The sequence below is a fragment of the Sphingomonas sp. CFBP 13603 genome (assembly GCF_014892665.1).
Taxonomy (GTDB): Bacteria; Pseudomonadota; Alphaproteobacteria; order Sphingomonadales; family Sphingomonadaceae; genus Sphingomonas.
Genome location: NZ_JADBIA010000009.1, coordinates 1 through 56,330, shown reverse-complemented (window position 1 = coordinate 56,330; position 56,330 = coordinate 1). Strand labels below are relative to the sequence as shown.

Sequence of the window (56,330 nt, the reverse complement as noted above, 5' to 3'; positions counted from 1 at the left end):
GGAGGAGTTCTTGCGACGGGAGGGTGAGGGGCTTTGGGGCGGGTGTTCCTAGCCTCACTCCCCTCTCCCTCCCACGCGCAAGGGCGCGCGGGCCCCTCCCTCTCCCCGTGGGGGCGAGGGAATTTCAGGAGATCGGCATGAAATTGTTCGGGTGGAAATCCGGGCGCGATGAGTCGCGGCCGGTGTTGTCTCGGTCTTCGGCGGGGGCGATCGGGGGGGCGGCGTTTGGCGAGTGGCCGCGGAGTTACGAGGCGCAGGTGCGCGAGGCGTATCTGGATAATCCGATAGCGCAGCGGGCGATGAAGCTGGTCGTCGAGGGGCTGGGGAGCGCGCCGATCGTCGCGTCGGATCCGGCGTTGCTGGCGCTGGCGACGGTGCGGTCGGGTGGGCAGACGCTGATCGAGACGGTGGCGGCGCATCTGATGCTGCACGGCAATGCGTATGTGCAGGTGCTGCGCGACGTCGAGGGCGTGGCGGCCGAGCTTTATGCGTTGCGGCCCGAGCGGGTGACGGTCGAGCCGGATGCTAGCGGGTGGCCGGCGGCTTATCGGTATCGGGTCGGGGAGCGGGTTTCGCGGTTGCATGCGGATCCGGTTCGGCCGGAGGTTATTCACCTGAAGAGCTTCAATCCGGTGGATGATCATTATGGGCTGGGGTGCCTGGGGGCGGCGTCGGGGGCGGTGGCGATCCACAATGCGGCGGCGCGGTGGAACAAGGCTTTGCTGGATAACGCGGCGCGGCCTTCGGGGGCGCTGATGTACGATCCGAAGGACGGCGCGACGCTGTCGACCGAGCAGTTCGACCGGTTGCGGGGTGAGCTGGAGGCGTCGTTCTCGGGGGCGGGCAATGCGGGGCGGCCGATGCTGCTGGAGGGGGGCCTCAGGTGGCAGGCGTTGAGCTTGTCGCCGGCGGATATGGATTTCGTGGGGACGAAGGCGGCGGCGGCGCGGGAGATCGCGCTGGCGTTCGGGGTGCCGCCGATGCTGCTCGGGCTGCCGGGGGACAATTCCTATGCGAATTACCGTGAGGCGAACCGGGCGCTTTGGCGGCTGGCGATTTTGCCGCTGGCGACCGCGGTGCTGGGCGGGATCGCGCAGGGGCTGGCCGGGTGGTTCGAGGGGGCGGCGATTTCGGTCGATCTCGACCGGGTGCCGGCGCTGGCGGAGGATCGCGAGCGGCTTTGGGGGATGGTTTCTGCGGCTTCGTTTCTCAGTGATGTGGAGAAGCGGGCGTTGCTCGAGATTCAGGAGGTGGTCTGATGGATGGGGCGGTTTTGGCGCAGTTGATGCGGCAGGGGGCGGAGCGGGGCGTGGACCTGGTGACGTTGCGGGCGATCGTGGAGGAGGCGGGGGAGTTGGGGGCGGCTCGGGCCTTGGCGCGGGTGGCGTTGAGTGATGAGCGGGCTCGGGAGGATGTGGCGGAGTTGCGCGAGCTGTTGGCGGCGTGGCGTGATGCGAAGCGGTCGGTGTGGAAGGCGGTGGTGGGGTGGATCGCTCGGTTGGCGATGGCGCTGATGTTGGCGGGGCTGGCGGTGAAACTGGGGTTTGCCGCGTGGTTGAAGTGAGTGTGGCTTTCGCAGGGTATGCGGCGGTGTTCGATGTTGTGGATCGGGCTGGGGATGTGATGCGGCGGGGGGCTTTTGCTGGGACTGGGGTGGTGCCTTTGTTGTGGCAGCATCGGGGTGTGGCGGTTGGGTCTTTGTCCGTCGTTGCGGAGGATGCGCGGGGGTTGCGGGTCGAGGGGGTGGTTGCGGATCTGGCGCTGGCTCGGCTGGTGCGGGCTGGTGCGGTGGCTGGGTTGTCTGTTGGGTATCGGGCGACGTCCGTGCGGCAGGGGGGGCGGCGGGAGTTGCTGTCGGTTGAGCTGGTGGAGGTTAGTCTGGTGGCGGTGCCTATGCAGGTTTTGGCTCGGGTTGAGGTGGTGAACGTCGTGCCGTGATCGTTTTCCTGCGGACGCAGGAATCCAGGGTCGAGGGGTGAGACGCGTGTGACCCTGGGCTCCTGCGTCCGCAGGAGAACGGTGATTGGCGCGGGCGTTCCTAGCCTCACGCCCCTCTCCCTCCCACGCGCAAGGGCGCGCGGGCCCCTCCCTCTCCCCGGAGGGGCGAGGGAATTTTGAGTTTCGTGAGGCGTCCTGCGGGGCGCCTTTTTTCGTTTCATGCGAGGAGATGGACATGAGTGTTGTTGACCGGCCGGTTTTGGAGGGGGCTTCCCCCTTGGCGCAGAATGCGGCGTTTGCGGGGTTCGTTCGGACTGGTGCTACGCTGGAGATGAAGGCATTTACCGGGGTTACGGGGGATGCCGGCGGGTTTGCGGTGCCGCGGGAGATCGATGCTCAGATCGATACGCTGTTGAAGGGGATCTCGCCGATCCGGGCGATCGCCAATGTCGTGAAGGTGGGGTCGGCTGGGTACCGCAAACTCGTTACGACCGGGGGTACGCCTTCGGGGTGGGCGGCGGAGAATGCGGCTCGGCCGGAGACGGCTTCGCCGGTTTTCGTGGAGATCGCGCCGCCTACGGGGGAGCTGTATGCGAACCCTTCGGCGAGCCAGGCTATGCTCGATGACGCCGCTTTCGATGTCGAGGAGTGGCTGGCGGGCGAGATCGCGATGGAGTTTGCGAAGGCCGAGGGGGCGGCTTTCGTGTCGGGTTCCGGTGTGTCGCGGCCGAAGGGGTTTCTGACGTCGGCTACTGCGGCGACCGCTGATGGCGTGCGGGCTTTCGGGACTTTGCAGTATCTGGCTAGCGGGACGGCTGGGGACTTTTCGGCGAATCCGCAGGAGCGGTTGATCGATCTGGTTCAGTCTTTGCGCGGGCCTTATCGGCAGGGCGCTAGCTTTGTCATGAATGCGGCTACGTTGGCGCGGATACGGAAGTTCAAGACTACCGATGGGGCCTTCGTTTGGGCACCGAGTCTGGCGGCTGGGGTGCCGGCTACGCTGCTGGGGTATCCGGTGGTGGAGGCCGAGGACATGCCGGATATCGCGGCGAATGCGCTGGCGATCGCGTTCGGGAATTTCCGGGCGGGGTATATTATCGCCGAGCGGACCGAGACGGGGATCCTGCGTGATCCGTATTCGAACAAGCCTTTCGTGAACTTCTACGCGACCAAGCGGGTCGGTGGGTGTGTCACGAACTCCGAGGCTATCAAGCTGATGAAGTTCTCGGTGGCTTGAGCTGTCCCTCTCCCCGTCGGGGAGAGGGAAGGAGGAGCACTTGCGACGGGAGGGTGAGGGGTGGTTGGGATTCACGTCCCGAGCCTCACTCCCCTCTCCCTCCCACGCGCAAGGGCGCGCGGGCCCCTCCCTCTCCCCGGAGGGGCGAGGGAAGTTTTGGAGACATCGTTATGACGGGGTCGGCGATTTCTGCCGGGGTGATCGCTGAGGTGGTCGTCGCGGCGAGGGCTTTGTTGCGGGTGGAGAGCGGGGAGGATGTGGTGCTGGCGCGGTTGGCGTCGACGGCTTTGCTGCTGGGGGAGGCTTTCCTGGGGGCGGCGGTGATCGTGCGGCCGTTCGAGGATGTGGTGACCAGTGCGGCGGGGTGGCGGCGGTTGCTGGTCGCGCCGGTTACCGTGATTTCCGGGTTGACCGGGTTGCCTGGCGAGGGGGCGCCGTTCGTGTTGGCGGTCGGGGCGTATGCGGTCGATATCGATGCGGATGGCGTTGGCTGGGTTCGGGTTCTTGCCGCGGGATCGGCCGGGCGGGTGGCTGTCGCGTATTCCGCCGGGCTGGCCTTGAGCTTCGAGGCGGTGCCGGCGCCGATCGCGCAGGGGGTGGCGATGCTGGTCGCGCATCTGTTCGATCACCGGGAGAGCGATGTGGCGCCGCCGGCGGCGGTGGCGGCTTTGTGGCGGCCTTATCGGCGGATGCGGCTGTCCGCTGGGGTGCATTCGTGAGTGGGCGGGTGGTCTTGCAGGCGGCGATCGTGGCTCGGCTGAATGCGGTGCTGGACGTGAGCGTGTTCGATGCGCCGCCGGTTCGTGGGGGGCTGCCGTATGCGGTGGTCGACGAGCCGGTGTTGTCGGACTGGAGCACGAAGACCTGGGTCGGGCGTGAGGGGCGCATTCTGCTGACACTGTTCGATGGGGGGAGCGGCCGGTTCGGGTGCGCGCTTTGCTGGCGACGGCGGAGGAGGGGCTGGAGGCGCTGCCGCCCGATCTTGGTGAGGGGTGGCGGGTGGTGAGGGTGGCGCTGGTGCGGTCTCGGGTGCTGCGGGTCGGGGATCGGTGGCGGGGGACGTCGGAGTTTCTGGTGCGGATGTACCGCGAGAGCTGAGGGAGATCGACATGGCGGTGGAGAAGGGGAGTGCGTTCCTGCTGAAGGTGGGGAACGGGGCGGTGCCGGTGGTTTATGCGACCGTGGCGGGGCTGCGGACGACGCAGATGTCGGTGAATGGGGAGGCTATCGTCGTCACGACGAAGGACTCCGGGGGGTGGCGGCAGTTGCTGTCGGGGGCTGGGGTTCGGAGTGTTTCTGTCTCGGGAGCTGGGGTTTTTACCGGGTCGGTGGCGGAGTTGCGGGTGAAGGCTAGCGCGCTCACCGGCGTGCTCGATGATTATCGGCTGGCGTTCGAGGGGGGCGATACGATGACGGGGAAGTTCCTGGTGTCTCGGCTGGACTATGCCGGGGATTTCAATGGGGAGCGGTCTTATACGCTGAGCCTGGAGAGTTCCGGGGCTGTTGTTGTGGGTTAGCGGCTTTCCCTCTCCCCGACGGGGAGAGGGAAGGAGGAGCCGCTTGGCGACGGGAGGGTGAGGGGTTTTGGGGTGGGGGTTCCGTGCCTCACTCCCCTCTCCCTCCCACGCGCGAGGGCGCGCGGGCCCCTCCCTCTCCCCGGAGGGGCGAGGGAAATTTGGAGAATTCTCATGGGTGATTTGGCGAATTCGGTTCGGGGGGAGGGTGCTCTTCGGGTCGGGGGGGAGATGCTTGTGCTTCGGCCTAGCTTTGCGGCTTTGGTGGCCGCTGAGAGCGAGTTGGGGCCTTTGTTTGCGCTCGTCGAGCGCGCGGCGGAGGGGAAGCATGGGATCGGGGAGATGGTGGGGCTGTTCTGGCATTGCCTGCGCGAGTGTCCCGAGGGGGTTACGCGGGAGCGGTTGGGGGAGGCTGTCGTCGAGGCTGGGCTTGCCGCGGTGACGCCGGTGTTGCGGGGGCTGTTGCGGCAGATCCTGGCGGGGAAGTGACGTTCTCCGAGAATGCGGCGCGGCTGGCTGGCTTTGCTGGCGCGGTGCTGGGGTGGGCGCCGGACGTGTTCTGGCGGGCTACGCCGGCGGAATTGGCGGGGGTTGTCGGGGCTTTGGTGGGGGACGTGCAAACGCCGCCCGATGCTTCGACGATCGCGCGGTTGAGGGGGGCTTTTCCTGATGGATGACGATCTGGAGCCGGCGCTGCTGAGCGTGCGGGTGGGGACGACCGGGTTTGCGCGCGATGTCGCGGCGATGCGGGACGAGCTGGAAAGCGTGCTGGGGAGCGGGGCCGAGCGGGCTTCGCTGCGGGTCGAGGCTGGGCTTTTGCGCGCGGTGCGGTCGGGGAAATTGGGGTTCGAGGAGCTGAAGGGGGTCGCTCTGTCGGCGCTGGATGCGATTGCTTCGGCGGCTTTGAAGGCTGGGGTGCAGTCTGTGTTGAGTGGTGGGGGTTTGAGCGGGGCGCTGGCGGGGCTGGTTGGTGGGTTGCCGGGGCGGGCGACTGGCGGGCCGGTGTCTCCGGGGCGGGCTTATGTCGTGGGGGAGCGGGGGGCGGAGGTTTTCGTGCCTACTTCCAGCGGGCGGGTCGAGGCTGGCGTGCCGGGGGGCGGGGTTCGGGAGGTGAGGGTGGCGATTACCGTCAATGCGGCTGGTGGGAGCGCGCCTGGGGTGTTGGCTCAGTCGAGCCGGCAGGTGGCGAGAGCGGTGAAGGCGGCTTTGGCTAGCGAATAATCCCTCTCCCTTTCGGGGAGAGGGAGGGAGGAGCCGTAGGCGACGGGAGGGTGAGGGGTTTTGGGGCGGGGGTTCCGTGCCTCACTCCCCTCTCCCTCCCACGCGCAAGGGCGCGCGGGCCCCTCCCTCTCCCCGTAGGGGCGAGGGAAAGTTGGAGGATCTTATGGCGCATTGGCTTTGCTCGGGGCGGACTGTGCAGGTCGAGGGGCTTGTGTCTCGGTTCGATCCTCGGTTCTGGACGGTGGATTTTCCGCGGCCGATGATGGCTTCGGTTGTGACTACCGGCCCCGCGTCCCTGCGAGTGGATGCGGTGTTCTATAAGGCGGACGATCTCGCGGGATTGATCTGGGAGGCGGTGGACCGCTTCGATCATCCTTTGCTGAAGTATGAGACTTCGCGGGATTTTCGGGACTGTCGGCTGCGGTTTCGGTGGCGGTCTTCGGGGGTGATGGCGTTGGATGCCATTAATGGCCCCACTCTCACGATCGAGGGGCGGGATGCGGTCGGGGTCGCTCGGTCCTGGTATGTGCGACTGTGGAATTATGCGGTGGGGGCGCCGGAGGATGCGGTCGTTTCGCTCGATTTCGGGGCGATGGTGGGCGGGTATGCGCTGCCCGAGGATAGCGATCCGGTGTGGGCGGGGGATATCGATCGGATGTTCGTGTCGCTGGTGCCGCCGGACTATACGAAGGTCGATGTGCCGCTGGCCGTGCCGCGCGAGGGGTGGGTCGAGTGGACCGATATGGTCTGCGAGGGGGCGGGGTCGGTGCTGGCGATCGGCGATGCGGTGGTGCCGGAGCACGGGGTTCGGATCGCGGGCGGATATGACGACAGTTATAACCTGACGCCGGCGCGGTTGCTGCGGAATGCGCTGCATCTCGGGTATCGGGGGAGCATCACGCATTACGTCGGGATGAGCCATTATTTCCGGCTCGAGGCGCTTGGTGGCGGGTTCTACGTTTCGGCGGCGGGGGGCGTTTTGAACGCGCCTTGTGCAGCGTGGCATCGGGATTTTGCGGCGCGCGCGGGGGCGCTCGGGTTCGATGTCATCTGGTCGCTTAGCTACGAGCTGTTCGATGCGCATTGCTGGAACGATTGGAAGCAGCGGGCGGCGGATGGGTCGCCGGCGCTGACCGGGTGGGAGCCGCCTTCGACGCTGCTGTCGCCGGCGCATGGCGGGGCGATGGGGTATCTCCAGGCGGTCGCGCGGGCTTTTCTGGGTATCGCGGTTGCGGCGGGGTTGGCGCCGAAGTTCCAGGTTGGCGAGCCGTGGTGGTGGGTGATGCCGGATGGGCGGCCTTGCCTGTACGACGCGAGCGCGGTGGCGGCGTTTGCGCCCGTCGCGATGGGGAGCATCCTCGGGCCCAAGACGCCGGCGCGGATCGCGACGCTGGATGCGGCCGGGGTGTGTCTGGCGGCGTCTACCGCTGCGCTTGTCGCGGCGGTGCGGGCGGAGGCGCCGGGGTGCGTGACGCATCTGCTGACGTATCTGCCGACCGTGCTGGATGCGGCGGCGCCCGAGGCGAAGCGCGCGAACATGCCGGTGGGGTGGGCGAGCCCGGCGTTCGATGTGTTGCAGCTCGAGGATTACGACTGGGTGACGGCGGGGGACAGCGCGTCGTCTGCGGAGGGCGTCGCGGTGGCGTTCGCGCGGCTGGGGTATCCGGTCGACAGGCAGCATTATCTTTCGGGGTTCGTGTTGCGGCCTGATCAGGCCGTGCAGTGGGGGCTGATCGAAGCCGCTGCCGAGGTGGCGCGGGCGCGGGGCGTGGCGGAGACGTTCCTGTGGGCGCTGCCGCAGGTAATGCGGGATGGGTTCGTGCATTTCGATACTGCTGGGGAGGACGAGCCTGTGGATGCGTTCGATGACGTGCTGTTCCCGCTGGAGCTGGGACGCGAGGCGGAGGTCGCGCCGGGATTCTCGACCGCGATCCTGACCAGTGCGGGCGGGCGGGAGGCGCGCAATGCCGGCTGGGCGGAGGCGCGGACCGCGTACGATGTCGGGCCGGGATTGCGGAGCGAGGCGGATATCGGTGTGCTGCTCGCGTTCTTTCGCGCGCGGATGGGGGCGGCGCGCGCGTTCCGGTTGCGCGATCCGTTCGACTTCGCGGCGGGCGGCCAGGCGATCGGGACCGGGGACGGTGTCGCGCGGCGGTTCGCGCTGGTGAAATGGTATGAGCGCGCGGCGCGGCGGATCACTCGGCCGGTGCTTGGCAGTGTTTCGGTGAGTGTCGACGGGGTCGGCACGAACGCGTTCGCGGTAGAGGCTGGCGGGTGGGTGGTGCTGGATGTGGCGCCTGCGCCTTGTGCGGCGGTGACCGCCGGGTTCGCGTTCGATGTGCCGGTGCGGTTTGCCGAGGATCGGTTGAGCGTGGCGCGGGCGACTTTCCTGGCGGGAGTCGCGGCAAGCGTGCCGTTGGTCGAGGTGCGCGAGGGGTGATTTGTCCCTCTCCCCCGTGGGGAGAGGGAGGGAGGAGCGCTTGCGACGGGAGGGTGAGGGGAGTTGGGGCGGATGTCTCGAGCCTCACTCCCCTCACCCTCCCACATGCAAGAGCATGCGGGCCCCTCCCTCTCCCCGGAGGGGCGAGGGTTCTCTTTGGAAGGAGGCATTGATGTTTCTGGATGCGGAGCTGGCGACGATCGCGGTGTGCTGGCGGATCGAGCGGCGGGATGGGGTGGCGGTCGGCTTGACCGCGCATGACCGGGACCTGGTGGTGGATGGGCTGGTGCACCGGGCTGCGCCGGGGATGACGCCTTCGGCGATCCAGCGGGCGGATGGGCTGGAGGCGGATACGATGGATGTCGCGGGGGCTTTGACGAGCGCTGCGATCGGCGAGCGGGATTTGTTGAGCGGGCGCTGGGATGGGGCTCGGGTGGTGCTGTTTGCGGTGGACTGGACCGATCCGACTTCTCGGGTGGAGTTGGGGGAAGGGATCATCGGGGCGGTGGAGCTGGGGGATGCTGGGTTCACGGCTGAACTGCGTGGGGCGAGTGCTGCGCTGGATCGGGCGGTGGTGGAGGAGACTTCGCCGGAATGTCGCGCGGAGCTGGGCGATCGGCGGTGTCGGGTGGCGATGGCGGGGCGGCGGCGGTTTGCTCGGGTCGTCGGCTGCGAGGGGGCGGTGGTGACGCTGGACTCCAGTGCGGAGGGGCTTGGGGGTGGGCTGTTGCGCTGGTTCGGGGGAGCGAATTGTGGGTTGGAGAGCGCTGTCGCGCTGGGTGTTGGGGCCGCGGTTACGTTGCGCGCGGTGCCTTCGTTCGTCGTGGAGGCGGGGGTGTTGGTCGAGGTCGTCGAGGGCTGTGACAAGAGTCTGGCCACCTGTGCGGGGCGGTTCGGGAATGCGGTGAACTTTCGGGGGGAGCCGTTTTTGCCGGGGATCGACCTGCTCACCCGGTATCCTGGGGCTTGAGCCGGATCGCGGAGGCTGCCGTTGCGGCGGTGGGGACGCGGTTTCGGTTGCATGGGCGGGGGGCGGATGGGCTCGATTGTGTCGGGCTGGTCGCGTTGGCGCTTCGGGCTGGCGGTTATCTCGGCGAAGTTCCGAGTGGGTATGCGCTGCGGGGTGGCGACTGGGGTTTGCTCGATCGGGTTCTGGTGCGGGTTGTCGAGCCGGCGCCGGGCGACGTGCTGTTGATGGCGGCGGGGCCGGGGCAGGTTCATCTGGGGATCAGGACCGCGGGTGGGTTCGTGCATGCGGACGCGGGGTTGCGGCGCGTGGTGGAGCGGCCGGGGATGCCGCCTTGGCCGGTGCTCGGTGTGTGGCGGATGGGGGTGTGACATGGCGACCTTGGTATTGACGGCCGTGGGGAGCGCGGTGGGCGGGCCGATCGGGGGCGCGATCGGCGCGCTGATCGGGCAGTCGGTGGATCATGCGCTGTTCGGGCCGAAGCGGCGGGAGGGGCCGCGGCTGGTCGAGCTGGCGGTGCAGACGTCGTCTTACGGGGCGCAGATCCCGAAGCTGTTCGGGACGATGCGGGTGGCGGGGACGGTGATCTGGGCGACCGACCTGATCGAGACCCGTGCTTCGTCCAGGAGCGGCAAGGGGCAGCCTAGCGTCTCGACCTATTCCTATGCGGCGTCGTTTGCGGTGCTGCTATCGGCTCGGGCTATTCTGGGCGTTGGGCGGATATGGGCCGAGGGGAAGCTGCTGCGGGGGGCTGCTGGGGACCTCAAGACGGCGACCGGATTTCGGTTGCATCTTGGGGGTGAGGACCAGGCGGTGGATCCTTTGATCGCATCTGCGGAAGGGCTGGCGACGCCGGCGCATCGCGGGTGCGCATATGCCGTGTTCGAGATGTTGCAGCTGGCGGATTTTGGAAATCGGATCCCTTCGCTGACGTTCGAGGTGATTGCGGACGAGGGTCCGGTGCTGGTGTCGACGATCGCGAAGGTGCTGGCGGGGGAGGTTTCGGGGACGGCGGCGCTTGCGGTCGGCGGGTTTGCGGCGTCGGGCGGGAGCGTTCGCGCGGTGCTGGAGATGTTGGGGCAGGCTGGTGGGGCCTGGTTTGCGCCTTCCGGAGCCGGGTTGGTGATGCGCGATGTCCCGGGAGCGATCGTCGTCGTGGCGGACGAGGGGTTTGCGGTTGAGGGGAAGGGTGCGCGGCGGGCTCGGGCGGTGGCGGCGATCGAGACCGTGCCGCGGACCGTGACCGTTGGGTATTATGACGCGGCGCGGGATTATCAGGCGGGTGTGCAGCGGGCGCGGCGGCCGGGGGCTGGGGTGCGTGACGACCGCGTCGAGGTGCCGGCGGTGTTGGAGGCGGGCGCGGCGAAGACGGTGGCGGAGGCGATGCTCGCTCGGGCCGAGGCTGGGCGAGTGCGGCGGACGATCGCGGCCGGGTTCGGGGCGATGGCGATTGCGCCGGGGGCTTGCGTGACGATCCCGGGGGAGGGCGGCGTCTGGCGAGTGGCCGACGTCAGTATCGAGGGCATGGTGACGACGCTCGGGCTGGTGCCGCTGGTGGCGGCTTCGCTCCCGGCGACTGCGACGAGCGGGCGGGTCTCGGGGGCGGTGGATGCGATCGTCGGGGCGACGATCGTGCGCGCGTTCGAGGTTCCCGGGTTGGAGGATGCTCCGTTGAGTGCGCCGCGAATGACGGTGGTTGCGAGCGGCATGGGCGCGGCGTGGCGGCAGGCGGCTCTGCTCTACAGTGTGGATGACGGGGTGAGTTGGGTGGCGGCCGGGGCGACGGCTGCCCCTGCGGTGCTTGGAACGATCGCAGTGGTGGCACCGGGCGCTCCGGCGACGTTGGTCGATCTGCGCGGGACGTTCGAGGTGGTCCTCGCCCATTCGGACATGGAACTGGGCGATGCGGATGCGGCGGGGCTCGACCGGGGTGGCAATCTGGCTTTGCTGGGCGACGAGCTGGTGCAGTTCGGGCGCGCGGAACCGCTGGGCGGCGCGCGCTGGCGGTTGAGTGGATTGCTGCGCGGGCGGCGGGGCACCGAGGCGGCCGGCCTGCAAGCCGTCGGAGATCGGTTCGTGCTGTTGGCGGCGGAGGCCGCGCGGGCGTTCGACTTGCCACTCTCCGTGCTGGGACGCGAGGTGCGCGTGATGGCGTCGGGTGTCGGCGACGAGACGCCGGTCGAGACGCGGTGCGTGATGCGCGGAGCGTCCGTCGTTCCGCCGTCGCCGGTGCATCTTGGCTATCGCGATGAGGCTGATGGAAGTGCGACGGTGCGCTGGACGCGGCGGAGCAGGGCGGGGTGGCGATGGATCGACGGCGTCGATGCACCGCTTGCCGAGGAGCGCGAGGCGTACCGCGTGACCATCGCAACTGCTCTGGGCGTGCGTGACGTCGATGTTGTGCTGCCGTCGGTTTCGATCGCCGCGGCCGAGCGCACGGGGGCGGTCAGCGTCGTGGTGCGGCAACGCGGGGTGTTCGGCGAATCTTCGGCGGCGGAATTGAACGTACCGGCATGATTTCGGAACGGGGGAACGAATTATGAGCGACGACATCACACCGCGACTGGCATTGCCGTTGTTGCAGCCGGGACAGGCGCAGAAGGAAACGACTCACAACGAGGCGCTCGTGCTGCTCGACCTAACGGTGCAGGCGAGCGTGCTGGCCGTGGGAACGAACGTGCCGCCGGCCGCTCCGGCGGCGGGACAGGCCTGGATCGTCGGTGCCGCGCCGACGGGGGGCTGGCTGGGGCAGCCTGGCACGATCGCGGGGTGGACGAGCGGCGGCTGGCGATTCCTCGTGCCACGCGAGGGTATGGCGGTCTGGAGCGTCGCGGACGGGCAGGTCGCGCGGTTCGGTGACGGCGTGTGGACGCTGGGTGTCATCGCCGGGAGCCGCGTCGCGATCGGTGGCAACGACGTCGTCGGCGCACGCCGCGCGGCAGTTCCGGAACCGATCGGCGGAAGCATCGTCGATATCGAGGCCAGGGCGGCGATCGCGGCGATATTGGGTGGTTTGCGGGGTCACGGACTGATTGCTGGCTAAAACCCCCAAAAACTGTGTCGTTCCGGCAACACCCCCAACTTTTGTTAGCTTGCGTGGAAACAAGGCCGAGGATAGGGAGTTTGCGATGTCCGTGTGACACTCATGAAAGGGGATTTATATGCGGAAGCTTGCCGTCGTTCTGGCACTCGCCTCCACCGCTCTTGCTACTCCCGCCCTCGCCCGCGACAAGTCGTGGTACGTTGGCGTCGAAGGCGGTGCGATGATCGTTGAAGACATCGACTATGATATCGGCGCGTTGAACAATGCCGGTTCGGTCGATCATGACTATGGGTACGATGTCGACGCCGTAATGGGCTACGACTTTGGCGGTTTCCGCCTCGAAACCGAAGTCGGCTACCGCAAGGCAACCGTGGACGGCTATTCGTCGACCACGACCACGCCAGCGTTCTCGGCCGCAGGCGTCCGTCGTAACGTCGGCGCTGGCAGCTATGACTACGCCGGTGGTTCGTCGTCGGCGCTCAGCTTCATGCTGAACGGCCTTCTGGACTTCGGTCCGGACGATGGCATCCAGGGTTTCGTCGGCGGCGGTGTCGGTGTTGCTCGCGTCAAGGCGCAGTATGCACTCACCAACGGTGGCGACTTCCTGAACGACTCGGACACCGTGTTCGCGTATCAGGGTCTTGCCGGTATCCGTGCACCGCTGACCGACCACATCGACGCGACGCTGAAGTATCGTTTCTTCAACGCCGAGAACGTCAAGCTGGTCGACGTTTCGAACCGCGTGTTCGACGGTCGCTATCGTTCGCACAGCATCCTTGGTGGTGTGACGTACAACTTCGGCGAGCCAGCAGCTCCGCCGCCGCCGCCGCCGGCACCTGCGCCTGAGCCAGTTCCGGCCCCGCCGGCACCCGTTCCGGAAGCAGTGGTCTGCTCGCCTGGTCCGTTCATCGTGTTCTTCGAATGGGACAAGTCGGACATCACGCCTGAGGCAGCGTCGATCCTCGACAACGCCGTCACGCAGTACCAGTCGTGCGGCAACGCACAGGTCATGCTGGCAGGTCACGCCGATAAGTCGGGTTCGGCATCGTACAACGTCGGTCTGTCGCAGCGCCGCGCAGATGGCGTGAAGGCATACCTGTCTTCGCATGCCATCCCGGACAGCGTCATCTCGACGGAAGCATTCGGCGAGAGCCGTCCGCGCGTCGAGACCGCCGATGGCGTTCGCGAAGTGCAGAACCGTCGCGTGGAAGTCACCTACGGTCCGGGTTCGGGCCAGTAAGACTTTCGCCAACCGACTCTCGGGTCGGTTACGGAATGAAGATAGGGGAGGTCGGCGAAAGCCGGCCTCCCTTTTCTTTTGTCGAGCGTGCGGACCGTGGCTTGGTGGTGAGTCTGCTGAAGAGGGTTGGAGACTGGGCTGCCGGTCGCATCTGTCATGGGCGCAGCGACGTTCCGGATCCCACACGTCTGTGCGAACGCCATCACCTGTTACCAAGCCGACGGGTGATTATGCAGTCGATCGGGCGCGATCAGCGCCGCGCCCAGATCCTTCGCACGACGATCCAAAGCACGACCGCCAATACGACTGCGAGGATCAGTGCGCCTGCAACGGCGCCGGCGACCCGGAAGATCCCCCAGAACAACGCCTCGACGAAGCGGCCGACCGCGACCGAAAGGCCGATCATGCGAGAGGGTCCGAACGCGCCACTGCCTCGACCCTAGCCGGTGAAGGCTTGCGCGCCAAACCCCGTCTTCCTACGCCTCCGCCATGCAGACCAAGCCGAGCCACGCGGAAATCGTCCCAGACAGCGAACACCGAGGGTTGGTCGGCCGCCTCCCGCCTACACTCCGCGGCTTGGCCCTCCTCGCTCGTTTCGACAGGCCGATCGGCTGGTGGCTGCTGTTCTGGCCCGGCGCCTGGGGCGTCGCGCTCGCCGGTGGCGCGGTGCAGCGCTGGGACCTGATCCTCTGGCTCCTCCTTGGCAGCATCGCGATGCGCGGCGCCGGGTGCGTCTTTAACGACATCGTCGACCGCGACCTCGACGCGCAGGTCTCCCGCACCCGCGCCCGACCGATTCCGAGCGGCCTCGTCTCGACCAAGCTCGCCTGGGTCTGGCTCGTCGCGCTGTGCCTGATCGGGTTCGTCGTCCTGCTGCAGCTCACCTTCTTCGCCGCGATCGTCGCGCTTGCCAGCCTGGCGCCGGTCGCCGCCTATCCGTTCATGAAGCGCATCACCTGGTGGCCGCAGGCGTGGCTCGGCATCGTCTTTTCCTGGGCGTTGCTGGTCGGCTGGAGCGACATCGCCGGCGCGCTCGAAACGCCGATGTGGCTGCTCTACGCCGGCTCGATCGCCTGGGTGATCGGCTACGACACGATCTATGCGCTGCAGGACCGCGAAGACGACGCGATGATCGGCATCCGCTCCTCCGCGCTCCGGATGGGCAGCCACGTCAAGGCCGGCGTCGGCATCTTCTACGTCGCCGCCGTCGCGTTATGGGCCGCAGCCTTCTGGCAAGTCCGCCCGGATCCGCTCGCGATCGCCGCGCTCATCCCCATTGCGCTCCACCTCGCATGGCAGGTCGTCACGCTCAAACCCGACACGCACGAAGGCGTCGGCACCGCAGCACTGGCCCGCTTTCGCGCGAACCGTTTTGCCGGCTTGCTCATGTTCCTCGCCTGCGTGGTTGTCGGCACGAGCCTGCATCCTTAAGTCGCTGATATGCTGACCCCAGACCAAGCCCGCGACCGCGCCCACGACATCGTCCAGCGCGCGAGGGCGGCGGGCGCCGACGCCGCCGACGCGGTCTTTGCCGCCGACGCCGCGCTCGACGTGTCGATCCGCCTCGGCAAGCTCGAGGATATCGGCCGCTCCGAAAGCGAGGACCTCGGCCTGCGCGTGTTCGTCGGCCAGCGTTCCGCCAGCGTCTCCACCTCCGACCTGTCGACCGCCGCGATGGACGCGCTGGTCGAACGCGCGGTCGCGATGGCGCGCGAGGCCCCTGAAGACCCCTGGGCAGGTCTGGCCCCCGCCGAACGCCTGCTCCACGGCATCACCCCGATGCTCGGCCTCGACGACGGCGGCGAGGTCAGCCCCGAGCAACTCCGCGACGCCGCGCTAGAAGCCGAAGACGCCGCCCGCGCAGTCCCCGGCGTCTCGAACAGCGAAGGCGGCGGCGCCAGCGCCTCGCGCAGCGTCTGGGCTTTGGCGACCAGCCACGGTTTCGCGGGCGCCTATGCCGCGACCGGCTACGGCGTGTCGGCCAGCGTGCTGGCCGGTGAAGGCGGCGGCATGCAGCGCGACTACGCGCACAGCAGCGCCCGCCTCCGCGCACATCTCGAAGCGCCAGAAGCGATCGGCCGCCGCGCTGGCGAACAAGCCGTCGCGCGGCTCAATCCGGGCCGCCTCGTCAGCGGGCCCACCACGATCGTTTACGACCGCCGCGTCGGCGGATCGCTGGTCGGTCACATGCTCGGCGCGATCTCCGGCCAGGCGATCACGCGGAAAACCAGCTTCCTGCTCGACTCGCTCGGCAGCCAGGTTTTCGCGCACGGCATCACCATCCGCGACGATCCGCACCGCCCGCACGGCCTGCGCTCGCGCCCGTTCGATGGCGAAGGCTTGCCCGTCTCGCCGAGCGACATCATCGAGGACGGCATGCTCGAACGCTGGCTGCTCGACTCCGCCTCGGCGCGGCAACTCGGCCTCGAACCGACCGGCCATGCTGCGCGCGGTGTCGGCGGCGGGCCCGGCGTTTCCACCAGCAACGTGTTCATGGAGCCGGGCCACGTACCCCTTGAAACGCTGATCGCCGACATCGAGTCGGGCGTCTACGTCACCGAACTGATGGGCGGCGGGGCGAACGGCGTGACCGGCGATTACAGCCGTGGCGCGGCGGGCTTCCGGATCGAGAACGGCCAGATCACCACGCCGGTCGCGGAGTTCACGATCGCGGGCAACGTCAAGGATATGTTCCTCGCGATTACCCCCGCCAACGACCTCGAATTCCGCTACGGCGTCAACGTGCCGACGCTGCGCGTGGAGGGCATGACGGTGGCGAGTGGCTGAGCGGCGGCCCAGTTCTGGGCGATCCCCGGAGCGGTCGCCGGCATGGCTGCGCGCGATGGCGGATGCGGTAGCCAAGATCGCGGCGGAGGCGGGCGCGATGGCGCTCGACCGCTTCGACACCGATTTCCAACGCTGGGAAAAAACCCCCGGCAGCCCGGTCTGCGAACTCGATATCGCGATCGACCGTATGCTCAAGGCGCGATTGTCGACGCTGCTCCCCGAGGCCGGCTGGCTGTCCGAAGAAACCGCCGACAACGCCGACCGCCTGGCCCACGACCTGCTCTGGGTGGTCGATCCGATCGACGGAACGCGAGACTATATCCGCGCCAGACCCGGCTGGTGCGTCTCGGTCGCGCTGGTCGACCGTGGCAAGCCGGTGATCGGCATCCTCGAAGCCCCCTCCCGCGACGAACGCTGGCATGCAGTCGCAGGACAAGGCGCCACCCGCAACGGTGTGCTGCTAAAGGCCGGCAACCGCACCGATTTCCTCGGCAGCCGCACCCCCGTCGACGCCCTCCCCAAGGCCGACCGCGACCTCGTCATGGTCCACAAACCCAACTCGATCGCGCTCCGCATAGCAATGGTAGCTGCCGACGAAGCCGACCTCGTCGCCACGCTCCGTTGGGGCAACGAATGGGACATCGCCGCCGCTATCCTCGTCGCAAGCGAAGCGGGTGCGACAGTGAGCGACGCGCTCGGCGCGCCGCTGGTCTTCAACAAGCCGCGTCCGCAGGCGTTCGGTGTTGTAACCAGCGTCCCCGGTATCCACACAGCCGCCGTTACTCGCCTCGCGGATCGGGCAAGGGCAATGAACGCCTAGCGCCTAGCGCCGAGCGCCCCCCCGTCACGCCGGGCTCGTTCCGGCATCCACGGTGCCGCACAATCGAGCTATGTTGGTTCGCGGAACCGTGGCCCCCGGAGAGGGGCTCTTCCGAGCGAAGTCGAAGGGCCTGGGGTGACGGGGCGATTGTCGGGCTGTCGAGACCCCAATACGCGCCAGGAAGCTGAATGTCCGATCCGGCTTCGCGCGAAAACCAACCGATCCTCACCTGCCAAGGGGGAGGTGGCAGGCGCAGCTTGGCGGAGGGGTGGCAAGCGGTCGCGCCCATTCTGCGTCCTCCGCGCCACCGACTCCGGAAAAGAATGCAAACGAACGATCAGGACGTCGGAAGCCCTTGCAGAACCGCCTTCGCTTCATCCGCCGCTAGGTAATTGCACGCATATTGTGAGGGATTGCCACCACGAGTAATCCAGCGGATCCGCGGCGAACCGGAAGTCGCCATCTTGTCCAGGATTTCGCGGTTGATCGCCACCCTGACGAAGCTGGGGTTGGTGCAGGTCATCATGATAACTCCCTTCGGCACATTGCAGGCGGTCTGGACGACCTGCCATGTCGAGGGCAGTTTGTAGGTGTCGTTGCCGATCAGGATGTAATTTTCCGAGATCGGCAGGCCGGCGCGCTCCATGACCAGATTGATGACCGGCGGTTTGCCCGCCGGTGCCAGTCCTTCATAGAACACGTTTGTATAGTAACTCGAATCCGACCTGACGGTGATATCGCGCGCGCCCGGGATTTCCTTGTTCTTCTCACGCTTGATCTTGACACGCTTGTCGACGGGCATCGCGTCGTACTTCGCGCGGTTCCTGATCTGCGTTTCGTTCAGCTCGCAGTGCGCGGCGGTCATCTCCGCGGTCGCCGCCACGCGCGCTATCGCCGTGGGCGAGGCAATCACGGGTGGCGGCTTCTTGAGAAGGCCGAACAGTTGCGCACCGGAAAGCATCGCCGCCGAATTCAATATCGTCAAAGCAACATTCATCATGCCAGCGTCCCTTCCGTCGTTGCCACACCGAAAGGATGCAGAACCGCGATCCGATAAACAATCGAAATAACGGGCTTAGCAATCGGAGGTACTTATCCCGTTCGACAAGGGCGGGCCATAAACCGACGCATCACGTTCCTTCCTGTTCTCCCGCGAAGGTGGAAGCCCAGTCTGGACCCCCGCCTCCGCGGGGAAACATGTCCTACTGGTTCGAACGGTATAGCTGCCCGACTGCGCCTGATCGCGCGCGGCGATCCGCGTCGCCATGTCGCCGGTAACTTGAACGCGCGGCGTCTCGTACGCGACCGGCCGATATCCGAGCTTCAGCGCCTCGTTTCCTCAATACTTTGATCTTTGGAAACCGTTCGTGTGTAGCGGAATTACAGGGCTCACCTCACCCTGTCCGGTCAACGACCCCAGCGCGGTGGACGAGTTTGCCCTTCGTTCTGCTGGTCAGGTGGAAGTGCAGGCATCGATCGCAGCGATAGGCCCCCAGCGGTACGCGTCCGGTCTGCGCCACGACGAGCGCGTCGGCTTCGGAGACGAAGCGCGCTTTGCGGCGGCAGACGCTGAGTCGGGTGCGCTTCACCGCCTCAATCCTTGTACTTCATCTCCAGGAAGCGACCGCGGGTCGACAAATTGTCGAGGTCGCTCTGTGCCAGCCGTGCGGTCATCTCGCCAATTTCCTGCTCGATCAGCTTCAGGCCGTCGACCAGCTCGGCGTCAGGCGAGCGGCCATTGCGCGGCGTGGTGCGCAGCGACGCCGGGACTTTCTCGTAATCCTTGACGAACGCCGGCAATTGCTCGCCGATCAGTTTCCGGACGTCGACCGCTTCCTGCGTGTTCGCGTCGAGCGTCGCGAGCTGCGGGGTCAGCGTTTCGAGGCGCAGGCCGATCTTGTCGACCAAGTTCATCGCCGGCGCGGGGAGGGCGGGGCGTTGCGCCTCCAGCCAGCGTTCGGTCTGCGCGGGGAGGGCACGGATGTCGACCGCGGCGAGGCGCTCGGGTGTCGGCGCGCGTTCCGCCGGCCAGACCGCGAACAGCACCGTCGCGGCGACCAGCAGCGCCATCACCAGCATCGCGCCGCCGATCCCGAGCGGCACGATCCAGCCGATCACCATCGCCGCGATCAAGATCGCGACGTCGGCGACCGCGATCCGGGTCAGCCGCTTGCCGATCGCCTGCGTCTGCCTCGCTCGCCCCCGCGTCGGCACGCGCCCGATCACCGTGCCGGTGCGGTCGTCGGAAATGCGCGACCAGGAGGCGCGGGCGCTGGCGATGGCGTCGTCGACTTCGCTCACGAGGGTTACATCGCCTCCAGCTTGAACGGGCTAGGCGACGGTCCGCCCAACTGCCCCTGCGTCGCGCCCTCAGCCCGCGCGATATAACCGCGCGACTTGTCGACCTCGTTCGACAGTGCGCCGACGGTGACCTTCATCGAATCGAGCGCCTTCAGCTTGAACACGTCGATCGCGTCCATCGTGTCGTAGATATTCTGAAACGCGCGCTGCAGCGTCTCCAGCGGGATCGTCGCCGACGCCGCCTGCTCGTGGATCTGCGCGGTCTGCGACTTGAGCAGCTTGCCGGTCGAATCGATGATGTTCGCGGTCGTCGTGTTGAGCGCGGTGATCTGCTCGAGCACCAGCTTCTGGTTGGTCAGCGCCTGCGCCACCGTCACCGCGGTCCGCAGTGCCGAGACGGTCGTGGTCGAGGCGCGATCGACGCCCTTCACCAGCTCGACATTGTTCTTCTTGACCAGATCGAGCGCGAGATAGCCCTGTACGGTCACCGCCATCTGCGTCAGCAGGTCCTGCGTCCGCTGGCGCGTATAGAACAAGGCCGTCTCGCGGATCGCCTTCGCCTTGGCGGGATCGGTGTGGTCGAGGTCGTTGGCGACGTCCTCCAGCTTGGCGTCCATCGTCTTCGACAAATGGATCATCTGCTCGAGCCGGCCCATCGCGGCCCACAAATTGGCGCGCTCGGTATCGATCGCGGCATTGTCCATCAGCAGCTCGTCCTTGCCCGAGCCGAGGCTCTTCAGGATCTGCGCGATGTGCGTCTGCGAGGATTTATAGCCGTCGAAATAATTGCGCATCTTGCCACCGAACGGGATGATCCCGAACAGCTTCTGCGGCGCGGTCAGGTTACCCTTCTTGCCGGGATCGAGATCCTCGACGACGCGGCGCAGCTCGGCGAGGTCCTTGCCGACGCCGGTCTCCTGATCCATCGCCTTGACCGGGCGATCGAGGAAGCGGTTCGACTGGCCGGCGGCCTCGCGGATTTCCTTCGCGCCCATCGCGGTGATCGCGTCGACGCGCTTGCCGAATTCGGGCGAGTTGACGTCCTGCGCGACGAGATCGGTGACGAAGCCCGACACGCGCTCCTCGAGCTGCGACTTCACGCCGGCATCGACGGGCACGAGGCCGGACGCCTTGGCGGCGGCGACGGTCGGCACCGGATCGGGCGGGGTCAGCACCAGGCCCGGCTCTTCCGTCAGCGTGTTCGGGGTCGTCGCCATACTCGTGTCTCCGTTCGGTGGGGCATGGTGGCTGCAACCCGCCCCGCGTTCAAGTGGCGTATATAGATAATACACTCAGGCTTGCCAACAGCTCTCCTTGAAACCGGTGGGTGGCGTGGACAGCTTGGTCGCGGACATCACAGGAGTTCCAGCATGCGCGCCATCGGCTATACCAAGTCGCTCCCGATCGACGATCCGCAGTCGCTCGTCGATCTCGATCTCCCCAAGCCCGACGCGACCGGTCGCGACCTGCTGGTCGAGGTGAAGGCGGTGTCGGTCAACCCGGTCGACACCAAGATCCGCCAACGTCGCGAAGATCCCGACGGCAAGCCGCAGGTGCTGGGCTGGGACGCATCGGGCGTCGTCGTCGCGGTCGGCCCGGACGTGACCGGGTTCAAGGTCGGCGATGACGTGTTCTATGCGGGTGCGATCGACCGGCCGGGGACCAATTCGGAGTATCACCTCGTCGACGAGCGCATCGTCGGCCACAAGCCGGCGTCGCTCGACTGGGCGCAGGCGGCGGCGTTGCCGCTGACCTCGGTCACCGCGTGGGAGACGCTGTTCGACCGGCTCGACGTGCGCAAACCCGTCCCCGGCGCGGCCAACGCCATCCTGATCATCGGCGGGGCAGGCGGGGTCGGCTCGATCACGATCCAGCTCGCGCGGCAGCTCACCGACCTGACCGTGATCGCCACCGCCTCGCGCGACGAGACGCGCGGCTGGGTCGAGGATCTCGGCGCGCATCACGTGATCGACCACCGCAAGCCGCTCGCCGCGCAGGTCGAGGCGCTCGGACTCGGCGCGCCGGGGTTCGTGTTCTCGACGACGCATACCGACGAGCACATCGCCGAGATCGGTGAACTGCTGGCGCCGCAGGGCCGGCTGGCGCTGATCGACGATCCGAAGACGCTCGACATTGTGCCGCTCAAGCAGAAGTCGATCTCGGTGCACTGGGAGCTGATGTACACGCGCTCGCTGTTCCAGACCGCGGACATGGGCGAGCAAGGGGTGTTGCTCGACGAGGTCGCGCGGCTGGTGGATGCGGGGACGGTGCGGACGACGCTGGCGGAGAATTTCGGGAGGATCGATGCTGGGAATTTGCGGCGGGCGCACGAGCGGATCGAGAGTCACACGGCCAAGGGGAAGATCGTGCTGGAGGGGTTCTAATACCGCCCTCGTCATCCCCGCGCAGGCGGGGATCCATACAGGCTGGCCTCGATATAAAGTCGCTAGCCTCCTGAGAATATGGGTCCCCGCCTCCGCGGGGATGACTTGCAAGGGTGTGCACCACCCCGGCGAAGGCCGGGGCCCAGTTGGGGGACGTTGCTAACGGATGGCGGCACGTCGTTATTTCCACCTTCCCAACTGGGCCCCGGCCTTCGCCGGGGTGGATCGAATGGAAGGTGGCGCGTTGCAGGTCGCCGCCACCTAACGATCCTCCCCCGCAAGGGGGAGGTGGCAGGCGTAGCCTGACGGAGGGGGCGGCAAGCGACCACGCTGGTTTCGTGTCCTCCCCCTCCGTCCCCTTCGGCGGCACCTCCCCCTGGCGGTGGAGGATTGTGATATCCGCTCTGGCGTGCCGGCAAACACGCGATACGCTGCGCACCATGCTCCGCCCGCTGATCCTCGCGCTCGCCCTCCTACCCGCGGCAGCCACGAATCGTCCCCCGCCAGCCGACCCGCTCACCGCCACGATCCACACCGAAGACGCCGACCGCTTCGCCGCGCTCTTCGTCAAGACCAAGGGCAAACCCACCGCCGCGCAACTCAAGCGCGACTATCTCGACAAGGGCAGTTTCGGGATCGGCGTCTTCACCCCCGGCCGGATCGTCGACGCAGACACGCTCGCGCGCGCCATCGCCGCCAACCCGACCCGCTACGCGCAGGCGATCAAGACCTGCCTCCCCGCCGCCAAGGCCGCCACCGCCGATCTCCGCGCGATCTATCTCGGCCTGCACGGCGCGCTCCCCGACGTGAAGCTCCCGCAAGTCTATATGGTCTTCGGCGCGAACACCTCGGGCGGCACCGCCAAGCCGGGCGCGCAGGTACTCGGGCTCGAAGTGCTGTGCCGCATGTCGCCGACGCCCGAGAAACTCCGCCAGACGCTCCGCCATTTCTTCGCACACGAGACGGTGCATTCGTTCCAGCAGGACGCCGGCATGACGCTCGCCCGCGACCCGCTGCTCACCGCGATCCTCGTCGAGGGCGCCGCCGACTTCATCGCTGGGCTCGTCACCGGCCAGGAGCCCGACGCCGCCCGCGCCGCCTGGGCCACGCCTCGCGAGGCGGAACTCTGGCGCCAGATGCAGGCCGACATCGCGCTCACCCGCAAGCTCACCGACAAGGACGACCCGGAGGAAGGCTCGCCCGAAGCCAAGGCCTATACCCGCTGGATCGGCAACTACTCCACGCCGCCCGCCGGCTGGCCGCCCGAACTCGGCTATTGGATGGGGCTGCGGATCTGGCAGCGTTACTACGCCGCCGCACCCGACAAACGCGCCGCGCTGAGGGCAATGCTGGCGGTCCGCGATCCCCGTGCTATTCTCGCCGCCGGAACATACAAGCGCCGCGGAGGTTCCCTCTAAAGGCGACGAAATGCCGCTGCGTCTTCCCGCGGCGCAACAATTACGCTATGGCGCGCGCCAACCCCGTTCCTCGATCAAGAGAATACATTCATGAGCCTCCGCAACGTGGCGATCATTGCGCACGTCGATCACGGCAAGACGACGCTGGTCGACCAGCTCTTCCGCCAGTCCGGCACCTTCCGCGACAACCAGCGCGTCGAAGAGCGCGCAATGGATTCGAACGACCTCGAAAAAGAGCGTGGCATCACCATTCTCGCCAAGCCGACCTCGGTCGACTGGACGCCTCCCGGCGAGTCCGAGAGCATCCGCATCAACATCGTCGACACGCCCGGCCACGCCGATTTCGGCGGCGAAGTCGAGCGCATCCTGTCGATGGTCGACGGCGTCGTCCTGCTGGTCGATTCGTCTGAAGGCGCGATGCCGCAGACCAAGTTCGTCACCGGCAAGGCGCTGGCGCTCGGCCTGAAGCCGATCGTCGTCGTCAACAAGGTCGATCGCAACGACGCGCGCATCCAGGAAGTGCTCGACGAAGTGTTCGACCTGTTCGTGTCGCTCGACGCGAACGACGACCAGCTCGATTTCCCCGTGCTCTACGCATCGGGTCGCAACGGCTATGCATCGACCGACATGGACGCGCGCGAAGGCACGCTGATCCCGATGTTCGAGACGATCGTGAAGCACGTGCCGCCGCCCGCCGTGGAAGTCGCCGGCGTGCCGTTCACCTTCCTCGTCACGTTGCTCGACCGCGATCCGTTCCTCGGCCGCGTTCTCACCGGTCGCGTCAATTCGGGTACCGTGAAGACCAACCAGGCGATCCACGCACTCGATAACGACGGCAAGATCATCGAGACCGGTCGTGCGTCCAAGATCATGTCGTTCCGTGGTCTCGAGCGGGTTCCCGTCGACGAAGCCAAGGCCGGCGACATCATCTCGCTCGCAGGTCTCTCGGTCGCCACGGTTGCCGACACGATCGCCGACATCACGGTGACCGAGCCGCTGCACGCGCAGCCGATCGATCCCCCCACGCTGTCGATGCGTTTTGCCGTGAACGATTCGCCGATGGCGGGCCGCGAAGGCAGCAAGGTGACGTCGCGCATGATCCGCGAGCGCCTGTTCCGCGAAGCCGAGTCGAACGTCGCCGTGAAGGTGACCGAGGCGGCCGACAAGGACAGCTTCGAAGTCGCCGGCCGCGGCGAGCTTCAGCTGGGCGTGCTGATCGAGACGATGCGCCGCGAAGGCTTCGAGCTGGGCATCTCGCGTCCGCGCGTGCTGTTCGGCGAGGACGAGAACGGCAAGAAGACCGAGCCGTACGAGACCGTCATCATCGACGTCGACGAAGAGCATTCGGGCACCGTCGTCGAGAAGATGAACACGCGTAAGGCCGAACTGACCGACATGCGTCCGTCGACCGGTGGCAAGACCCGCATCACCTTCTCGGCGCCTTCGCGCGGGATGATCGGCTATCATGGCGAGTTCCTGTCCGACACGCGCGGCACGGGGATCATGAACCGGCTGTTCGAGAAGTACGGTCCGCACAAGGGCGCGATCGAGGGCCGCAAGAACGGCGTGCTGATCTCGAACGGTTCGGGCGAGGCGAACAACTACGCACTGGGCCCGCTCGAAGAGCGCGGCATCCTGTTCGTGGGCCACGGCGAGGCTCTCTATGAGGGCATGATCGTCGGCGAGAACGCCAAGCCGGACGACCTCGAGGTCAACCCGATGAAGACCAAGGCGCTGACCAACTTCCGCGCCTCGGGCGGCAAGGACGACCAGGTCCGCCTGTCCCCGCCGAAGCGTGCGACGCTGGAGCAGGCGATCGCGTACATCGACGACGACGAGATGGTCGAAGTCACGCCGAAGTCGATCCGCCTGCGCAAGCGCTTCCTGGATGCGAACGAGCGCAAGCGCGCTAGCCGGGCTAAGCAGAGCGCCTGAGGCCAGCGAAGGCGAAGCCGGCTGAGCCTAAGGCGCTCGGCCGGCCTCGCTCAAGCGAGGTCCGACGACGTGGCTTTGCCGCGGCGCGCCGGTTCGGAACTGAAGAAGGGCCGGAGGGAAACCTCCGGCCCTTTTCGTTTGCTTGGCCCGATTCGATCACCCAGCCACACGCCGTCATTCCCGCGAATGCGGGAACCCATATTGGCTAGCCTAACGGGTAAGTTGCGGACGTCAGAGGATATGGATCCCCGCCTACGCGGGGATGACGGACGTTGGTGGTCGAGGGGGGAAGGGCGGCACGAAGCAGCAGTCGACGCGGTAGCGATCATGCGAGCTGCCGTCATCCTGACGAAAGTCAGGATCCAGAGCCACGAAGGTCGCCAGCCGCTACTCTGGATCCTGACTTTCGTCAGGATGACGGAGGGGACGATCCGCGGCAATCGCCTCCCCCGCTCGCCCCCTCAGGCAGCAGTAATCCGCCCACCCCGTTCCAACATCTCCCCACTCGTAACGATCACCCGATCCCCAAGCTTAACCTGCTCGAAAATCAGCTTCGCAAACGCGGTCGGCACCCCAACACACCCATGCGTAGCGTACTTCCCATCCATCAACGCGCTGCCATGGATCGAAACCCCATCATTGGTCAGCCGCATCATGTACGGCATCGGCGCCCCGTACAGGTTCGACACATGATGCGCGTCCTTCTGCGTGATCTTGAACACCCCCAGCGGAGTCGGCTTCTCGTCCGCGCCATAGATCACGGCCGCCGTCCCGATCTCGTACCCGCTGCGAAAGATCGACAAGGTCTGCGCCACCAGGTCGACGGTGATCACGATCGGCCCCTCCGGCACGCCCTCCGTATCCCAGTAATACGCCCCATGCCGCAAAGGCTCCGGCACGTTCAGCACCCGCTTCACGACATACGCATCGGCCGGGTCCTCCGCAGCGACGGCAACCGGCTTCGGCGCCACCTTGGCAACCGGCGTAGCAACGGAAGCCTTGGCCACCCGAGCAGGCGCCTCGACCGCCCGCACCTTCACCGGCGACCCGGACAGCGCCAGCCCACCGATCAGCACCGCACTCCCGCCGAGCACGGCAAAGGCGATCGCTCGCGTCGTCATCATCCTGTGCATCGCCGCACCCTATCCGATATTCGTGAACAATACCCAGCCGGGCCGAGACTCCTGTGTCCTCGACCGGGACTCCAGCTATACCGTGGGTTAACAAGCCGTTCCGAACCAGTTCAGACCGAATCGCCTAAATGCTGAAACACGGTCGGACACTTATGCGTTTGTCCCAAGCGGACCGGGCGTAACCAGTAACGGAGTTCGGAAGAGATGAACGGATTTTTGAAGAAGGCAGGCTTGGGCGTAGCACTCGCTGCCACCGCGTTGACCGCGGCGGCACCGGCCGACGCGCAGCGCTGGGGTCGTGGCGGCTATGGGCGTGGCTATGGCGGCGGCTGGCACGGCCATCGTGGCGGCGGCAACGCGGCGGGCGCAGCAGTGCTCGGCGGCATCCTGGGTCTCGGCGTGGGCGCGGTGATCGCCAGCAACAACAACCGCAACCGCGGCTATTACGACGACGGCTATTACCGCGGTCCGCCGCCGCGCGCGTATTACGCCGAGCCGGTGCGGACCTACTACCGCGAGGATTACCGCCCGCGGTGCTGGAACGAATGGCGGGTCGACCCCTATTACGGCGACCGGGTCGCGGTGCAGGTCTGCAGCTGACCCGATCAGACGATCGCATGGAGGCGTCGGGAGCAATCCCGGCGCCTCTTTTGCGTCCGGTGCCTTTTTTCTGGCGCGCCCCCGGTGCTTGCCGCTAGACGCGCGACCATGACCGACACGCCAAACACCCCCGAGACCGAAGCCGCCGCCACCCCGGCCGCAACCGGCGACACGCCCCCCGATCGTCTGTCGATCAACCAGCGCAGCCCGTTCTTCCAGCAGGACCTGCTCGAACGCGGCATCGGCATCCGCTTCAAGGACAAGGTGCGCCACGACGTCGAGGAATATTGCATCTCGGAAGGCTGGATCCGAGTCGCGCTCGGCAAGAAGGTCGACCGCAACGGCAACGCTCTGACACTGAAGCTGGTCGGGCCTGTGGAGGCTTGGTTCGAGCGTCCGGCAGCGGGCGCGGACACCGACGAGGGCTGATCTCGACGAGGTCGAAGCCTGCCTCCGAACCAAGGCAAGCATGTTTCCCCGCGAAGGCGGGGACCCAGACTGGGCTCCCGCCTTCGCGGGAGAACATGAAAGCGCGGACCGTCGCGGTAATACAGCCGCAACCCAACGTCCGTCACCCAGCGAAAGCTGGGGTATCCCGCTTGGCGGACGCTACGACCCGAACGGGGAGATCCCAGCTTTCGCTGGGATGACGATGGTGGCAGGGCGGTGGCGGTGCAGTGAGATGCGAAGCCGGAAGCGGGGGGCCCTTAAGCCTCCACGCCTTCCAACGCCTCGCTAGCCTCGAGCCACTTGGCCTCGCTGGCCTCGAGCTTCGCATTCACCTCGGCGCGACGCTTGCTCAGATCCCCCATCGACATCCGCGAGAACCGCGGCTCCGCATTCGCCGGATCGACCATCGCGCGGTCCAGAGCGTTGCGCTCCTTGGTGAACTTAGCGGTCTGCTCCTCGATCTCGCGCAGAGCCTTCCGAAGCGCCGCATCGTTGCTCTTCGCCTCGGCCGCAGCCTTCTTGCCGGCCTTCTTGTCCGCCTTCGACGCAGCATCGCCCTTGCCGCCGTCGCCCTTCAGGACGAACGCGATGTAATCGTCGAGGCTGCCGTCGAATTCCTTCGCCGTCCCGTCGTCGACCAGCACCAGCCGGTCCGCGGTCAGCTCCAGCATGTGCCGATCATGGCTGACCAGCACCACCGCGCCGGTATAGGCGTTGAGCGCCTGCACCAGAGCCTCACGCGCATCGACGTCCAGATGGTTGGTCGGCTCATCGAGAATCAGCAGATGCGGCGCATCGCGCGTGATCAGCGCCAGCGCCAGACGCGCCCGCTCGCCACCCGACAGCTTGCCGACCCGAGTCGTCGCCTTGTCGCCCGAGAAGCCGAAGCGCCCCAATTGCGCGCGGACGGCGGCCGGCGTCGCGCCCTTCATCAGATGCGACATATGCTCGATCGGCGAATCGGTCGGATCGAGTTCCTCGACCTGGTACTGCGTGAAATACCCGACCTTCATCTTGCCCGACGACGACATCTCGCCGTCCATCGGCGTCAACTGCGCCGCCAGCAGCCGCGCGAGCGTGGTCTTGCCGTTACCGTTGCGCCCGAGCAGCGCGACCCGGTCGTCGGGATCGAGCCGCATGTTGAGCCGCTTCAGGATCGGTACGTCGGCATAGCCCACGGTCGCCATGTCGAGCGTGATCAAAGGCGGCCGAAGCTCGGTCGGATTGGGGAAGCCGAACGACAGCGTCGGATCGTTGTAGCTTTCGGCGATCGGCTGCATCTTCGACAGCATCTTCTGTCGCGACTGCGCCTGCTTCGCGGTCGACGCCCGCGCGGAGTTCTTGGCGATATATTCCTGTAGCTTCTCGCGCTGCACCGCCTGGTTGGCGCGTGCCGCCTCGATCTGCGCGAGCCGCTCGGCGCGCTGCCGCTCGAATGCGTCGTAGCCGCCGGGATACAGCGTGATCTTGCCGCCCTGCAGATGCAGGATGTGATCGACCACGTTGTTGAGGAAATCGCGCTCGTGGCTGACCACCACGATCGTCGCCTTGTAGCCCTTGAGGAAGTCCTCGAGCCACATCACCGCTTCGAGATCGAGATGGTTCGAAGGCTCGTCGAGCAGCAGCAGGTCCGGCTGCGAGAACAGCAGCGCGGCGAGCGCGACGCGCATCTTCCAGCCACCCGAGAAGCTGTCGAGCGTCCGTGCCTGCATGTCCTCGTCGAAGCCGAGCCCGAGCAGGATCTGCGCGGCGCGCGCGGGCGCGGTATAGGCGTCGATCGCGATCAGCCGCTCGTACACGTCGCCGAGCCGGTCGGGATCCTCGCTCGTCTCGCTCTCGATCATCAGCGCGGCGCGCTCCAGATCGGCTTCGAGCACGGTCTCGAACGGCGTCTTCACGCCGTGCGGCGCTTCCTGCGCGAGGTAGCCGATGCGGGCGCCCTTCGGCATGTCGGCCGACCCGTCGTCGGGCTCCAGCTGCCCTGCGATCACGCGCACCATGGTCGACTTGCCCGCGCCGTTGCGCCCGATCAGCCCGACGCGCGAGCCCGGCGGCAACGCGGCGGTGGCGCCATCGAGGATAACGCGTCCGCCCAGGCGCACCGTGATATTGTTCAGGTTCAGCATGCGCGTCCCGTTAGCAGATGCAGCATGGTTTTGCGAGGGGAGGGGTGTCGCTCGCGATGGAGCGGCGAGAGCTCCTTTGGAAGAAGCTGTTCCCCCGCGAAGGCGGGGGCCCAGGATCACAAACGCCACCGCCCGAGATCCTGGACCTCCGCCTCCGCGGGGGAACAAGAGAGCCTTTTTGCAACCACGATCACCCCGCCTTACGACCACCCCGGCGAAGGCCGGGGCCCAGTTGGAAAGGTAGTCGGAACGAAGCGCGGTCCGCAGTTGGGAACGTTCACCAACTGGGCCCCGGCCTTCGCCGGGGTGGTGCAGGTATTGGAATAGGGAGCCTCAAAACTCCCTCCCCTTCAGGGGAGGGCTGGGGTGGGGCTCGTCCGCGAACGTGTCGCTCGGGGCCGTGCCCCACCCCGACCCTCCCCTGAAGGGGAGGGAGCTATCAGGTTTCGTCCGACACTACCGCGTCGGCGGCGTTACCGCTGCCGATCATCGCAGACCCCCGCCCACCAACATGAATCCGCACCCCGGAAACCAACCGCGTAGGCAAAATCGCCGCACCCGCCATCGCCGAACCAGAACGCAACACCCCCCGGTGCACGGTCACCCCATGCAGCGCATCGGCCGGCTCCGCACCCGAGTCCGCAACGTCGTCCCGATTACCATAATGCACCGAAACCCCAGCAACCTGCGCCGCAACCGCCGCCACGCCACCACCGCTCGCCAAACCACCAGCCCGAACCCCAGGCTCGACCCCGGCATAAGCCTGCCGAAACGTCAGAGCCCGCTCCAACGCCCCCTGCCAGCGATAGAACACATGCGCCCCGACCGTCGTGATCCGCGCAAGACTAGACGCCCACCAAGGCAGGATGCTGGTCGTATGAAACGACGTCGCCGCCCCGACCGGCGCATACACGCTCCCCCCAAGCGCCGCCGCCGCAACCGCCCGCGCGCGATCCCAAGCCCCAGGCTCGCGCGCACGGTTCATCGAGCCATCGCAGGTAAAGCTGAACTGGCACCCGGTCCGCCGCTCGGCCCCCTGATACACGACCCCGCAAACGCTGTTCGGAAAGGCCCGATCGCGCACCCGGTTCAACACCACCTGCGCCACCGCCCGCTGCCCATCCTCCGACTGCGACCGCGCTTCATAGTACACCGCCGCCGTCAGGCACTCGGCCGCGCGGCTCGCGTCATCGACCGAGTTCGATGTCAGAAAGGGAGGCGCAACGAACGGTACCGCAGCGGCAAACGGCGCATCGGGGGCGGCCGTGGCGATCTTCGCCGAGATGTCGTCGGGCACATGCAACGCCATCCGGCTCAGCAAGGCTCGCGAGTTCCGCTCCGGCTGGACCCGAGCGATCGCCGCCGGCCGATCCGCCGGCACGCACGACGTCGCCATCACCAAAGCGGGCAGGCTGATCAGCGCGTGGCGGTAAAGGCCGTAACCCGACGTCTTCATCCCCCCGCTCTAGGCCGCGGGGTTTAGGGACTGGTTAATGTCCACAGGAAACGGGGGAAGCGCCCGCTAAGGGAGCGCACCCCCCGTCATCCCGACGAAAGTCGGGACCTCGATCGGCAAGGACGGAGCCGGTTACCGGGAGATCCCAGCTTTCGCTGGGATGACGGGGACTATCTCAGTGAACGAACCGCGCCACCACATCACGATACGACCGCGAAACCTTCACGCTCGCCCCCGAATTCAGCACCAGGAAACACTCGCCATTAGTATGCGGCTTGACCTGCTTCACCAGATCCAGGTTCACGATCGTCGACCGATGCACCCGCTGGAACCGCCGCGGATCCAGCCGCTTCTCCAGATCCTTCATAGTCTCACGCAAGATCAGCGTATTATCGCCGGTATAAATGCACATGTAATCGCCAGCCGCATCGATCCGCTCGATCGTATCCACATCGACGCGGAAGATCTGCCCGCGATCCTTGATGTTGATGAGCTTCTCGAACCGGTTCGCCGACACGGCATCCCCGTCCGGCAAATCCGCCGCTGCATCCGGCGCGACATCGGCGAGCACTTCGCGCAACCGATCGACCTCCTCGACGCCGCGCTTCTCGCTCAAACGCTGCCGAACCCGCTCGATCGTATCGGCCAGCCGCGATTCCTCGACCGGCTTCATCAGATAATCGACCGCCTGCGCCTCGAACGCGCGCAACGCATGGTCCGAATACGCGGTGACGAACACGAACAACGGCGGCTCGACCTCCATCAGGCCCTGCACGACGGAGAACCCGTCGAACCCCGGCATCTGGATATCGAGGAAGACCAAGTCGGGCTTGTGCGTCTTGATCGCGCGAATCGCCTCGCGGCCGTTCGAGCATTTTTCGATGATCTCGACGTCTTCATGGGCCTGGAGTCGGAGTTCCAGCCCCTGGATCGCCAGCGGCTCGTCGTCGACGAGAATGGTACGGATGGTCATGAGGCCTCTCTGTTCACGTCTTCAAGCTGATACGGAATCTCGATTTCCACCGAGAAGCCGCCAGCGGGCGTGGAGCGGGTTTCGAAACGGTGGTCGGGCCCATATGCCTGACCCAACCTGTCTCTAATATTAGCGAGCCCCACGCCTGTGGATTGGCTTGAACCGATCCGGCCCTCGATCAAGCCCGGACCGGTATCGGATACGGCGATCTGCACGCGTTCCCCGGCGAGCCGCACTTCGACGCAGATTTCGGCGCCTTCCTCCTGCGGTGTGACCGCGTATTTGATCGCGTTTTCGACCAGCGGTTGCAGCAGCAGCGACGGCAGCCGCGCGCGTTCAGCGCGCGGATCGATGTCGAACTTCGGCCGCATCCGATCCTCGAAGCGCATCTTCTCGATCTCCAGATACAGCTTCAGCTGGTCCACCTCCTGCGCGACGGTGACATGCGCGGTCGGCTCGTTCGCCAGCGTATAGCGCAGGAACGACGACAACCGGCTCAGCATCGCATTCGCCCGCTCGGTCTGCTTGAGCAGCACCAACGTCGAGATCGAGTTCAGCGTGTTGAACAGGAAATGCGGATTGAGCTGATAGCGCAGCATCGCCAGCTGCGCCGACGACGCCTGGTTCTCGAGATGCTCCATCTGGTCGATCTGCTGCTCGACGATCAGGTAGAAGTTGATCCCGAAATACAGTGCCGACCACCCGAACAGCACGGTAAACGTGACGTACACCGACCCCAGCAGCCGCGTGAGCGTCACCCCCGGCGTCGCGGTCGCGATGAACGAGAAGGTGAACGCGTCGAGCACCGCGTACAGGAACGTCGCGGCGGCAAGCGTCGCGATCGTCAGGAACATCCCGACCAGCCGGTTCATCCGCCGATACTGGCCGTACATCGTCGAGAGCAGCAGTGTGATGCAATATCCGACGATCGCCTCGACGATCACCGGGATCACCCCGTCGAGTGACAGCCCGTTCGAGATCGACACCACCCCGCGCAGCAGCAGATACCCGCTCCACCCGACCGCCTGGAGGATCCAGAACGCCCGCGCCTTGTTCTCGAAGAACGGTCGCGCGGTGAAGGGCAGGCGCCGGGCGGAGTTCAAGGCGGACGAGCCGGGAGGCGGGGCGGGAGAGGTAGCCATTATGGCCTGCGCTCTTACACGGCGAAACTAGACCGCGCAAAACCTGGAGCGCGTAGACCTACGCTTGCTCGATACCAAAGGACAAAGTTCGTAGCGGCCTGTCAGCCTGCCAAGGCATAACGCCTGCGGCATATCCGTCGCTACGAAGCGCGCCTTGCCCGTGTGGCGCCGACATAAAAATCGCCGCCCCGAACCCGGGACGGCGATTCTTCTCGTCACGATGTCGAAGGCTCAGAAGCCGACGATGAGCGATCCGCTGATCGCACGCGGCGAACCGAAGTTCACGAATGCGCCGGTGCCGAGCTGCGACAGGCTGCCGCTGAAGGAGCCAACATAGAACTCGTCGAACAGGTTGCTGACGTTGAGCTGCAAATACGTCTTCGCGAGCCCTGCACTCGCCAGCGAGTAACGGATGTCGAGGTCGACGACCGTGTAGCCGCCAAACTTTACCGTGTTGATATCGTTCAGGAAGCGACGACCCGTGTACTTGACCTGTGCGCCAAGATCGAGATCGCCGATGGTGCCCTGAAGACGTCCGCCGGCGAGCCAGTTCGGTGCGGCACGCTCGTAGTTACCCGCGGTGGCGGCGAACGTCGTTGCCCCGGTGGCGACGTTGTCCTGGATTTCCGACTTGATGTACGAACCGAAGACATAGGCGAGAACCTGCGGAACCGGACGAACCGATACGCTGGCATCAAAGCCGTACTTCTTCACTTCGCCCAGATTGGTGTCGACCGAGCAATCGCAGTCGAGGTCATAAGCCGATACGATGCGGTTCTTGTAGGTCGAGTACCAACCGGTCAGCGCTGCCTGGACGATGCTGCGCTGGTAACGCAGGCTCAGATCATAGCTGTTCGACGTTTCGGGCCGAGGCCGGGCTGCAGAGTTGGTCGCAGGCACGTACAGCGAGTTGTACAGCGTGTCCGTGCCGGGAACCGAGAGGTTCTGGGCAAAGCTCGCCGCGACGCTGACCGCCGGGGTCAGGCGGAACGTCGCGCCGACGTTCGGCAGGATCTTGTCGTACTTGTACGTCCGCGACTGCGGCGGCGCTGCACCCCGTGGTGCACCGGTTGCCGTCGTCGTGTACGGATTGGCGGCCTGGAAGGCAGCGGCGTTGCCGCCGGCAACGCAGTTAACGTTGCCGCTGAGCGACGTCGTGTAGCAATACTGGTTGAGGTCGCGCTTGTAGAACGGTGCGCTCACGCCGAGCAGCAACGTCAGCTTCTCGTCAATGAACTGCCCGCGATATTCGGCGGCGACCTTGTTCAGCGTCGCGAACGACTTGCGGTCGCGCTTTTGCACTACGTTGCCGGCGCCATCGGTCAGCGGATTGTTGACCGGGAACACGTCGGACGGCTCGCCACCGATATCCAGCGCACCGGTTTCACCGGTCTGGCGATGGCGGGCGCGGTCATACGTATACGACAGGCGGACACGGTTGTTCGGGTCCAGATCGTACGCAAGGTTGGCAACGCCGGTATAGCGGTTGGTCTGCGTCTGGCTTGGCTGGAGGACGGTTACCCGACCGGTGGGGCTGATGATGCCGTCGCCGTTAAGATCCGCGTTATAGTACGGGATCGGTGCGCCGGTGTTGCCGATCGCCGACGGGAAATAGCCAGTGAAGCTCTGGCCGTTCTGCGTGAAGGCGCTCTCGCGGGCCGACACGGTGCCGCCGCCGTTTGCCTTCACATACTGATACGCGCCGTCGAGCGACAGGATCAGGCCTTCTGCCAGCGTGTAGCGCGAGTTGATGCGCGCATTGCCGTTATTCGACGGGTTGTAGCGACGCTCGAACGAGGTGCCGCACGTGTTCGGCGTGCCGTTCAAGCTGACGTTGCAGGGAATGCCGCCGGGAATGTCGTAGAACCGCACCGACTTGTCGTTGCCGAACGACGCAGCGTTCAGCGGCGAGCCACCGAAGTTGTTGCGGTTAACGTTATAGTTGCCTGCCAGCGAGATGAAGTCGCCGTTGCTGCCGATGTCCTGGCGGATCTTGGCGTTGTACTGCGACTTCTGGACGACGCCGTAGTTCGCGAACGCTGCCTCGTTGTGCGCATTCGATGCCGCGAACCAGGCCTTGGTGCCGTGGCCGGTAATGTCGCCGGTCTGGATCAGGCCGAAAACGCGCGTGTAGGGGCGGTCGCCTGCGCCGTCGGCGACGATGTTACCATAGCTGGCGACAGCCATGCCGCTCAGTACTTCGCTCGGGTTCAGCGTATTGATGTTGACGGTGCCACCGACTGCCGAGGCGGTCGGGCTGTCGACGTCGGTCGCGCCCAGGTTGACGTTGACGTTGGAAATCAGTTCGGGGTCGACTTGCTGATTCGTATAGATGGCATAGTTGCCCGAGTCATTCAGCGGGATGCCGTCGAACGTCTGCGAGATGCGCGACGAATCGAAACCGCGGATCGTGAACGAACCGCCCGACGAACCCCATGGATCGTTGTTCGTGAAGCTGACACCGGGGACGAGGTTGATGATCTCGTTGACCGACTGGCCAGGGCGCTGACGCTGGATCAACTCGCTGGTGATGACGACCTTGGGCTTCGGCGAGTCGGGAATCTCGACACCGCCGACCGCCTTGTCCTTCTTGCCGCTGACGACGATTTCGCCCGTTTCGTCGAACGACTGTGATCCGGTCGACTGAGCGAAGGCCGCGGCCGGAAGCATGAGCGCGGCGAATGCAACGCCGCAAGCTAGCATGGTACGCATCTGAATAATGTCCCCTTAGAGCCCGTAGCTCTGGATGTCGGCTTTCCACCGCACATCCGTGCCCCTGCACTCGGGATATTTCGGTTATGTTACATTGGCGAGTCGGGAATTGTCATAGAGTCACTCGGTGATGTTGCGTTGCAAAAAAGCCACGCAATCGAACCGATTCCGGGGGACTGGAACCAACCCTGCCGGGGCATGATAGCAGCCTAGCTGGCGGCGACGATCTCCGCCCATTCGGCTTCGGTAATCACCCGTATCCCCAGGTCGGTGGCTTTCTTGAGCTTCGATCCTGCGCCTGGCCCGGCGATGACGAGGCCGGTTTTGCTCGACACCGATGCCGCGACGCGGGCGCCGAGCGCTTCGGCCTGCGCCTTGGCTTCGTCGCGGCTGAGTGTTTCCAGGCTGCCGGTAAATACCAGAATTTGCCCGGTTACCGGCGACTCGCGGGTCTCGTGGACGACGTCCGCGGGCTTCACTTCGCGCAACAGGTCGAACACGACGCGGCGATTGTGCGGCTCGGCGCAGAAGCCGACCAGTGCGCTGGCGACCTCGGGGCCGATCCCCGCGGTTTCGATCGCGCCGACCAGCAGCTTGTCGCGGCGGAGGACGAATTTCCGCTCGGGTTCGCCGATGACGGGCTCGATCTGGCCGCGCAGGAACACCGCGTGGCGGAGCACCGTGCCGAGCGCGCGCGCGGACACATAGCGTCGCGCAAGGTCGCGCGCGGTAATCTCGCCGACGTGGCGGATACCGAGCGAGAACAGAAACCGGTCGAGCGGGATCGTCCGCTTGGTCTCGATCGCCGCGATGACCTTGGCCGCCCACACGCGCCCGTCCTTCTTGCGCGCGGCGAGTTGCTCCTCGGTCAGGCGGAAGATGTCGGCGGGCGATTCGATCAGGCCGTCGCGGAAGAACGCCTCGATCAGCGTCTGACCGAGCCCGCCGATGTCGAAGGCGTGGCGCGAGGCGAAGTGGATCAGTCGCTCGACTCGCTGCGCCGGGCAGATCAGCCCGCCGGTGCAGCGATAGACGACCTCGCCTTCCTCGCGCTCGGCCGCGGACCCGCATTCGGGGCAGACATGCGGGAAGACATACGCCTCGCGCTCCGCGTCCGGGGTCAGGTTCTCGACGATCTGCGGGATCACGTCGCCGGCGCGCTGGACGAGCACGCGGTCGCCTGGCCGCACGCCGAGCCGCTCGATCTCGTCGGCATTGTGCAGCGTCGCGTTGGTCACGACGACGCCACCGACGGTCACTGGCGACAACCGCGCGACCGGAGTCATCGCGCCGGTTCGGCCGACCTGGATGTCGATCTTCTCGAGCAGCGTTTGCGCACGCTCGGCAGGGAATTTGTGTGCGATCGCCCAGCGTGGCGCCTTCGCGACCTGGCCCAGTCGTGCCTGCCAATCGAGCCGGTCGACCTTGTAGACCACGCCGTCGATGTCGAACGGCAGGTCGGCGCGCTCAGCCTCGATCTTCCGATAGATGTCGAGCGCGGCGGCCGTTCCTTCGACCCGCGCGAACCCTTCGGCGATCGGGAAGCCCCAGCCGCGCAAGGTGTCGACGACCTCGGCCTGCGTCTCGCCCGGCACCACGCTCGCCTCGCCCCAGCCATGCGCGAGGAACCGGAGCGTGCGGCTCGCGGTGACGCTCGCGTCCTTCTGGCGGAGTGAGCCCGCGGCGGCGTTGCGCGGATTGGCGAACTGCCGCGCGTCCTTGCCGGTCTCCTCGGCCTCGGCGAGCAGGCGCCCGTTCAAGGCGGCGAAGTCGTCCTTCGCCATGTAAACCTCGCCGCGAACCTCGAAAATCGCGGGGGCCTCACCCTGCAAGGTCTGGGGGATATCACTAATGGTGCGGACGTTCGCGGTCACGTCCTCGCCAACCTGCCCGTCGCCGCGCGTGAGGGCCTGGACCAGCCGCCCATCCTCATACCGCAGCGAACACGACAGCCCGTCGATCTTCGGTTCGGCGGTCAGCGCCACCGGCGCGTCGTCCGCCAGTTTCAGGAATCGGCGCACGCGCGCGACGAACTCTTCGACCTCCTCGTCCGCGAATGCATTGTCGAGGCTCATCATCGCCTTGGCATGCGCGACCTTCGCGAGGTGCCCCGCGGGTGCAGCACCGACGGTGCGGCTCGGCGAATCGGTCCGCACCGCCGCCGGAAATGCCGCTTCGATCGCCGCATTGCGCCGCACCAGCGCGTCATAGTCTGCGTCGCTGATCTCGGGCGCGTCGTCGGTGTGATAGCGCGCGTTATGATACGCGATCTGCGCGGCGAGCGTCTCCAGTTCGGCGGCGGCTTCGGTCTCGGTCGCGGGAAGGTCGGTCATCGCGTCGGGTTAGGGGAGGGGGGCGTCTTTCGACAAGACCTCGATCAACATCGCGTGAACATTCGTCCGACTTGCGCGCTGACATCCCAAGAGAATTTTTCCCAAGGACACGCCATCATGACCGACACCAGCCGCCGAGACCTGTTCAAGGGCGCCGCCGTCACTGGCCTCGCCGCCGCCGCCGCGCCTGCCTTCGCGCAAGGCGCCGCGCCGCTCGCCGATCCGCAGACGCGCTTCGTCTCGACGCCGTTCCCCGAACAGCGCCAGAAATGGCCAGCGCTCCAGCGCGACATGCGCCCCGTCCCCGATTGCGGCGAGGCGAGCTATCGCGGATCGGGGCGTCTCGCCGGTCGGAAGGCGCTGGTAACGGGCGGCGATTCGGGGATCGGCCGCGCGGCGGTGATCGCGTTCTCGCGCGAAGGCGCCGACGTGGCGATCAATTATTATCCGACCGAGGAACCCGACGCGCAGGACGTCGCCAAGCTGCTCCGCGCCGAGGGGCGGAAGGTCGTGCTGATCCCCGGCGACCTGACCGATGCGAAATTCTGCAACGACCTGATCGCGCGCGCCAACCGCGAACTCGGTGGGCTCGACATCCTCGTCAACAACGCCGCGTACCAGCAGTCGAAGGCGTCGATCGCGGAGATCAGCTTCGAGCAGTTCGACCGGACGATGAAGACCAACGTCTATGCGATGTTCCACCTCTGCAAGGCGGCGATCCCGTTGATGAAGCCGGGCGCGTCGATCATCAACACGGGGTCGGTGAACTCGGTCGACCCGGGCGAGGAACTGCTCGACTATGCCACCACCAAGGGCGCGATCCTGATCTTCACCAAGGGGCTCGCGAAGCAGCTCGGCAAGAAGGGCATCCGCGTCAACATGATCGCGCCGGGGCCGGTATGGACGCCGCTCCAGGTCGCGGGCGGTCAACTGCCCGGCAAGATGGGCGAGTTCGGCCAGGACACGCCGCTCGGCCGCGCGGGTCAGCCGGCGGAACTGGCGTCGCTGTTCGTGACGCTCGCGGAGACGGGGACGAGCTTCACCAGCGGCAGCGCGTTCGCGGCGACCGGCGGCAGCGGGGTTCTGTAACCCTCCCCCAACACCACCCCGGCGAAGGCCGGGGCCCAGTTGGCAAGGTCGTTGTATCGAGGCGCTGCGTTCACCAACTATCGTTTCCCAACTGGGCTCCGGCCTTCGCCGGGGTGGACGTGGGGAGGGTGCGATGAAAACAGCAGCTCTAATGTCAGTCCTACTCTGCACGGCGCCAGCCGCAGCACAGCAGACGCACGTCACGCCTGAGTCCGCCCCGGCGATCGGCTATGACTGGAACGACGACTCCTCCGCTGACGACCGGGTCCAGCAGCCGCTATGGCCGCGGTCGGACGCCAGCGCGGCGGGCCTCGACGACATGATTCACGCCGAACAGGCGCCGGTCCGCGCCGCGATCCATGAAGACGGCGCGTTCGGCAGTCGCGCGCTCCACGGCCTGCGGAAAGTCGGCGGCGATTACATCGTCGTGCCGGTGCTGAAGATTCACTTGGGTCACCCGCGGCAGGCGATGCCCTGAAGTCAGCCCTTCGCCGCACGGTTCTCCCGCGAACGCGGGAGTCCAGGGTTACAGTCGCTGCGGGTGGTATACTGGCCCCCCGCCTTCGCGGGGGAACGGTATTGGCTTCGCGAAGTCGAGCCTGGAGCCGTAAACCTCAGGCCCGCTCCAGCAACCGCTCCGCCTGAGCCCGCGCCTCATCCGTAATCTGCGCGCCCGACAGCATCCGAGCGATCTCCTCCCGTCGCTCGTCCTCGCTCAAGGCCCGCACGCCGGTGCGCGTAACGGTGCCGTCGCTGCTCTTGGCGATCAGCAGATGCTTCGCCCCCCGTGCAGCAACCTGCGGGCTGTGCGTCACGACGAGCAGCTGCGTGCTCAGCGCCAGCCGCGCGAGTCGCTCGCCGATCGCGCTCGCTACTGCGCCGCCAACGCCGCGGTCGATCTCGTCGAATACCATCGTCGACGCGCCGCCTTCTTCCGCCAGCGCCACCTTCAGCGCGAGGATGAAGCGCGACAATTCGCCACCCGACGCGATCTTGGTCAGTGCAGCAAACGGCGCGCCGGGATTGGTCGAGATCTCGAACTCGACGCGGTCCTTGCCCGCCGCCGACCAGCCCTCTTCACCCAGCGGCGCGACAACGGTCTGAAACCGCGCCGCATCGAGCTTCAACGGCGCGAGTTCCCCAGCAACTGCCACGTCGAGGCGTTTCGCCGCCGCCAGCCGCCGCTTCGTCAACGCATCGGACGCCGCATCGAAGGCCTTCCGAGCCGACGCCACGCGTGCCTCGATCTTCGCGATCCCGCCTTCGCCCGCATCGAGCCGCTCCAGCCGCGCGCGCATCTCGTCCGCCAGCGCGGCAAGGTCGTCCGGCTGCACGCGATGTTTGCGCGCCATCGCGCGAAGCTCGAACAACCGCGCCTCGTCATCCTCCAGCGCGCGCGGATCATACGCCATCTCCGCCCGCGCATCGCGCAGGCTCTCCTCCGCGACCGACGCCTCGATCACCGCGCGATCGACCGCCGCCAGCGCATTGCCCAGCGCGACATGATCCTCCGCGATCCGCTCCAGCACGCGCGCGGCCTGGCGCAGCTTGGCCATCCCGCCATCCTTGCCCTCGAGGAAATCGTCGATCGCCGCCAGATCGTCCGCGATCTTCTCCGCGCGCTGCATCGACCGCCGCGTATCCGCCAGCGTCTCCTCCTCGCCCGCGACAGGCGCCAGCGCGGTCAGTTCGGCAACCGTATGCTCGAGCCACTCGCGATCCCGCGCCGCCGTCTCGATGTCCGCGCGCGCCGCCGCCAGTTCGGCCTCGGCAGCACGAAACGCCGCGTAAGCCTTGCCCGTCGCACCCGGCTCGGTCCGCCCGAAGATGTCGAGCAACGCCCGATGCCCCCGCGCATTCAGCAGTCCGCGCTCGTCATGCTGCCCGTGGATCTCGACCAGATGCGGCGCCATCTCCCGCAACAGCCCCGCCGATGCCGGCTGGTCGTTGACGAACCCGCGACTGCCGCCATCCGCCTTGACGATCCGCTTCACGATCAGCGGTTCGCCGCGCTCGATCTCCACCCCGTTCTCGTCGAACAGCAGCGCGAGCGGCGACTCGGGGGCAGGGGCATCGAACGTCGCGGTCACCACGGCCTGCGCAGCACCATGCCGCACCAGCCCGCTATCGCCGCGCCCACCCAGCGCGAGGCCCAGCGCATCGAGCAGGATCGACTTGCCCGCGCCGGTCTCGCCGGTCAGCACGCCGAGCCCTTCGCCGAATCCCAGATCCAGCGCTTCGATCAGCACCACGTCGCGAATGGAAAGTTCGGTCAGCATAGGATGTCCGGCATAGACGAACGGGCGCGCAATGCGATCCCCCTATGTTCCAACCGAACGATCTGGACTCGCGTCAGCTGCCGGTGTTGGACGGCTGGCCTGCCGAGCGCGGCTTCTCGGGCGTACGGATCGAGGGACCGGTCGGTGTCGAACCCGGCTCGTCCAGCTCGACCATCACCGACGGCGTACCCTTGGTTCCGACCGGAACGACCTGCTCGCCCGCGGGCAGCGGTGGCACGGCGGGGACCTGGTTCTTCTTCAGCAGGTCGTACGCATGCTGATACCAGTCGGTGCCGGGATAGTTGCGACCCAGCACCGCACCGGCCTTCTCGGCCTCGACGGGTACGCCGAGCGCCAGATACGTCTCGGTCAGCCGCATCAGCGCTTCCGGCGTGTGCGTGGTCTGCTGGAACTTGTCGATCACGGTGCGGAACCGGCCGTTCGCCGCGAGCCACTGGCCGCGCGTCTCGTAGAACCGCCCGATCTCCATCTCCTTGCCGGCGAGATGGTCGTTGACCAGATCGATCTTCAGCCGCGCGTCCGACGCGTATCGCGTGTTCGGATAGCGGCGCATCAGTTCGCCCAGCGAATCGAGCGCCTGTCGCGTGATCTTCTGGTCGCGCGTGACGTCGGTGATCTGCTCGTAATAGCCGAGCGCGATCAAATAATAGGCGTAAGGCGCATCGCGGTTGCCCGGATGGACCGCGAGGAAGCGCTGCGCCGAGCTGATCGAGGCGGTGTAATCGCGTGCGAGGTAATAGCTGAATGCCGACATGATCTGCGCGCGGCGGGCCCAGATCGAATAGGGATGCTGGCGCTCGACCTCGTCGAACAGCTGCGCTGCTTCCTTGTAGCGGCCCTGGTCGAGCCGCTGCTTGGCGGTCGAATACAGCGTACCCACGTCGCGCGCGACATAGGGGAGGTCGCCCTTCGCGGCACGACCGCTCGCACAACCGGCAATGGGGAGCGCAAGCGCGGCGATGAGCGTGACCGCGAGGGCACGAGACTGGGTGATACGCATCGGCGTGATCCTTAGCGTAAGCGGATAGCCGCGAACAATCCTTTTCGCCGGACCGCGCTTGCCCCTTCACGTGCGCCGGATCGCACGGCAATAGTCGTGCGTTCGCGTTACGCCATTCAGTCGAGGATCATGTCATGCCGGCCACATTGTTGCACACCCACCGCGTCGAAAAGCCATGGGGTCGCGACACGCTCTGGCCCGGTTTCGAGGACCCTGCCGCCGGCACGCCGCCGATCGGCGAAGTCTGGTTCCAGGAGCCCGGCGACACCACGCCCGACCTGCTGATCAAGTATCTGTTCACGAGCCAGAAGCTGTCGGTACAGGTTCATCCGAACGACGAGCAGGCGCACGCGCGCGGCCTGCCGCGCGGCAAGGACGAATGCTGGACGATCCTGGCGGCCGAACCCGATTCGACGATCGCGGTCGGCACCAAGGCGCCGATCTCTAAGGAAGAACTTCGCCAGTCGGCGATCGACGGCACGATCGAGGACAAGCTCGACTGGAAGCCGGTCAAGCCCGGCGACTTCATGTACTGCGCGTCGGACACGATCCACGCGATCGGCGGCGGCGTGACGGTGATCGAGGTTCAGCAGAACTCCGAGACCACCTATCGCCTGTACGATTACGGCAGCGATCGTGAGCTGCATCTGAAGGACGGGATCGAGGTCGCCGATCCCACGCCGTATGTGCCGGTCGCACCGCCGATCGAGATCGAGACGGGCCGGACGATCATGGTCGAGGGGCCGAAGTTCGTGCTCGAGCGCTGGAAGGGCGGCGACCATGTGGTCAACCTGCCCGAGGGCACGACTGGCTGGGTGATCCCGATCGCCGGCTCGGGCGAAGTCGCCGGCGTCGCGTTCAAGGCGGGCGAATGCGCGACGATGACGGGTAGCGAGACCGTGTCGACCAGCGCGGATGCGGACCTGCTGTTCGCGTATCCGTTGGCGAAGCGGATCTGATCAAGCTGGGCGGGAAGAGCGCTTCCCGCCTTGTTCTCCCGCGAAGGCGGGAGCCCAGTCTGGGTCCCCGCCTTCGCGGGGAAAAAGGGTAATCGAAGGTCGTTACCAGCCCAAATCACCACCCCCCCCGGCGAAGGCCGGGGCCCAATTGGGGAACGTTGCTAACGAAACGTGGCACGCTATTATTGCCACCTCTCCAATTGGGCCCCGGCCTCCGCCGGGGTGGAGTAACGGTAACCGCCGCTTCGCACTCATCACCCATTAACTGCGGCGCTATACCCCAGCGCAATGCTGCGCGTTCTCACCCTTTCCACCCTGTTTCCCGACGCCACCCGCCCGAACTTCGGCGGCTTCGTCGAGCGGCAGACGCTGAGCCTGGCGGCGCATCCCGACGTCGACCTGAAAGTGGTCGCGCCGATCGGCCTGCCGCCCGGCATTCTCAGCAGGTTCCGCCACTACGCGCCGCTTGCGAAACTACCGCACCGCGAACGCTGGAAGGGCGTCGACGTCCACCGGCCCCGCTTCACCGCGCTCCCGTTTACGCAAGGACGGCACCATGCCGCCGCACTGGAACGCGCCCTCGTCCCCGTGCTCGACGCGATCCGCACGGACTTCGCGTTCGACGTGATCGACGTGTCGTATTTCTTCCCCGAAGGCCCCGCCGCAGTTGCGCTCGGCAAGCGCTACGGCGTCCCCGTCTCGATCAAGGCGCGCGGCTCCGACATCCATTATTGGGGCGAAGCGCCCGCGACCGCGGCGCAGGTGCGCGAGGCCGGGCAGGGGGCCGCCGGACTGCTGGCGGTCAGCGCGGCGATGAAGGCGGACATGGTGGCGCTCGGCATGCCGGCCGACCGCATATCGGTGCATCATACCGGGGTCGATCAGGACCGCTTCCGCCCGATCGACGATCACGCATCGGCCAAGGCGAAACTCGGCGTGCAAGGTCCGCTCGTCATCGCGATCGGTGGGTTATTGCCGCGCAAGGGGCATGATGTCGTTATCGAGGCGGTTGCGGCGCTGCCCGGAGTCTCGCTGCTGATCGCAGGGCATGGCCCTGCTCGCGCCGACCTGGAGGCGTTGATCGCCCGGCTCGGCGTCGGCGACCGCGTTCGCCTGCTCGGCGCGTTGCCGCATGCCGACCTGCCCGCGCTGATCGCTGCCGCCGATGTCAGCGCGTTGGCGTCGGAGTCCGAAGGGCTTGCCAATGTCTGGGTCGAGTCGCTTGCCTGCGGCACGCCGGTCGTCATCACCGACGCCGGCGGCGCGCGCGAGGTGGTCACATCGCCCGAGGCTGGTCGCGTGACGATCGGCGATCCGCTGGCGTTTGCGGCGGCGATCAAGGATCTGCTGGCCAATCCGCCCGCGCGGTCCGCGACACGCGCGATGGCCGCCGGCTTCACCTGGGAAAGAAATACCGCAGCGCTGTACGCGCACCTTGCGGCGCTCGTCGCGGGTTACCCCTCGAGAGGGTAGAGCGCCGCCACGATCCAGCGACCCTCGCCGCGCAGAACCGCCCACGCCCGAGCGGCCGCACGGCTGTCCATCGCCTCGATCCCGAACCCCCGCGCCTCGACCGCACGCTTGAACGCAAGCGGCGGCTGGCGAAGCGCCGAGCCCGTCCCCAGCAACAGGAACTCCGGCGGCGGATCGAGCGCGAGCAATGCCGCCACGTCCGCCTCGCCGAGCGCCTCGAACGCCGGCGGCTCCCAGCCATCCGCGCGCTCGGGACTGATCGACAGCGCGGTGTAATAGCCGTCGTCGACCTTGAACCCGGCCCGACCGATCGCCGAGATCATCGGCCCATCGGTCTTCTCGCGGTCCATCCTCATGACGTGATCAACGCTCGACCTTGGGACCAACCCGCTCGGCACCGTCCTGCACGCCGCCCTTGCGCGGTGCAGGATCGGCCCGCAGCCCCAGCGTGATCAGCAGCGACGACGACACGTAGATCGACGAATACGTCCCGACCACGATACCCAGGATCATCGCCGCGGTGAACCCGCGCAGCACGTGGCCGCCGAGCACCAGCATCGCGACCAGCGCGAGCAGGATCGTCACCGACGTCATCACGGTGCGTGGCAGCGTCTCGTTGACCGACAGGTCGATGATCTCGCGCATGTCCATCTTCCGATACCGGCGCATGTTCTCGCGGATACGGTCGTCGATCACGATCTTGTCGTTGATCGAGTACGAGATGATCGTCAGCACCGCCGCGACGATGTTGAGGTCGAACTCGAACTGCGTCAGCGCGAAGAAGCCGAGCGTCATCAACAGATCGTGGACGATCGCGACGACGGTCGACACGCCGAACTGCCACTCGAACCGCACCACCGCGAACAGCGCGATGCCGAGGATCGCGAGGCCGACCGCGAGCAGACCCTTGCTGATCAGCTCGTCCGAGACCTTGCCCGAGATCGTGTCGTACTTCGAGAAGGTCGCGCCGGGGAACTTCACGGCGAGGTCGTCCGACACCTTCTTCACGAGGCGGTTGGTAGCACCTTCGTCGCCGGCGGGCACGGGCAGGCGGATCGACAGCGTCTTGGGATCGCTGAACGACTGGATCGAGGCTTCGCCGACGCCGAGCCGGTCGACTTCGGTGCGGACCGCGTCGATCGACGGCGTGGTCGCGAACTTCTCCTCGATCAGGACGCCGCCGACGAAGTCGACGCCCATGTTGAGGCCCTTGGTGACGACAAGTCCGATCGCCAGCAACGAAAGCAGCAGGGTCAGCCCGAACGCCCATTTACGGAGCGAGACGAACTTCAGGTTCGTGTTGTCGGGTACGAGTTTCAGCAGGCGCATGGTTATCTCCCGCCTCAAATATTGATCGTGGTGGGGCGGTTCTTCCGCAGCCACAGCGCGACCATCATCCGCGTGAACGTGACGGCGGTGAACACCGACGTGCAGATCCCGATCAGCAGCACGACCGCAAAGCCCTTCACCGGACCCGAGCCGAGCAGCAGCATGATCACGCCGGTGATGGCGTGCGTCACGTTCGCCTCGAAGATCGTCCGCGATGCTTCCTTGTAGCCGAGCTCGACCGACTGGATCACGCTACGCCCGCGTCGCCGCTCCTCGCGAATACGCTCGTTGATCAGCACGTTGGCATCCACCGCGGTCCCGATCGTCAACACGAACCCGGCGATACCCGGCAGCGTCAGAGTCGCGTTCAGCATCGCCATGACCGCGACGATCACCAGGATGTTGATGACCACCGCGAGGTTCGCATACAGGCCGAACCGCCCATAGGTGACGAACATGAACACGATCACCGCGAGCGCCGCGATGATTGAGGCGAGCACGCCGGCGCGGATCGAATCCTTGCCGAGGTCGGGGCTGACGGTGCTCTCGGCGATCGTCTTCAGCGCGACGGGCAGCTTGCCCGATCGCAGCGTGATCGCCAGCGCGTTCGCCGACTCGACGGTGAAGTTGCCCGAGATCGACGCGCGACCGCCCAGAATCGGCTCGTTGATGTTCGGTGCCGAAATCACCTGGTTGTCGAGGATGATCGCGAACGGCTTGCCGGTGTTATCCGTCGTGACCTTGGCAAAGCGACGCCCGCCGACCGCATTGAACGTGATCGCAACCTGTGGCGCGTTGGTCTGCGGTTCGAACTCCTGGCGCGCATCGGCGAGCTGGTCGCCCGAGATGATGACCGATCGCTTGACCGCGATGAACGGCACGCCCTGCGGATTGCCGGGGTAGGGGAGGACCTGGCTGCCGATCGGCGCGATGCCCTTGACCAGATCGGCCGGGTTCGCGGTCTGGTCGACCAGCTTGAATTCGAGCTTGGCGGTCTTGCCGAGCAGATCCTTCAGCGCCTGCGGGTTCTTCAGCCCCGGCACCTGGACCACGATCCGCGTCGCGCCCTGGCGAACGATCGTCGGCTCCTTGGTGCCGAGTTCGTCGATGCGGCGGCGGACGACTTCGGTCGCGTCCTTCATCGCCGTGTCGACCGCCTGCGTCAGGCCGGCCTCCGTCGGCTTGAGCACGAACCGGCTCGTGTCGACGACGGTGATGTCCCATTCGCGCTGGCCGCTCATCCCGGCGCCACCGCCGGTGATCGCCAGCAAGCGCTCGCGTGCCGCATCGACCTGCGAAGGATCACGCAGCAGGAAGCTCAGCTGGCCGCCGCGCGTCGAAATGTCGCCGATCTCGATCCGCGGCGTCCCGTTGCGCATCGTCCCCGCGACGCTGTCGCGCATCGCCTCGATCCGCGTCGCGGCGAGGTCGGCGGTATCCGCCTCGAGCAGCAGGTAACTGCCGCCGGCGAGATCGAGCCCGAGGTTGATGTGCGGATGCGGAATCCGCCCCCATTGGCTCGTGGTGCTCTCGGGGAGGAAACTCGGGATCGCCAGCAGGCACAATGCCGCCAGCAACCCGATGATCGACCCGACCTTCCAGCGCGGAAAATCCAACATCAGTCGTTGGCCGGCTTCGTGTTCGGGCTGGTGATGTCGGTCAGCGTCGCCTTGACGACGCGAACGCGGACATTCGGCGCGATCTCGACCTCGACGACGTTATCCTCGACCTTGGTCACCTTGCCCAGGATCCCGCCCGACGTGACGACGCTGTCGTTCTTCTTTACCGCCGCGACCGACGCCTGCAACGCCTTCATGCGCTTTTGCTGCGGACGGATCATCAGGAAATAGAACACGACGAACACGAGGAAGAGCGGCGCGAGGCTCAGGAACGAGGCGATCCCGCCTCCGGCCGTGGCGGCGCCGTCTGCGGCCTGGGCGTATGCTGGTGAGATGAACATGGAGTTCCGTATCTGTGAAGGGTGGCTCGGTTCGCGCGCCGCGCGGCCGGTCGCAATGGTCCGCCCGCTATCATCGCTTGGGGTCCCGTGCAACTGACGCAGGCGTAGACGGTTCGTGTAGAGACCACGATGAAGTCGCGGCGAAACCGGGGCGAAACAGGAGAGATGCGATGATCCTGGTGATGGGACATATCAAGCTGGCCACCGGCGAGGGCGCGAAGATCGCCGACACGCTGATCGCGCACATGGCCGCCTGCGCCGGGGAGGACGGCTGCGAGTTCACAATCTCGCGCTCGATCTGGTCGATCCCGACCTGATCCGGATCTCCGAACGCTGGGCGAGTCCCGAGGCGATCGCCGCGCACGGCCAAGCCGATCACCAGAAGGCATTCGGTCGCGCGCTCGGCGGGTTCACCATCGAGCAGATCAGCGTGAAAGCCTATGATGGAAGCTTCTGGCGTACGCTGATGGGCGAGTGAGGTAATCTTTGCGGCCAAGCGGCGTTGCGGCTTGCATCGCACGCCGACCCTGCGTAGAGCGCGCGGCTCGGGCTGCTATGCGGCCCGTTCGGTCGGAGCGTAGCGCAGCCTGGTAGCGCACCACACTGGGGGTGTGGGGGTCGCAGGTTCGAATCCTGTCGCTCCGACCATTTTCTTACATCGATGAACGACAGCCAGCAGACCAGGTCTTGGCAAACCTTCTTGTTCCCCCGCGAACGCGGGGGCCCAGGATCACGAACGCTGCCGCCCGCAGCCCTGGGCTCCCGCTTTCGCGGGAGAACCGTTAGAGGTCAGGCCGTCTCGCTCACCGTCGCCGCATGACCCACGGCCACCGCGCTAAGGTTGACGATACCTCGCGCCGTCACGCTAGGCACCATCATCTGCAACGGCTTCGCAAGCCCCAGCAGCATCGGCCCCAGCGGCAACGACTCGGTCGAGGCCGACAACAACGACACCGCGATGTTCGCCGCATCGATGTTCGGCATCACCAGCAGGTTCGCCGAGCCCGTCAGCGGGCTGTCCGCGACCAGCCGCCGCCGCAGCGCCTCCGACAGCGCCGCATCGCCGTGCATCTCGCCGTCGAACTCGAACTCCGGCGCGAACTCCTTCAGCAACGCATGCCCGGCGCGCATCTTCTGCGCCGAGGGCGACCGCGACGCACCGAAGCTCGAATGCGACAGCAGCGCCGCCTTCGGCTCGATCGCGAACGCGCGCACAGCCTCGGCCGCGAGCATCGTCATCTCGGCGATCTGCTCGGCGGTCGGATCGACCGTCACGTGCGTATCGCAGAAGAACAGGCTCCCGGTGCGCAGGATCACTGCCGACATCGCATACAGCCGCGAGACGCCCGGCATGCGCGGAATCAGCGGCATGACATAGGTCATCTGCGTCCACCAGTCGCCAATGCCACCACACAAGGCGGCATCGACGCGCCCCTCGCGCAGCAGCATCGCCGCCGCCACGCTCGGCCGCGTCCGCAGCGCCCGCTCGGCGCTGTCGGGCGGCGATCCACGACGGCCGACCAGCGCGTTATACCCGGCCAGCAATGGATCGAACACTTCGCGGTCCGTACCCGGATCGAGCACCTCGACATCGGTGCCGATCGCCATCCGCAGTCCGCTCGACTGGATCTTCTCGGCGATCACCTCGCGCCGCCCGATCAGCACCGGACGTCCGATCCCCTCGTCGATCACCGTCTGCACCGCGCGCAGCGTGCGGTCGTCCTCGCCCTCGCCATACGCGATCGAGCGCCCCGCCTGCTTGGCGCGCGCGAAGATCGGCCGCATCAGCTGGCCCGAGCGGTACACGAACACTTCGAGATCGCGCAGATACGCGTCGAAATCCTCGATCGGCCGCGTCGCCACGCCCGAGTCCATCGCCGCCTTCGCCACCGCCGGCGCGACGTGCAGGATCAGCCGCGGATCGAACGGCTTGGGGATGATGTAGGTCGGCCCGAACACCGGCGTCGCGCCGCCGTAAGCCGTGACCACCACGTCCGAAGCCGTAGCGCGTGCAAGCGCCGCGATCGCATCGACCGCCGCCACCTTCATCGCCTCGTTGATCTCGGTCGCGCCGACGTCGAGCGCACCGCGGAAGATGAACGGGAAGCACAGCACGTTGTTGACCTGGTTCGGAAAATCCGAGCGGCCAGTGGCGATGATCGCGTCGGGCCGGGTCGCATGCACCAGCGCCGGCTGGATTTCCGGCTCGGGGTTCGCCAGCGCCAGGATCAGCGGATCGGGCGCGAGCAGATGCAGCCACTCCTGCTTCAGCACGCGCGGCGCCGACAGCCCCAGGAAGATGTCCGCCCCCTCCAGCACATCCGGCAAGGTCCGCGCGTTGGTCGTGCGCGCGTACCGCGCCATGTTCGGCGGCATCACGTCGCCGCGATCCTTGTGCACGACGCCCGCGATATCGGTCAGCGTCACGTTCTCGGGGTTGAGCCCCATCGAAACGAGCAAATCGACCGTCGCCAGCGCCGCCGCGCCTGCGCCCGACGTCACCAGCTTCATCTGGTCGAGCCGCTTGCCGCGCAGTTCGAGCACGTTGCGAACCGCCGCCGCACACACGATCGCGGTGCCGTGCTGGTCGTCGTGGAACACCGGGATGTTCATGACCTCGCGCAGCTTCGTCTCGATCTCAAAGCATTCCGGCGCCTTGATGTCCTCGAGATTGATCCCGCCGAACGTCGGCTCGAGCACGCGGACCGCCTCGATGAAGGCCTGTGGATCGAGCTGGTCGATCTCGATGTCGAAGCAGTCGATCCCTGCGAATTTCTTGAAGAGCACCGCCTTGCCCTCCATTACCGGCTTCGACGCGAGCGCACCGATCGCGCCGAGCCCGAGCACCGCGGTGCCGTTGGTGATGACCGCGACGAGGTTTCCGCGAGCCGTGTAATCCCGAGCCTTGTCCGGATTGGCGGCGATTTCCTCGCACGCGGCAGCGACGCCCGGCGAATAGGCGAGCGCGAGATCGCGCTGCGTCGCCATCCGCTTGGTCGCCTCGACCGAGAGTTTCCCGGGCTTTGGATAGCGATGATAATCGAGCGCGGCTTTGCGGAAATCGTCTTCCATGGTCTTCCTAACCTGTCGGCCGCGGCGGCGACCGGGTGGGCGCGGGCAAGGCCCGCGGCGAATGTTCAAGGGAGCGCATAGCCTTAGGGGCACCAATCCGCCAACCCCGCGCGGACGTAGCGTCGGTTTGGGTGGGGGGTAGGGCGGCGGTCGCGACCCGGCACCCCACACCACAGCACTACCCCGCCATAGCACCACCCCGGCGAAGGCCGGGGCCCAATTGGAACGTCCGACGTAACGAAGCGCCGTCCTCCGTTACAACCGTCCCCCAATTGGACCCCGGCCTCCGCCGGGGAGGTTCGATCTAATCGGATGGGCCAGGCTCCCTTTTCCGTTCTCCCGCGAAAGCGGGAGCCCAGGAATCACGAGCGGCGTCCGCCGTAACCCTGGCCCCCCGCCTCCGCGGGGGAACAGTAGAGAGCGGAAGTGAGGGAACGATGCAGGGCATGACCCGCCAAATTTCCCTGTCCTACAGCGAACCAATATGGTTCGCTCAACCCCCAAACAGGGCGGGACTCACATCATGACCATCGACACCCTCATCGACGCCGTCATCGACCGCGAAGGCGGCTACTCCAACCACCCCGCAGACCGAGGCGGCCCCACCCGCTACGGCATCACGCAAGGCGTAGCCCGCACCAACGGCTACCCCGGAGACATGCGCAACTTCCCCCGCGACCAGGCGGAAACCATCTACCGCCGCCTCTACTGGACCCGCCCCGCCTTCGACCAGATCGCCGAGCGAGCCCCCAAAAGTGCCGAAGAACTCTTCGACACCGGCGTCAACATGGGCCCCGCGGTCGCCGCCGCCTTCCTCCAACGCGCGCTCAACGCGCTAAACCGAGGCGCCACCGACTATCCCGACATGATCCTGGACGGCCGCATCGGCCCCGCGACCCTGACCGCGCTCGAAGCCTTCCTCGCCCGCCGCAAACCCGGCGGCGAAACCGTGCTTCTGAAAGCGATCGAGGCGCTCCAGGGCGAACGCTACGTCGCGCTCGCCGAGACCCGTCCCGCCAACGAAGCCTTCCTCTACGGCTGGCTCGCGAACCGCACATGACGCTCGTGACGAAACGCTCCCAGCGTCTACACTTCCTATACTTCACTTTTGCCGGAGGTAGCCAATGACCCCGCAACCCCTTGATCCCGCACCAGATCCCTGGACCACCCGCGCTCGCCCGACGTTCCTCTACGTGATGTACACATTGCTGCTCGGCGCGATCCCCGCAGGCCTGATCGCCGCGGTCCGCCCGCAAACGGCACAAGCGATCGCGGCGGGTATGGCAGCGTACCTCAACGCGATCCCCGAACCCCTCTACGCGCTCTTCGGCACAGGCTATCTCGGCTACACGGTGGCAAGGGAATGGGGGAAGGGGCGGTAGTCCCGCCCGCCCCCGCCATCCGTCATCCGTCATCCTCTCCCCCCGTCATCCTGACGAAAGTCAGGACCCAGAGCCACAGGCGGGCCGTCTGGAACCCTGGGTCCTGACTTTCGTCAGGATGACGGAGGAGGGGCAGGGCGTTGCACCCCCAAAACCAAACCCTACATCGCGCCTATGAGCAACGACCCCCACGCCATGCCGACATGGCACGGCACCACGATCCTCTCGGTCCGCCGCGGCGGCAAGGTCGTCGTGATCGGCGACGGCCAGGTCTCGATGGGCCAGACCGTCATGAAACCCAACGCGCGCAAGGTACGCCGCTTAGGTGACGGCAGCGTCATCGGCGGGTTCGCCGGCGCCACCGCCGACGCCTTCACCTTGTTCGAACGCCTCGAACGCAAGCTCGAAGCGCATCAGGGCCAGCTGCTTCGCGCCGCGGTCGAACTCGCCAAGGACTGGCGCACCGACAAGTTCCTCCGCAACCTCGAAGCGATGATGATCGTCGCCGACAAGGACGTCACGCTGATCCTCACCGGCAACGGCGACGTGCTGGAGCCGGAGAACGGCGTCGCCGCGATCGGCTCCGGCGGTAACTACGCGCTCGCCGCTGCCCGAGCGCTGGTCGAATACGAGACCGACGCCGAGGTCCTGTGCCGCAAGGCAATGGGCATCGCGTCCGAGCTCTGCGTCTACACCAACGACCGCCTCACGGTCGAAACGATGGATTCGACCACGTAATTCCTTCTCCCCCTCCCGCAAGCGGGAGGGGGCAGGGGGTGGGCGCCCGCTCACCTCCAGCGCTACCGATCGAGGGAAGCGCGAGCCCACCCCCAACCCCTCCCGCAAGCGGGCGGGGAGCGAGATCAAAATGAACGACCAGCTCACCCCGAAGGCCATCGTCGCCGCGCTCGACGCTCACATCATCGGCCAGGCCGCCGCCAAGCGCGCGGTCGCGGTCGCGATGCGCAACCGCTGGCGCCGCCAGCAGCTCAGCGAAGATCTCCGCGACGAGGTCACGCCCAAGAACATCCTGATGATCGGGCCGACCGGCTGCGGCAAGACCGAGATCAGCCGCCGTCTGGCGAAGCTCGCCGACGCGCCGTTCGTGAAGGTCGAGGCGACCAAGTTCACCGAGGTCGGCTATGTCGGCCGCGACGTCGAGCAGATCGCCCGCGACCTCGTCGAGGAAGCCATCCGCCTCGAAAAGGAACGCCGTCGCGTCGCCGTCAAGGACAAGGCGGAGGAGGCCGCGATGTCGCGCCTGCTCGACGCGCTCACCGGCAAGAACGCAAGTGAAGCGACGCGCGAAAGCTTCAAGCAGCGCTTCCTCGACGGTCACCTCAACAACGCCGAAGTCGAGATCGAGATCGAGCAGGCGCCGACCACGCCGTTCGAAATTCCCGGCGGTGCCCCGCAGATGATCAACCTCGGCGAGATGATGAAGTCGTTCGGCGGCGGCCAGCAGCTGAAGCGGCGGAAACTCACCGTCCACGCGGCGTGGGACAAGCTTGTCGAGGAAGAGGCCGACAAGCGCCTCGACCAGGACGAGGTCAGCCGCGCAGCGCTCGCCGATGCGGAAGCCAACGGCATCGTCTTCCTCGACGAGATCGACAAGATCGCCGTCTCCGACGGCCGCGGCGGTTCGATCAGCCGCGAAGGCGTCCAGCGTGACCTGTTGCCCTTGATCGAAGGCACCACCGTGGCAACCAAGTACGGCCCGATGAAGACCGACCACATCCTCTTTATCGCTAGCGGCGCGTTCCACGTGGCCAAGCCGAGCGACCTGCTCCCCGAATTGCAGGGCCGCCTGCCGATCCGCGTCGAGCTGAAGGGCCTCACCGAAGCCGATTTCGTCGCGATCCTCTCGGACACCAAGGCCTCGCTGCCGCTGCAGTACAAGGCACTGATCGCCACCGAAGGCGTCGGCATAGAGTTCACCGAAGACGGCATCGCCGCAATCGCGCGCATCGCCGCAGAGGTGAACTCCGAGATCGAGAACATCGGCGCCCGACGTCTGCAGACGGTGATGGAAAAGCTGCTGGAGGAGGTAAGCTACAACGCGGAGGACCGCGGCGGTTCGAATCTGGTCATCGACGGCTCGTACGTCGACAGCCAGCTCAAGGAAATCGCCCGCAACACCGACCTGAGCCGTTTCGTGCTCTAATTGTTTTCCTGCGCACGCAGGAATCCAGGGTCAAATGGCGAAACGCTCGTAACCCTGGACTCCTGCGTGCGCAGGAGAGCAAAATTGGAGAGGAGAAACCATGGACGTGACCGAAGCCATAGCCGCCCGCCGCTCCGTCCGCGGTTTCCTCAACACCCCCGTCGATCCCGCACTCCTCCGCGACCTCGCGATAAAAGCATCCCGAGCGGCAACCGGCGGCAACCTCCAACCCTGGCACATCGCCATCGTCCAGGGAGAACCCCTGACCCGCCTCAAGGCGACGATGGTCGAAAAATTCGCGGCCGGCGAAGCCGAAACCCCAGCCTACGACGTCTACCCTCGCGACCTCGTTGCCCCCTACCGAGACCGCCGCTACGCCGTCGGCGAAGCGATGTACGCGCACCTCGGCATCCCCCGCGACGACAAGCCCGCTCGCCGGGAGTGGTTCGCCCGGAACTTCCAGTTCTTCGGCGCCCCCGCCGCCTATTTCTGCACGGTCGACAAGCGGATGGGCCCGCCGCAATGGTCGGACCTCGGCATGTACCTGCAAAACCTGATGCTGCTCGCGGTGGACGCCGGCCTCGCCACCTGCCCGCAGGAATGCTGGGCGATGTATCCGGAAACGGTCGGAAGGGTCTTGGACATGCCCGACGACCGCATGCTCTTCTGCGGCATGGCGATCGGCTACGAAGACAAGGGCGCGCCTGTTAACGCTCTGCGCACAGAGCGCGCAGACGAAGCGGAATGGCTGACGACGATCAGCTGATTTAGGCTATCGAAGCTAACCAAAACACCACCCCGGCGAAGGCCGGGGCCCAGTTGGGGAACGATTGTAACGGACGAAAGCGCTTCGTTACGCCGGCCTTGCCAACTGGGCCCCGGCCTTCGCCGGGGTGGTGTATATGGGCCAAGTGCCTCGCCCCCATTTTGTTCACCCGCTAAGGCGGGTACCCAGACTGGGTCCCCGCCTTGGCGGGGAAACAGGTTTTTAGAGGATTACCGTAACCGGCTTGGCACCCTTGATCCCCGCGAGGATCATCGCTTCCCAGACCGCAGGGTCACCCGCCGCGGCCATCGCCTTGTCAGGCTCGCGCAACGTTTTCAGGACCGCCAGCGCATCGGGCAGATAGTCCGCCCACGCATCGTCGATCAGCCGCGACGCTGATTCGGCATCGCCGCCGGCGTTCGCGCTGATCCGCTGTCCCGCCAGCACGCGCGCGACGCGTTCGGCGACAGGTGTAGTGGAAACGTCCATGAGCATTCTCCTCGCGGGACCGGTCTACACCAAACCCGCGAGGCGAACGAATGCTCCTTAGCGTGCCGAGCTCGGGCCCGCGCCGCGGCTCGGACCACGACCACCGCCGCCGCCACCAGCCGGACGACCGCCGCCGCTCTGGCCGCCGGGACGACCACCGCCCTGGGGACGACCGCC

General features: G+C 66.5%; 54 protein-coding genes, 1 tRNA gene and 1 pseudogene. 36 read left to right on the top strand and 20 right to left on the bottom strand.

Going from position 1 to position 56,330, the window contains the following annotated elements:
• Window positions 1-137 precede the first annotated feature (137 nt).
• The 16 genes from IFR23_RS14105 (at window position 138) to IFR23_RS14030 (ending at window position 13,600) form a co-directional block, all read left to right on the top strand.
• Window positions 138-1,259 carry a phage portal protein gene (locus IFR23_RS14105; protein ID WP_192976465.1) on the top strand — a complete coding sequence of 374 codons (1,122 nt, stop codon included), beginning with the start codon at window positions 138-140 and terminating at the stop codon, window positions 1,257-1,259.
• A complete protein-coding gene (locus IFR23_RS14100; RefSeq protein WP_183129183.1) occupies window positions 1,259-1,564 on the top strand; it encodes a DUF6127 family protein in 306 nt (101 codons plus the stop codon). The genes IFR23_RS14105 and IFR23_RS14100 overlap by 1 nt, the downstream gene beginning before the upstream one ends.
• On the top strand, window positions 1,468-1,938 hold the full coding sequence (locus tag IFR23_RS14095; RefSeq protein WP_342344963.1) for an HK97 family phage prohead protease: 471 nt from the start codon (window positions 1,468-1,470) through the stop codon (window positions 1,936-1,938). Before IFR23_RS14100 ends, IFR23_RS14095 begins: the two co-directional genes overlap by 97 nt.
• A 235-nt stretch (window positions 1,939-2,173) precedes the next feature.
• A complete protein-coding gene (locus IFR23_RS14090; protein ID WP_192976463.1) occupies window positions 2,174-3,175 on the top strand; it encodes a phage major capsid protein in 1,002 nt (333 codons plus the stop codon).
• A gap of 170 nt (window positions 3,176-3,345) precedes the next feature.
• Entirely contained in the window at window positions 3,346-3,894 is a 549-nt protein-coding gene (locus tag IFR23_RS14085; RefSeq protein ID WP_192976462.1) for a head-tail connector protein, read from the top strand.
• Between the two features lie 208 nt (window positions 3,895-4,102).
• On the top strand, window positions 4,103-4,273 hold the full coding sequence (locus IFR23_RS14080) for a hypothetical protein (RefSeq protein WP_192976461.1): 171 nt from the start codon (window positions 4,103-4,105) through the stop codon (window positions 4,271-4,273).
• An 11-nt stretch (window positions 4,274-4,284) separates the two neighbouring features.
• A complete protein-coding gene (locus tag IFR23_RS14075; RefSeq protein ID WP_056060976.1) occupies window positions 4,285-4,692 on the top strand; it encodes a phage tail tube protein in 408 nt (135 codons plus the stop codon).
• A 171-nt stretch (window positions 4,693-4,863) separates the two neighbouring features.
• Window positions 4,864-5,178 carry a gene transfer agent family protein gene (locus IFR23_RS14070; RefSeq protein ID WP_192976460.1) on the top strand — a complete coding sequence of 105 codons (315 nt, stop codon included), beginning with the start codon at window positions 4,864-4,866 and terminating at the stop codon, window positions 5,176-5,178.
• On the top strand, window positions 5,175-5,366 hold the full coding sequence (locus IFR23_RS14065; RefSeq protein ID WP_192976459.1) for a phage tail assembly chaperone: 192 nt from the start codon (window positions 5,175-5,177) through the stop codon (window positions 5,364-5,366). Before IFR23_RS14070 ends, IFR23_RS14065 begins: the two co-directional genes overlap by 4 nt.
• On the top strand, window positions 5,359-5,910 hold the full coding sequence (locus IFR23_RS14060; protein ID WP_192976458.1) for a tail tape measure protein: 552 nt from the start codon (window positions 5,359-5,361) through the stop codon (window positions 5,908-5,910). Before IFR23_RS14065 ends, IFR23_RS14060 begins: the two co-directional genes overlap by 8 nt.
• Window positions 5,911-6,073: 163 nt before the next feature.
• Window positions 6,074-8,350, top strand: coding sequence for a DUF2460 domain-containing protein (locus IFR23_RS14055; protein WP_192976457.1), 2,277 nt, complete (start codon window positions 6,074-6,076; stop codon window positions 8,348-8,350).
• A gap of 169 nt (window positions 8,351-8,519) precedes the next feature.
• Window positions 8,520-9,320 carry a DUF2163 domain-containing protein gene (locus IFR23_RS14050; protein ID WP_244655692.1) on the top strand — a complete coding sequence of 267 codons (801 nt, stop codon included), beginning with the start codon at window positions 8,520-8,522 and terminating at the stop codon, window positions 9,318-9,320.
• A complete protein-coding gene (locus IFR23_RS14045) occupies window positions 9,317-9,688 on the top strand; it encodes a peptidoglycan endopeptidase (RefSeq protein WP_192976455.1) in 372 nt (123 codons plus the stop codon). Before IFR23_RS14050 ends, IFR23_RS14045 begins: the two co-directional genes overlap by 4 nt.
• A 1-nt stretch (window position 9,689) precedes the next feature.
• Window positions 9,690-11,834 carry a phage tail protein gene (locus IFR23_RS14040; RefSeq protein WP_192976454.1) on the top strand — a complete coding sequence of 715 codons (2,145 nt, stop codon included), beginning with the start codon at window positions 9,690-9,692 and terminating at the stop codon, window positions 11,832-11,834.
• A gap of 22 nt (window positions 11,835-11,856) precedes the next feature.
• Entirely contained in the window at window positions 11,857-12,360 is a 504-nt protein-coding gene (locus IFR23_RS14035) for a DUF2793 domain-containing protein (RefSeq protein ID WP_192976453.1), read from the top strand.
• Window positions 12,361-12,478: 118 nt separating this feature from the next.
• Window positions 12,479-13,600: an OmpA family protein gene (locus IFR23_RS14030; RefSeq protein WP_192976452.1), complete on the top strand. Its 1,122-nt coding sequence runs from the start codon at window positions 12,479-12,481 to the stop codon at window positions 13,598-13,600.
• 250 nt (window positions 13,601-13,850) lie between these two features.
• Here the strand turns inward: IFR23_RS14030 and IFR23_RS14025 are convergent, their stop codons facing one another.
• The gene (locus IFR23_RS14025; RefSeq protein WP_192976451.1) at window positions 13,851-14,006 is read right to left on the bottom strand and encodes a hypothetical protein; all 156 of its coding nucleotides are present in this window, start codon (window positions 14,004-14,006) and stop codon (window positions 13,851-13,853) included.
• Between the two features lie 83 nt (window positions 14,007-14,089).
• Between IFR23_RS14025 and ubiA the strand changes: the two genes are divergently transcribed.
• The 3 genes from ubiA to IFR23_RS14010 are packed head-to-tail and all read left to right on the top strand — an operon-like array spanning window position 14,090 to window position 17,207.
• Window positions 14,090-15,031 carry a 4-hydroxybenzoate octaprenyltransferase gene (gene ubiA / locus IFR23_RS14020; RefSeq protein ID WP_192976450.1) on the top strand — a complete coding sequence of 314 codons (942 nt, stop codon included), beginning with the start codon at window positions 14,090-14,092 and terminating at the stop codon, window positions 15,029-15,031.
• A gap of 9 nt (window positions 15,032-15,040) precedes the next feature.
• Window positions 15,041-16,387: a TldD/PmbA family protein gene (locus IFR23_RS14015; RefSeq protein ID WP_192976449.1), complete on the top strand. Its 1,347-nt coding sequence runs from the start codon at window positions 15,041-15,043 to the stop codon at window positions 16,385-16,387.
• A gap of 55 nt (window positions 16,388-16,442) precedes the next feature.
• Window positions 16,443-17,207, top strand: a complete 765-nt coding sequence (locus IFR23_RS14010) for a 3'(2'),5'-bisphosphate nucleotidase CysQ (protein WP_192976448.1) — start codon at window positions 16,443-16,445, stop codon at window positions 17,205-17,207.
• 337 nt (window positions 17,208-17,544) lie between these two features.
• On the opposite strand, the gene IFR23_RS14005 is transcribed toward IFR23_RS14010, so the two are convergent.
• From IFR23_RS14005 to IFR23_RS13990, 4 genes are all read right to left on the bottom strand, one after another.
• On the bottom strand, window positions 17,545-18,207 hold the full coding sequence (locus tag IFR23_RS14005; RefSeq protein ID WP_192976447.1) for a hypothetical protein: 663 nt from the start codon (window positions 18,205-18,207) through the stop codon (window positions 17,545-17,547).
• A 394-nt stretch (window positions 18,208-18,601) separates the two neighbouring features.
• Window positions 18,602-18,796 (bottom strand): hypothetical protein, encoded by a 195-nt coding sequence (locus tag IFR23_RS14000; protein ID WP_192976446.1) that lies wholly within the window; start codon window positions 18,794-18,796, stop codon window positions 18,602-18,604.
• Window positions 18,797-18,800: 4 nt separating this feature from the next.
• Window positions 18,801-19,508 (bottom strand): hypothetical protein, encoded by a 708-nt coding sequence (locus IFR23_RS13995; protein WP_192976445.1) that lies wholly within the window; start codon window positions 19,506-19,508, stop codon window positions 18,801-18,803.
• A 5-nt stretch (window positions 19,509-19,513) separates the two neighbouring features.
• Complete coding sequence (locus IFR23_RS13990) at window positions 19,514-20,725, bottom strand: toxic anion resistance protein (protein ID WP_192976444.1); 1,212 nt, start codon at window positions 20,723-20,725, stop codon at window positions 19,514-19,516.
• A gap of 153 nt (window positions 20,726-20,878) precedes the next feature.
• On the opposite strand from IFR23_RS13990, the gene IFR23_RS13985 reads away from it, so the two are divergent.
• The 3 genes from IFR23_RS13985 to typA all read left to right on the top strand — a co-directional run bounded on the left by IFR23_RS13985 (window position 20,879) and on the right by typA (window position 25,245).
• Entirely contained in the window at window positions 20,879-21,892 is a 1,014-nt protein-coding gene (locus IFR23_RS13985; RefSeq protein WP_192976443.1) for a zinc-binding alcohol dehydrogenase family protein, read from the top strand.
• A 440-nt stretch (window positions 21,893-22,332) separates the two neighbouring features.
• A complete protein-coding gene (locus tag IFR23_RS13980; protein WP_192976442.1) occupies window positions 22,333-23,310 on the top strand; it encodes a hypothetical protein in 978 nt (325 codons plus the stop codon).
• Between the two features lie 90 nt (window positions 23,311-23,400).
• Window positions 23,401-25,245: a translational GTPase TypA gene (gene typA / locus IFR23_RS13975; RefSeq protein WP_056051990.1), complete on the top strand. Its 1,845-nt coding sequence runs from the start codon at window positions 23,401-23,403 to the stop codon at window positions 25,243-25,245.
• Between the two features lie 461 nt (window positions 25,246-25,706).
• Here typA and IFR23_RS13970 read toward each other — a convergent pair whose 3' ends face one another.
• Window positions 25,707-26,369, bottom strand: a complete 663-nt coding sequence (locus IFR23_RS13970) for a L,D-transpeptidase family protein (protein ID WP_342344962.1) — start codon at window positions 26,367-26,369, stop codon at window positions 25,707-25,709.
• 213 nt (window positions 26,370-26,582) lie between these two features.
• Here IFR23_RS13970 and IFR23_RS13965 point away from each other — a divergent pair, with 213 nt between their 5' ends.
• The gene (locus IFR23_RS13965; RefSeq protein ID WP_192976440.1) at window positions 26,583-26,978 is read left to right on the top strand and encodes a hypothetical protein; all 396 of its coding nucleotides are present in this window, start codon (window positions 26,583-26,585) and stop codon (window positions 26,976-26,978) included.
• Between the two features lie 108 nt (window positions 26,979-27,086).
• On the top strand, window positions 27,087-27,407 hold the full coding sequence (locus IFR23_RS13960; RefSeq protein ID WP_056066699.1) for a DUF3297 family protein: 321 nt from the start codon (window positions 27,087-27,089) through the stop codon (window positions 27,405-27,407).
• 278 nt (window positions 27,408-27,685) lie between these two features.
• Here the strand turns inward: IFR23_RS13960 and IFR23_RS13955 are convergent, their stop codons facing one another.
• The 6 genes from IFR23_RS13955 to ligA all read right to left on the bottom strand — a co-directional run bounded on the left by IFR23_RS13955 (window position 27,686) and on the right by ligA (window position 38,170).
• A complete protein-coding gene (locus IFR23_RS13955; protein WP_132737350.1) occupies window positions 27,686-29,554 on the bottom strand; it encodes an ABC-F family ATP-binding cassette domain-containing protein in 1,869 nt (622 codons plus the stop codon).
• A gap of 439 nt (window positions 29,555-29,993) precedes the next feature.
• Window positions 29,994-31,010, bottom strand: coding sequence for a cell wall hydrolase (locus IFR23_RS13950; RefSeq protein ID WP_192976439.1), 1,017 nt, complete (start codon window positions 31,008-31,010; stop codon window positions 29,994-29,996).
• A 175-nt stretch (window positions 31,011-31,185) separates the two neighbouring features.
• Window positions 31,186-31,983, bottom strand: a complete 798-nt coding sequence (locus IFR23_RS13945) for a LytR/AlgR family response regulator transcription factor (RefSeq protein ID WP_192976438.1) — start codon at window positions 31,981-31,983, stop codon at window positions 31,186-31,188.
• Window positions 31,980-33,125, bottom strand: a complete 1,146-nt coding sequence (locus IFR23_RS13940) for a sensor histidine kinase (protein WP_192976437.1) — start codon at window positions 33,123-33,125, stop codon at window positions 31,980-31,982. Before IFR23_RS13940 ends, IFR23_RS13945 begins: the two co-directional genes overlap by 4 nt.
• Window positions 33,126-33,356: 231 nt before the next feature.
• Complete coding sequence (locus IFR23_RS13935; RefSeq protein ID WP_192976436.1) at window positions 33,357-35,837, bottom strand: TonB-dependent receptor; 2,481 nt, start codon at window positions 35,835-35,837, stop codon at window positions 33,357-33,359.
• Between the two features lie 209 nt (window positions 35,838-36,046).
• Window positions 36,047-38,170, bottom strand: coding sequence for an NAD-dependent DNA ligase LigA (ligA, locus tag IFR23_RS13930; RefSeq protein ID WP_192976435.1), 2,124 nt, complete (start codon window positions 38,168-38,170; stop codon window positions 36,047-36,049).
• A gap of 117 nt (window positions 38,171-38,287) precedes the next feature.
• On the opposite strand from ligA, the gene IFR23_RS13925 reads away from it, so the two are divergent.
• Window positions 38,288-39,259 carry an SDR family oxidoreductase gene (locus IFR23_RS13925; RefSeq protein WP_107963122.1) on the top strand — a complete coding sequence of 324 codons (972 nt, stop codon included), beginning with the start codon at window positions 38,288-38,290 and terminating at the stop codon, window positions 39,257-39,259.
• Window positions 39,260-39,392: 133 nt separating this feature from the next.
• Window positions 39,393-39,737, top strand: coding sequence for a hypothetical protein (locus tag IFR23_RS13920; protein ID WP_192976434.1), 345 nt, complete (start codon window positions 39,393-39,395; stop codon window positions 39,735-39,737).
• Between the two features lie 136 nt (window positions 39,738-39,873).
• On the opposite strand, the gene recN is transcribed toward IFR23_RS13920, so the two are convergent.
• On the bottom strand, window positions 39,874-41,538 hold the full coding sequence (gene recN, locus IFR23_RS13915) for a DNA repair protein RecN (protein WP_192976433.1): 1,665 nt from the start codon (window positions 41,536-41,538) through the stop codon (window positions 39,874-39,876).
• A 73-nt stretch (window positions 41,539-41,611) separates the two neighbouring features.
• Window positions 41,612-42,559 (bottom strand): outer membrane protein assembly factor BamD, encoded by a 948-nt coding sequence (locus IFR23_RS13910; protein WP_107963125.1) that lies wholly within the window; start codon window positions 42,557-42,559, stop codon window positions 41,612-41,614.
• A 134-nt stretch (window positions 42,560-42,693) separates the two neighbouring features.
• On the opposite strand from IFR23_RS13910, the gene IFR23_RS13905 reads away from it, so the two are divergent.
• On the top strand, window positions 42,694-43,518 hold the full coding sequence (locus IFR23_RS13905) for a class I mannose-6-phosphate isomerase (RefSeq protein ID WP_192976432.1): 825 nt from the start codon (window positions 42,694-42,696) through the stop codon (window positions 43,516-43,518).
• 288 nt (window positions 43,519-43,806) lie between these two features.
• Entirely contained in the window at window positions 43,807-44,991 is a 1,185-nt protein-coding gene (locus IFR23_RS13900) for a glycosyltransferase (RefSeq protein WP_192976431.1), read from the top strand.
• Here the strand turns inward: IFR23_RS13900 and IFR23_RS13895 are convergent.
• The 4 genes from IFR23_RS13895 to yajC are packed head-to-tail and all read right to left on the bottom strand — an operon-like array spanning window position 44,973 to window position 48,280.
• Window positions 44,973-45,347, bottom strand: a complete 375-nt coding sequence (locus IFR23_RS13895) for an Mth938-like domain-containing protein (RefSeq protein WP_060526420.1) — start codon at window positions 45,345-45,347, stop codon at window positions 44,973-44,975. The two genes, IFR23_RS13900 and IFR23_RS13895, sit on opposite strands and share 19 nt — an antisense overlap.
• A 7-nt stretch (window positions 45,348-45,354) precedes the next feature.
• Window positions 45,355-46,320 (bottom strand): protein translocase subunit SecF, encoded by a 966-nt coding sequence (gene secF / locus IFR23_RS13890; RefSeq protein WP_060526421.1) that lies wholly within the window; start codon window positions 46,318-46,320, stop codon window positions 45,355-45,357.
• A 14-nt stretch (window positions 46,321-46,334) separates the two neighbouring features.
• Window positions 46,335-47,939 (bottom strand): protein translocase subunit SecD, encoded by a 1,605-nt coding sequence (secD, locus tag IFR23_RS13885; protein ID WP_192976430.1) that lies wholly within the window; start codon window positions 47,937-47,939, stop codon window positions 46,335-46,337.
• Window positions 47,939-48,280: a preprotein translocase subunit YajC gene (gene yajC / locus IFR23_RS13880; RefSeq protein WP_056416442.1), complete on the bottom strand. Its 342-nt coding sequence runs from the start codon at window positions 48,278-48,280 to the stop codon at window positions 47,939-47,941. The genes secD and yajC overlap by 1 nt, the downstream gene beginning before the upstream one ends.
• 170 nt (window positions 48,281-48,450) lie before the next feature.
• On the opposite strand from yajC, the gene IFR23_RS20310 reads away from it, so the two are divergent.
• From IFR23_RS20310 to IFR23_RS13870, 3 genes are all read left to right on the top strand, one after another.
• The gene (locus tag IFR23_RS20310) at window positions 48,451-48,597 is read left to right on the top strand and encodes a hypothetical protein (protein ID WP_244655691.1); all 147 of its coding nucleotides are present in this window, start codon (window positions 48,451-48,453) and stop codon (window positions 48,595-48,597) included.
• The gene (locus tag IFR23_RS20575) at window positions 48,534-48,758 is read left to right on the top strand and encodes a putative quinol monooxygenase (RefSeq protein ID WP_342344968.1); all 225 of its coding nucleotides are present in this window, start codon (window positions 48,534-48,536) and stop codon (window positions 48,756-48,758) included. Before IFR23_RS20310 ends, IFR23_RS20575 begins: the two co-directional genes overlap by 64 nt.
• Window positions 48,759-48,851: 93 nt before the next feature.
• Window positions 48,852-48,928, top strand: a tRNA-Pro gene (locus IFR23_RS13870).
• A gap of 141 nt (window positions 48,929-49,069) precedes the next feature.
• On the opposite strand, the gene IFR23_RS13865 is transcribed toward IFR23_RS13870, so the two are convergent.
• Window positions 49,070-51,352, bottom strand: a complete 2,283-nt coding sequence (locus IFR23_RS13865) for an NADP-dependent malic enzyme (protein WP_192976429.1) — start codon at window positions 51,350-51,352, stop codon at window positions 49,070-49,072.
• Between the two features lie 523 nt (window positions 51,353-51,875).
• Here IFR23_RS13865 and IFR23_RS13860 point away from each other — a divergent pair.
• The 5 genes and pseudogenes from IFR23_RS13860 (at window position 51,876) to IFR23_RS13840 (ending at window position 55,664) form a co-directional block, all read left to right on the top strand.
• Window positions 51,876-52,412 (top strand): glycoside hydrolase family 108 protein, encoded by a 537-nt coding sequence (locus tag IFR23_RS13860; RefSeq protein ID WP_192976428.1) that lies wholly within the window; start codon window positions 51,876-51,878, stop codon window positions 52,410-52,412.
• A 94-nt stretch (window positions 52,413-52,506) separates the two neighbouring features.
• A pseudogene (locus IFR23_RS13855) lies at window positions 52,507-52,734 on the top strand (3TM-type holin); the annotation flags it as partial.
• Between the two features lie 195 nt (window positions 52,735-52,929).
• Entirely contained in the window at window positions 52,930-53,472 is a 543-nt protein-coding gene (gene hslV, locus IFR23_RS13850; RefSeq protein WP_056066793.1) for an ATP-dependent protease subunit HslV, read from the top strand.
• Between the two features lie 130 nt (window positions 53,473-53,602).
• Window positions 53,603-54,898 carry an ATP-dependent protease ATPase subunit HslU gene (gene hslU, locus IFR23_RS13845; protein WP_192976427.1) on the top strand — a complete coding sequence of 432 codons (1,296 nt, stop codon included), beginning with the start codon at window positions 53,603-53,605 and terminating at the stop codon, window positions 54,896-54,898.
• A 100-nt stretch (window positions 54,899-54,998) separates the two neighbouring features.
• A complete protein-coding gene (locus IFR23_RS13840; protein ID WP_192976426.1) occupies window positions 54,999-55,664 on the top strand; it encodes a nitroreductase in 666 nt (221 codons plus the stop codon).
• Window positions 55,665-55,886: 222 nt separating this feature from the next.
• Here the strand turns inward: IFR23_RS13840 and IFR23_RS13835 are convergent, their stop codons facing one another.
• Entirely contained in the window at window positions 55,887-56,153 is a 267-nt protein-coding gene (locus IFR23_RS13835; RefSeq protein WP_192146059.1) for a hypothetical protein, read from the bottom strand.
• Window positions 56,154-56,330 lie beyond the last annotated feature (177 nt).

Coding starts and splice junctions, on each gene's coding strand:
- IFR23_RS14105 (WP_192976465.1), top strand. CDS start 138: ATGAAATTGTTCGGGTGGAAATCCGGGCGCGATGAGTCGCGGCCGGTG.
- IFR23_RS14100 (WP_183129183.1), top strand. CDS start 1,259: ATGGATGGGGCGGTTTTGGCGCAGTTGATGCGGCAGGGGGCGGAGCGG.
- IFR23_RS14090 (WP_192976463.1), top strand. CDS start 2,174: ATGAGTGTTGTTGACCGGCCGGTTTTGGAGGGGGCTTCCCCCTTGGCG.
- IFR23_RS14085 (WP_192976462.1), top strand. CDS start 3,346: ATGACGGGGTCGGCGATTTCTGCCGGGGTGATCGCTGAGGTGGTCGTC.
- IFR23_RS14075 (WP_056060976.1), top strand. CDS start 4,285: ATGGCGGTGGAGAAGGGGAGTGCGTTCCTGCTGAAGGTGGGGAACGGG.
- IFR23_RS14070 (WP_192976460.1), top strand. CDS start 4,864: ATGGGTGATTTGGCGAATTCGGTTCGGGGGGAGGGTGCTCTTCGGGTC.
- IFR23_RS14060 (WP_192976458.1), top strand. CDS start 5,359: ATGGATGACGATCTGGAGCCGGCGCTGCTGAGCGTGCGGGTGGGGACG.
- IFR23_RS14055 (WP_192976457.1), top strand. CDS start 6,074: ATGGCGCATTGGCTTTGCTCGGGGCGGACTGTGCAGGTCGAGGGGCTT.
- IFR23_RS14040 (WP_192976454.1), top strand. CDS start 9,690: ATGGCGACCTTGGTATTGACGGCCGTGGGGAGCGCGGTGGGCGGGCCG.
- IFR23_RS14035 (WP_192976453.1), top strand. CDS start 11,857: ATGAGCGACGACATCACACCGCGACTGGCATTGCCGTTGTTGCAGCCG.
- IFR23_RS14030 (WP_192976452.1), top strand. CDS start 12,479: ATGCGGAAGCTTGCCGTCGTTCTGGCACTCGCCTCCACCGCTCTTGCT.
- IFR23_RS14025 (WP_192976451.1), bottom strand. CDS start 14,006: ATGATCGGCCTTTCGGTCGCGGTCGGCCGCTTCGTCGAGGCGTTGTTC.
- ubiA (WP_192976450.1), top strand. CDS start 14,090: ATGCAGACCAAGCCGAGCCACGCGGAAATCGTCCCAGACAGCGAACAC.
- IFR23_RS14015 (WP_192976449.1), top strand. CDS start 15,041: ATGCTGACCCCAGACCAAGCCCGCGACCGCGCCCACGACATCGTCCAG.
- IFR23_RS14010 (WP_192976448.1), top strand. CDS start 16,443: ATGGCGGATGCGGTAGCCAAGATCGCGGCGGAGGCGGGCGCGATGGCG.
- IFR23_RS14005 (WP_192976447.1), bottom strand. CDS start 18,207: ATGATGAATGTTGCTTTGACGATATTGAATTCGGCGGCGATGCTTTCC.
- IFR23_RS13990 (WP_192976444.1), bottom strand. CDS start 20,725: ATGGCGACGACCCCGAACACGCTGACGGAAGAGCCGGGCCTGGTGCTG.
- IFR23_RS13985 (WP_192976443.1), top strand. CDS start 20,879: ATGCGCGCCATCGGCTATACCAAGTCGCTCCCGATCGACGATCCGCAG.
- IFR23_RS13980 (WP_192976442.1), top strand. CDS start 22,333: ATGCTCCGCCCGCTGATCCTCGCGCTCGCCCTCCTACCCGCGGCAGCC.
- typA (WP_056051990.1), top strand. CDS start 23,401: ATGAGCCTCCGCAACGTGGCGATCATTGCGCACGTCGATCACGGCAAG.
- IFR23_RS13970 (WP_342344962.1), bottom strand. CDS start 26,369: ATGATGACGACGCGAGCGATCGCCTTTGCCGTGCTCGGCGGGAGTGCG.
- IFR23_RS13965 (WP_192976440.1), top strand. CDS start 26,583: ATGAACGGATTTTTGAAGAAGGCAGGCTTGGGCGTAGCACTCGCTGCC.
- IFR23_RS13960 (WP_056066699.1), top strand. CDS start 27,087: ATGACCGACACGCCAAACACCCCCGAGACCGAAGCCGCCGCCACCCCG.
- IFR23_RS13955 (WP_132737350.1), bottom strand. CDS start 29,554: ATGCTGAACCTGAACAATATCACGGTGCGCCTGGGCGGACGCGTTATC.
- IFR23_RS13950 (WP_192976439.1), bottom strand. CDS start 31,010: ATGAAGACGTCGGGTTACGGCCTTTACCGCCACGCGCTGATCAGCCTG.
- IFR23_RS13945 (WP_192976438.1), bottom strand. CDS start 31,983: ATGACCATCCGTACCATTCTCGTCGACGACGAGCCGCTGGCGATCCAG.
- IFR23_RS13940 (WP_192976437.1), bottom strand. CDS start 33,125: ATGGCTACCTCTCCCGCCCCGCCTCCCGGCTCGTCCGCCTTGAACTCC.
- IFR23_RS13935 (WP_192976436.1), bottom strand. CDS start 35,837: ATGCGTACCATGCTAGCTTGCGGCGTTGCATTCGCCGCGCTCATGCTT.
- ligA (WP_192976435.1), bottom strand. CDS start 38,170: ATGACCGACCTTCCCGCGACCGAGACCGAAGCCGCCGCCGAACTGGAG.
- IFR23_RS13925 (WP_107963122.1), top strand. CDS start 38,288: ATGACCGACACCAGCCGCCGAGACCTGTTCAAGGGCGCCGCCGTCACT.
- IFR23_RS13920 (WP_192976434.1), top strand. CDS start 39,393: ATGAAAACAGCAGCTCTAATGTCAGTCCTACTCTGCACGGCGCCAGCC.
- recN (WP_192976433.1), bottom strand. CDS start 41,538: ATGCTGACCGAACTTTCCATTCGCGACGTGGTGCTGATCGAAGCGCTG.
- IFR23_RS13910 (WP_107963125.1), bottom strand. CDS start 42,559: ATGCGTATCACCCAGTCTCGTGCCCTCGCGGTCACGCTCATCGCCGCG.
- IFR23_RS13905 (WP_192976432.1), top strand. CDS start 42,694: ATGCCGGCCACATTGTTGCACACCCACCGCGTCGAAAAGCCATGGGGT.
- IFR23_RS13900 (WP_192976431.1), top strand. CDS start 43,807: ATGCTGCGCGTTCTCACCCTTTCCACCCTGTTTCCCGACGCCACCCGC.
- IFR23_RS13895 (WP_060526420.1), bottom strand. CDS start 45,347: ATGAGGATGGACCGCGAGAAGACCGATGGGCCGATGATCTCGGCGATC.
- secF (WP_060526421.1), bottom strand. CDS start 46,320: ATGCGCCTGCTGAAACTCGTACCCGACAACACGAACCTGAAGTTCGTC.
- secD (WP_192976430.1), bottom strand. CDS start 47,939: ATGTTGGATTTTCCGCGCTGGAAGGTCGGGTCGATCATCGGGTTGCTG.
- yajC (WP_056416442.1), bottom strand. CDS start 48,280: ATGTTCATCTCACCAGCATACGCCCAGGCCGCAGACGGCGCCGCCACG.
- IFR23_RS20310 (WP_244655691.1), top strand. CDS start 48,451: ATGATCCTGGTGATGGGACATATCAAGCTGGCCACCGGCGAGGGCGCG.
- IFR23_RS13865 (WP_192976429.1), bottom strand. CDS start 51,352: ATGGAAGACGATTTCCGCAAAGCCGCGCTCGATTATCATCGCTATCCA.
- IFR23_RS13860 (WP_192976428.1), top strand. CDS start 51,876: ATGACCATCGACACCCTCATCGACGCCGTCATCGACCGCGAAGGCGGC.
- hslV (WP_056066793.1), top strand. CDS start 52,930: ATGCCGACATGGCACGGCACCACGATCCTCTCGGTCCGCCGCGGCGGC.
- hslU (WP_192976427.1), top strand. CDS start 53,603: ATGAACGACCAGCTCACCCCGAAGGCCATCGTCGCCGCGCTCGACGCT.
- IFR23_RS13840 (WP_192976426.1), top strand. CDS start 54,999: ATGGACGTGACCGAAGCCATAGCCGCCCGCCGCTCCGTCCGCGGTTTC.
- IFR23_RS13835 (WP_192146059.1), bottom strand. CDS start 56,153: ATGGACGTTTCCACTACACCTGTCGCCGAACGCGTCGCGCGCGTGCTG.